This is a genomic window from Acetobacter vaccinii, assembly GCF_008365315.1.
In the GTDB taxonomy this organism is placed as follows: domain Bacteria; phylum Pseudomonadota; class Alphaproteobacteria; order Acetobacterales; family Acetobacteraceae; genus Acetobacter; species Acetobacter vaccinii.
The window spans coordinates 459,916-517,586 of the sequence record NZ_CP043506.1; the positions used below are offsets into that span (position 1 = coordinate 459,916).

Sequence of the window (57,671 nt, forward strand, 5' to 3'; positions counted from 1 at the left end):
CCCAGCCCTGACCTGTCGGCCTGCCCCGTAACTGCTCCACCCCCAGCAGAGCCAGCGGCGCAAACGCCAGCGGCTGGATAGGGCCATCCGTCGCCCAGGCAAACGTGCCGTTAAAAGCCCAGAGCAACGCCCCGACCAGCACAGCCCGCGGGTCCAGCGCCAGAGCACGCAAAAACGCGTACATGCACAGCCCTGCCAGCACCTGCAGGGTAATCTTGAACAGCAACAGCCCACCAGGCAGCCCCAGCAGCAACACAAAGGGCATAAAAAACGCTGCGGGCTGATACTCCCCTGCCAGAGGCATGCCTACCCCGTCGTACGGGTTCCATGTCGGCAGAATACCATGCATCCAGTCCCGCGCGACAAGGCGGCCCAACGCCTGCACAATAACCCCAGCACACCCATCCACCCAGCCAGGCAGACCGGGCAACAGACCCCCTTCCAGCCAGTTCCGGCGGGTGGTTGTTGCCACGGACAGGATCGAACGCGGGTCGGACGTCAGATGCCCCGGCAAAAGTGGCCCCAGCAGTTCGGGCAGATGCACACACAAAGGCAGGGCAACCAGCAGCACACAATGCCACAAGGGCCAGCGCGGCTTGATGCTAAGGCTGTTACGCAGGAAACGACTGGTCATTCCCCAGCCTAGCCGCGCAGGCATTATCATACTGATAACACATGCCTAACACCGTTGCCCCAGTGCACGCGGGCACTGGAGACCGCTGGTTTTAATGGCGCAGCAGCACAGGGATTTCCGGGTGGGCCAGAATATAGTCGGTCACGCTCCCCATCAGGCGGCTATAGAGCATGCCGTGTTCATAGCCCCCCATGACCAGCATGTCGGCATGCAGGTTGTGTGCCGTGTCCAGCAAAGCCTGCCCTATGGCCGCTTTACCTCCCCCATGCACCGCAAGCTCCCGCCGGGTAGCGGAAAAGCCGGGCAGCACATCGGGCGGCAACGCCTGCCCCGGAGGGACAATGACATCAATCTCCCTCGCGCCGGGCAGGAAGGCCGCAGCGGCCTCAAACGCGCGGCGGCAGCAACCAGTTTCCTTCCAGGCCAGCAGCACATGGTCCCCACTCGGTCTGTCCCAGAACGGAGGCACCAGCAGAACCGGCTGCCCTGTGCGAAAAACCAGCGCCTGTGCCAACTGGCGCTTGTGCGCGCTGTCCTTGGGGCCGGGAAAGCCCATGATGAGAATATCCGCATCCCGCGCAAAGGCACTGACAACGCCATCCACCGTAATAACGGGGTCCAGCCAGTTGACTTCCAGCCTGTCCAGCCGGTTTGCGGGAGCACCATACTGCTTGACCAGCCAGGTCCGATAAGTGACGTGCAGCCCCTCGGCCCAGTCTTTCTGCGATGTGCCTGTCGCCCCCTCGGGCTCCCCCCCACCATCCTCAACCGGGGCACGTGCGGCCAGAACGTCCATGCGGCTGCCATTGACCCGCGCCATGACCTGGGCCGCCATGTGCAGCAGCACATCGGCCTGATCTGGCTGGTTCAGAATTACAAGACAACGCTGCATTTCCCTGTCTGTCCTTATGTTCTACGGCCTTGCTGCGGTGCGGAATACGGGCCGTAAGCACCACATCCGCATGACAGTGCCACGCCCTGCCTCTCTCTGGAAGGTGAAGAAAAAACAGTGTGTTCCCTCTCGCCTTCATGGTCAAAGCAGGGCAAAACGCCCCGGCTGGCAGATATGGCACTGTCATGGCCCCGTAAACACAGGAAAGACCCATCCCGTGCTGCTGAACGTGATTGAACGCACCCCCGAACCCACCGCAACCACCAGCCCGCTGCCTGTAGCGCTGTTGCATGGTCTGTTCGGCCGCGCCCGCAATCTGGGCTTTGTGCAGCGCCGACTGGCTGCAACCCGCCGCACACTGGCCATGGACCTGCGTAACCACGGCGCAAGCCCGCATGGCCCCATGTCCTACCCCATCATGGCGGATGATGTGCGCGAAACCCTGCAACACCACGCCGCAGATCCTGCCGTGCTGCTTGGCCATTCCATGGGCGGCAAAACCTCCATGATGCTGGCCCTACGCCACCCCCAGACCGTCAAGGCGCTGATTGTTGTGGATATTGCCCCAGGCCGGGGTGGTTTTTCCTCACTCGACCTGCCGCAGGGGCTGGAAAAGCTGGTCTTCCCCCCCGCACTCGACCTGCATGGTGCCAACGACCTGCTGCGCCCGCTTATTCCCAACGATGCCGTGCGGCAGTTGATGGTGCAGAACATCCGCCTGGGCGACAATCCCGGCTGGGCCATTGGGCTGACCGACATTCTGGCAGCATTCCCCGCCCTCATGGACTGGCCCGCCCTGCCAGAAGATGCCTGCTACACCGGACCGACACTGTTTATCCGGGGTGAGGACTCACCCTATGTCCAGCCCGACAACTACCCCGCCATGCAGCGCCTGTTCCCCAACCATAGGCTGGAGAGCATAGCAGGCGCAGGGCACTGGGTGCATGCTGATGCCCCGCAACGTTTTTCAGAACTAGTTGAGCAGTTCCTGGCCCAGCACGGCTGAACACGCTCTGCTGCCAGCACCCGCATGGCGCGGGCTGGCAGCAGAACAGACCTTACTGCCGCAGTTGCGCGGGCAACCCGGCAAGCGCCTGTGCGACAACCTCCGCCACGCGGATACCGTCCATACTGGCGGACAGGATACCCCCGGCATAACCTGCCCCTTCCCCCGCCGGGTACAGGCCCGGCGTGTTGGTTGACTGCCCGTCCTCCCCCCGTGTTACCCGGATGGGGGAGGATGTCCGAGTTTCCACCCCTGTCATGACCGCATCGCCCATGGCGTAGCCACGCAGCTTGCGATCAAACTTTGGCAGGGCTTCGCGCAGGGCTTCCACGACAAAATCAGGCAGGCAGGTTGCCAGGTCAGTTGGGGTCACACCCGGCTTGTAGGACGGCACCACCGTCCCCAGCGACACGGAGGGCCGCCCGGCCAGAAAATCCTCAATCCGCTGGGCAGGGGCGCGATAGTCACCACCACCCGCCACAAAAGCCTGCTGCTCCCAATGGCGCTGGTACGCCATGCCCGCCAATGGGTCATCCGGGTAGTCCTGTCCGGGCCGCAGTTCGACCACAATACCGGAATTGGCGTTACGTTCAGCGCGGGAATACTGGCTCATCCCATTGGTGACCACCCGGCCTTCTTCTGACGTTGCCGCCACGACTGTACCGCCCGGGCACATGCAGAAGGAATAAACACCACGCCCGTTGCTGGCATGGTGTACCAGCCGGTATTCCGCCGCTCCCAGCAGGCTGTTGCCCGCGCAGGCTCCAAACTGTGCCAGATCGATAACCGACTGCGGATGTTCGATCCGCACCCCGATCGAGAACGGCTTGGCCTGCATGGCAACGCCCTGAGCCTGCAACATGGCAAAGGTGTCGCGCGCACTATGCCCCACGGCCATAATGACATGGCTGGTCTCAATGACCTCACCATCGGCCAGACGCAGGCCACGAACCTGCCGTGTGGCCGGGTCCAGCAGCAGGTCTTCCACCCTGGACTGGAAGCGGTATTCCCCTCCGGCTTCCTCCACCTCGCGGCGGATATGCTCGACCATGGAGACTAGCCGGAACGTGCCAATATGCGGGTGGGCAAGGTAGAGAATATCCTCCGGGGCGCCTGCCTTTACAAATTCCTCCAGCACCTTGCGACCAAGAAAGCGCGGGTCACGCACCTGACTGTACAGCTTGCCATCGGAGAATGTTCCCGCACCACCTTCCCCAAACTGCACATTGCTTTCGGGGTTCAGTTCCGACCGCCGCCAAAGAGCAAAGGTATCCACCGTGCGTTCGCGCACAACCTTGCCCCGTTCCAGCAACAGGGGCCGCAGCCCCATGCGGGCCAGGATCAGCGCAGCCATAAAACCACATGGCCCTGCCCCCACCACAACCGGCCGCTGGTAGCCGGGCCGGGCCGCAAGGGCTGCGCCATCGGCCACAGGGGCGTGCCATGCCATGTCGGGGGTGGGCTGCACGTGCGGGTCCTTCGGGTTAACCTCCCGGTAACGGGCCAGGACTGCGGCCTCGTCCGACACCGTGCAATCGAGCGTATAAACCAGCCGGATGGCGTCCCGCCGACGCGCGTCATGCCCCCGCCGGAAAATGCTGAAATGCTCCAGTTGCTCGGGGGTAATAGCCAGCCTGTCGCAAATGGCCTTGGCCAGCGCATCGGGGGAATGGTCAAGCGGAAGGCGCAGTTCGGTCAGGCGGAGCATGGAAGGAAAGAGCACCCATAGACAGAAGAGAGAAGAAAGACGGCTTATGCCCCTTCCCTATGCCGGAAAGGCATTGGGGCGCAACGGCTGGGCGCGCCCCAGCCACGGACAGGGCTGGGGCGTGTCATGGAAATTCCTCTTTTCTTCCCCGCAGAGTGCAGCCTACATAGACACCAGACATACACGGGGCCGCATGGCCCCCTGTCTTAAGGCAGGCTGACCCATGTCCCACCCGGACCACCCCCATACGCATGACGACCATGACCACACCCATGACGGGCATGCCTGTGATGGCCACGGGGGCGAGGATGGGCACGGACATGGGCATGCACATGAGCATGGATTCGGGCACCACCACAGCCATGCTCCGGCCTCGTTCGGCAAGGCGTTTGCCATAGGGATTGCCATCAACTCCCTCTACCTTGTGGCCGAGGCTGTGTGGGGCGTGCTGTCCAACTCGCTGTCGCTGCTGGCCGATGCAGGACATAACCTGTCCGATGTCATGGCCCTTGGTGCGGCGTGGCTAGCCGAACATCTGTCCCGCAAGGGGCCGTCGGCCCGCTTTACCTACGGGTTGCGGCGTTCGTCCATTCTGGCGGCACTGGCCAATGCGCTGGTGCTGATGCTGGTAACCGGCGGTGTGGCGTGGGAGGCCGTGTCACGCCTGATTACCCCCTATACCGCAACGCCTGCGGGCCGGACGATGATGATTGTCGCAGCCTTGGGCATTGTGGTGAATGGTGCCTCCGCCATGCTGTTCGCAGCCGGGCAGAAGGACGATCTGAACATCCGCGGGGCGTTCCTGCACCTGCTGTCCGATGCTGTGACATCCCTTGCCGTTGTCATCGCCGGGGGGCTGATGCTGCTGACCGGCCTGCACTGGATTGACGCGGCCTTCAGCCTTGCCATTTCCGTTGTGGTGGTGCTTGGCACGTGGTCCTTGCTGAAAGATTCGCTGGACATGGCGCTCGATGCCGTGCCCCGCAAGATCAATGCCAGCGGGCTTGAAGCCTATCTGCGCGCCATCCCCGGTATTACCGACTACCACGACCTGCATATCTGGCCGCTCAGCACAACGGAAACGGCCCTGACGGTGCATCTGGTGCGTGCCCCTGCAGCGCTGAGCGCGCAGGAGGAGGCCAGCCTGCTTGATGGTATTGTCAGCACGCTGCGCCAGCGTTTTGGCATTGCCCACCCCACGGTGCAGATCGAAACACAGGATTACGCCCCCCTGTGCCACCTGACCGACCCGCATGCCATCTGACACCCACCCCACCCAGCCACCAGCCGAGCACGCCCAATGAGCACCCTGCCCCTGCCCGAAAGCAACAAGGGCATTGCCATTCTCAGCCTTGTGGTCAGCCTGCTGGCTCTGGGGCTGAAATATGCGGCCTATCTGGTCAGCGGCAGCCTTGCCCTGTACGCCGACGCGGTGGAAACAATCATCAACGTCATTTCCGCCGCAGGGGGGTTATGGGCGCTGACCATTGCCGAACGCCCTGCCGACCATAACCACACCTATGGCCACTACAAGGCGGAGTATCTGTCCGCCGTGGCCGAAGGCACGCTGGTTGTGGTGACAGCCTTTGTCATCGGTCGGGAAGCGGTGGAAGGCTGGATGAACCCCCAGCCGATCCAGGCACCATGGAACGGGCTGATGCTCAACGGTGCCGCCACACTCCTCAACCTTGCCTGGGGGCTGACCATGCTGCGGGTTGGCCGCAAACGCCGGTCCCCCGCACTGGTGGCGGGCGGGCAGCATGTGCTGTCCGATGTCTGGACCGGGGGCGCGCTGGTGGTCGGGGTCAGTCTGGTCTCGCTCAGCGGCTGGGCGCGGCTGGATGCGGTGCTGGCGGGGCTGATTGCGGTCAATGTGCTGCGGGTTGGCTGGGAAGTCATGCGCGATTCCATCGCCGGGCTGATGGATCAGGCCCCAGAACCCGGCACCCTTGACCAGATCCGCGATATTATCGCGCTGAACGGCCAGGGGGCGATAGAGGCGCATGATATCCGCACCCGTATTGTCGGGGCCATGACGTTTCTGGACTTCCACCTTGTTGTGCCCGGCAGCATGAGTGTGACGCAGGCGCATGATATCTGCGACCGTATCGAGGGCGCGCTCAGAGCCCACATGGGCAGCACGCTTGTGCATATTCATGTCGAGCCTGAAAACCTGGCCAAGCACGAAGGCATAGTGTTCTGGCCCAGCCCGAACACCAACAGGGCAGCGATGTCACACTCCAAATAAAAAAAGCCCCTGCCCTTTTGCCTCAGAAGGGGACTGTCTAGGATGCGCCGCATTCTTTCCTGAAAGACTGCGACCCCCGACATGATACCCAGCGGGTTTTCAACGCCTGAATCCCTCCGCCACCTGCGCGAACATGCCAGGAACCGGACTGTCAACTGGCGGCGCAAGCTCATTTACTGGTCTGGCGCCGTTATTGTCGGGCTGGTGGCCGTAGGCTTTGCCGGTGCGGCCGACTGGGCAGCGCACCAGCGTAGCCATATTGTGCGCAACAACCCCTGGATCATGCTGCTGCTGGCTCCCGCAGGGCTTGTGCTGTCCACCTGGATGACACGCCGCTGGTTCCGCGGTGCACAGGGCAGCGGTATCCCCCAGGCCATTGCCTGCATGCACCTGAATGACATGGGGATTGTGGAAAAAGTGCTGTCCCTGCGGATCGCACTGGCCAAGATTGGCCTGACATGCCTTGGCCTGCTGGCTGGGGCCTCCATCGGGCGGGAAGGGCCAACCGTGCAGGTTGGGGCCTCCATCATGCACACGGTCGGGCGTTTTGCCGGGGTGACAGACATCAGCCGCCAACGGGCGCTGGTCAAGGCCGGGGCGGCTGCCGGGGTTGCCGCAGCCTTTAATACCCCTCTGGCTGGCATTGTGTTCGGGATTGAGGAACTGGCTCACTCCTTTGAACAACGCACCAGCGGCACCATGCTGACCTGCGTTATCATCTCCGGTGTGACCGCCATCGCTCTGGTGGGCAATTACACCTATTTCGGCCATACCTACTCGACCGTGCCGCTGGGAGCCGGGTGGCTGGCCGTGCTGGCCTGCGGGCTGATTGGCGGGCTGACGGGGGGTATGTTCTCCGCCCTGCTTGTCCGTATCTCACGCGGGATACCGGGCCGGGCGGGTGCATTTATTACCCGCCGCCCTCTGGTCTTTGCGGCACTATGCGGGCTGGCGCTGGCCATTATCGGCCTGCTGTCCGATGGCATGACGTACGGCACCGGCTACCTTCAGGCACGTGAAATCCTGATGGGGTCGGACCATTACCATGCCTCGTTCTTTCTGCTTAAGCTGCTGGCCACCCTTGTTTCCTACTGTTCTGGCATTCCGGGCGGGCTGTTTGCCCCGTCCCTGTCCGTAGGGGCTGGCATGGGGGGCTGGATTGGCCATTTCCTGCCCCACACCCCGCCTGAAGCTGTCATCCTGCTGGGCACGGTGGCCTATTTTGCCGCTGTCACCCAGGCACCACTGACCGCCACGGTTATTGTGATGGAAATGAGCGACAACCAGCAGATTACCCTGGCCCTTATGGCCAGCGCGTTTCTGGCTTTTGGTGTCTCACGCGCGTTGTGCAGCCATGCGCTTTACAGCACTCTGGCCATCCGCTTTCTGCGCTCGGCCGAGCCCCGCAAGAAAGCCCAGGCCAGCGCCGACACCACCACGCCCAAAAACTGAAAACGCCCCTGCGCCATCTAACCCGGATGGCGATGCAGAGCCCCCCAACCCTGCCCCTCAGGAGTAGGAGGGCGGGCTTGGGCAGGCTGTCTCTGGTCTCTCGCCCCAGGGCGGACTATATGACAGAGATCCCTGTACAACACGGAGACCTTCCCCCATGTCCGATGCTTCTTCCGCGCCAGACGCCATGCCACAGGGTGCGGCCGATACCCGCGTGCCGGTTACTGTCCTGACCGGCTTCCTTGGTGCAGGCAAGACCACGCTGCTCAACCATATCCTGACTGCGCAGCATGGGCGCAAATATGCCGTTGTCATCAACGAATTTGGCGAACTTGGCGTTGATAATGACCTGGTCGTGGATGCGGATGAAGAAGTGTTCGAAATGAACAACGGCTGCATCTGCTGTACCGTGCGGGGAGACCTGATCCGTATCCTCAATGGCCTGATGCGCCGGCGCGACCGCTTTGACGGCATTATCGTCGAAACCACCGGTCTGGCCGACCCAGCCCCCGTGGCCCAGACCTTTTTTGCGGATGAGGACATCCGTGCAAAAACCAAGCTGGACGCGGTTGTCACGGTCGTAGACGCCTACAACGTGCTCCAGACCCTGCAAGAAAGCACCGAAGCGCGCGAGCAGGTTGCGTTTGCCGATGTCATCATCCTCAACAAAACCGACCTTGTTGACGCAGCCGGGCTGGAAACAATCGAGACCACGCTGCGCAAGCTCAACGCCGCGGCACCCATCCACCACGCGCAAAAAGGCAATGTCACCCTGACCGACGTGCTGGATCAGGGCGGCTTTGACCTCCAGCGTGTGCTCGACACCATGCCGTCCTTCCTCGAAAACCCCGAACACCACCATGAGGAAGATATTTCGAGCGTTTCCCTGACCGTGCGCGAACCTCTGGACGCCGGGCGCTTTCAGATGTGGATCAGCGCACTGTTGCAGGAAAAAGGCTCCGACATGCTGCGCACCAAAGGCATTCTGGACTTTGCGGGCCAGCCGGACCGCTTTGCCTTCCAGGCCGTGCACATGATGGCAGACGGCAACGACATCGGCCCCTGGAAAGAGGGCGAACCGCGCGAAAGCAAGCTGGTCTTTATTGGCCGCAACCTCAACCGCCCGCAGTTGCGCCGTGGTCTTGAAAGCTGCATTGCAGCATGAGCGCACAGACTGCCCCGACCGGGCTGATTGAAACACGCGGTGCCCACCATAAGGTGGAAGGGGAAATTACCGCCTGCGCCGCCACCCGTGATTCCAGCCGCTTTGCTTTTACCACCGTCATGGGGGATGTGGTTGTCGCCCACCGGGCTGATGTCCGCGCGCCAGAGCAGTGGAGTGTCACCGCCGTGCATGACGGCCCGGCCCTGAGCCTGTCAGCCGACACCCTGCCCGACTGTGTGCTGACCGGCGGGGATGACGGCCGCCTGTGCCGCCTGGACCCTTCGGGCGAAATTGAGGAACTGGGCAAAAGTCGCCGCTGGGTGGAGCATGTTGCCAGCTATGTGGACGGCAAGACCGCGCTGATTGCCGCCGCATCAGGCAAAAATGTGGAACTGCGTGACGCCACGGGCCGCACGGTCCTGCGTACGCTCGAGCACCCGACCACGGCTGGCGGCATTGTGTTTGACCCCAAGGGCAAGCGCATTGCGGTGTCACACTACAATGGGGTTTCGGTGTGGTTTACCCAGTCCAAAGACGGCAGCCCCCGGCTGCTGGAATGGAAAGGCAGCCACCTGAGCATTGCCATGCACCCTGCGGGCGAGGCTGTTGTAACCGCCATGCAGGAAAACGACCTGCACGGCTGGCGGCTGTCCGATGGCCACAACATGCGTATGAGTGGCTACCCCACCAAGGTGCGTTCCATGTCGTTTTCCCACAACGGCAAATGGCTGGCCACAGGCGGGGCGGATGTTGTTGTCATGTGGTCGTTCAGCGGCAATGGCCCCATGGGCAAACCCCCGGTGGAACTGGCCGGGGCTGGCGGTGCGCTATGCACGCGGGTGGCGTTCCACCCCACGCAGGACGTTGTGGCTGCGGGGTTTGCCAATGGCACGGTGCTGCTGCTGGAGCCTTCAACCCACCGGGTTCTGCCTGTCTCCACCAGTGCTATCGGCGCTATTACCGCCCTGGCCTATAGCCCCGATGGCTGCCTGCTGGGCTACGGGACTGAAGACGGTGTGATCGGCGTGGTCGATCTGGCATCCGGCGGCTAACGCTGCCCGTCGTGGCTGGGGTGTGCGATAACCCCGGCCACGACATCTCCCCGCGTCAGCCCGGCCCCGGGCCTGCCAGAAAACTGTTTACACTCTGCACAACACTCTCTGGCTGCTCCAGTTGCGGCAGATGCCCGGTCTGCGGGAGCAGAATAGCCTGCCCCGTCAACGCAGGTGGGCAAAGCACGATACGGTCCTCAGCCCCCCAGACAAGTCGCACCGGCACCCCAGCCTGACCCAGCACCGGCTGGAAATCCGCCGTATCTCCCTCTGCCGTAAAACACGCCTGAACAATATGCCGCAGGGCAGACCTTACACCCGGCCTGTCCAGCCCCTGCACCAGAGCCTGCGCGGCCCGACGGCCAACACGTGGAGCAAACGTAGCCATGGCCATAAGCTGCTGCATGGCCTCCGCCGAGCGCACATCAGGCAACGCCCCCACAAAATCCATAGCGACTCTACTCCCAAGCCCTACGGGGGCCAGCAGGCACAGGCTTTGCAACACCGCAGGCTGCTGGGCCAGCAAAGCCAGAGCAATGCCCCCACCCAGCGAGTGCGCCAGAATATGGGCACGGCCAAGACCCAGCTCTGCCATCAACCCGCTGACAGTCTCGGCCAGGGTGTGCAGGCTCCCATCCCCCACGGCACATGAGGAGGCACCATGGCCGGGCAGGTCAAAGCTGATCACGCGCCGCGTCTGGGACAGAGCGGGTAAAATCAGTTGCCAGCTTTCTTTACTGCCCCCAAAGCCATGGATCAGCAGCAGGGGCTCCGCCTGCACCTGTCCTTCCGCCGGGCCTGCTATCCGCACGGCAAGCTCATGCCCTGCGACACGCACAAGGTGGTGACCTGCCACCATCACGGTGCTTCAGTATCCATGCTGGGGGTCATAGCGCAGAGGAACCTCCTCCCCCCGTTCCAGCGCCCTGATAGTGGCTGCAACCTGCCGCGCCCGCGCGGGGCGGGAGGCCTCGGAGGCAATATGTGGGGTAATAAGAGTGCGTGGAGCGTGCCAGAGGGGCGAGGTTTGGGGCAAAGGTTCATGCTCAAACACGTCCAGCACCGCGCCATGCAGGCTCTTGTCCTCCAACGCGCGCAGCAGATCGGCCTCCACCACCAGCGAGCCACGGGCGACGTTGACCAGACCGGAGGGCTGCCGCAGGCGGCTGAGAACATCGTAGGTAATCAGGCCCCGTGTTTCGTCCGTTTCCGGCAGCAGGCACACCAGAATATGGCTCGACGCCACAAAAGCGGCCAAACCATCCTGCCCGGCGTAGCAGACGACACCCTCAATCTGCCGGGGGGTGCGGGCCCAGCCCGCCACCGGAAAACCTGCTGCCACAAGTCTGCGGGCCACATAGCCCCCCAGACTGCCCAGCCCCATGACCCCCACCTGCGTGCTGCTGGACAGGGCGGGCCTGCGCTCTCGACGGACCCAGACCCCCTGCCCCTGCCCCTCCTGCCACCGGGCGGCATCGCGCATCAGGGACAGGACTGCCCACAGAACGTAATCAGCCATCTGCACCCGTGTTTCCTCCTCCCCCATACGGATGAGGGGGATCGCACGCGACCATGTGGGGTCGCAGGTCACATGGTCCACACCAGCCGCCACACTCAGGATAGCCCGCAGGTTGGGCATGGCCGCCAGCCTGCCGGGTTCGGGCTGCCAGACAAGCGCATAATCCACCTGTTTGGGGTCCAGGGTCGGGTCGTCCCACTCCCGAACCTCAAGCTCGGGCATAAGGTTAGCAAAAAGCTGCTTCCAGTGGGGAAAAACCTGACTGCCGCCAGCCCTGACAACCAGACACACCATCTGAAACCTCCGCTCGTAACAAACGTTTTTTCTGCTCTTTCCCACCCGTGTAACACTCTCACAAGGCAAAGGGCAGGCACCCGCCCGCCCCAGGAGCCCACGGGGTAGGCAGGCGTGGGCAAGCTGGTTAAGGTACAGGCACCGGATGTCTGTTCTGGACCAGAAAAACAGGGTGCCACATGTCAGGGCCACCCGCGACAACACAAACCGGAGACCGCCTGTGCCCAGCTTTCGCGCCTGTTCCTCTTTCCGTCACCTGTTGCTGCTCACCGCAACCCTTGGGCTGGCTGCACCCGGCCTTGCCGCTGCGGCTCCGACCGAACCGGCCACCAGCCCACAGGCCGAGGAAAGCGCCTTTGCCCCCTGGGGGGTCAATCTGTCAGGCCGGAACATGGACATTCTGCCGGGCAACAATTTTTTCCGCTATGCCAACGGCACCTATCTGGAACATCTGAAAATTCCGCCGGATATGACAAGCTACGGCCCGTTCAACGCCCTGGCTGAGCTGTCGCGCACGCGGGAGCAGACCATTCTGGACGAGCTGGCTGCCCATAGTGTAGCAGCCCCACGCACGACCGAGGAAAAACTGGGCACCTTCTATGCCTCCTACATGGATACGGCGGAAGTTGAGCGGCAGGGCATCCAGCCTCTGGCCACCGACCTGGCCGCGATCCGCGCTATCGAGGACATGGCAGGCTTTGCCGCGCTTACCGGCACGTCGCCCAGCGGGTTCCAGTTTGCCCCGTTCTCACTCGGCATCAACCCTGATGCCAAAGACCCTACGCGCTATGCGCTCAACCTTGATCAGGCGGGGCTTGGCCTGCCCGACCGGGACTACTACCTCAAGCCCGCTTTTGCCGCGAAGAAAAAAGCCTACCAGGCCTATGTCGAGCAGGCTCTGACCCTTATTGACTGGCCAGACGCCAAGGCCGCCGCAGAAGCCATAGTGGGTTTTGAAACCCGGCTGGCCGAAACCCACTGGGCACGTGCCGACCTGCGCGACCCGCAGAAAACCTACAACCCCATGACCCTGGCCGAGCTGAGCGCCAAAGCCCCCGGTCTGGACTGGACCGCCTGGTTGCAGGCCTCTGGCCTGCCCACGCGCAGCCTTGACCACCGCAGCCTGATTGTGGGCGAGCCGTCGGCCATAACAGGTGAGGCGCATGTTCTGTCCACAACGGACATGAACACCCTCAAGGCCTGGCTGGCCTTCCACCTTGTTGATAACGCCGCAGCCTATCTGCCCGAGCGTTTTGAGCAGACCCGCTTTACCTTTACCAGCGCCCTGTCCGGCCAGCCCGCCCTGCCCGCCCGCTGGAAACGCGGTGTGCAGGCCACCAACACCGCCATGGGCATGGCGCTAGGCAAGGTTTATGTGCAGCGCTACTTCCCGCCCGAAAGCCGCGCGGCCATGCAGAAGCTGACCGCCGACCTGAAAAATGCTTTCCGTGAAAGACTGCGGAACAATAGCTGGATGAGCCCCGCCACGCGCGATGCCGCCCTGCACAAGCTGGAAAACTTTGAAATTCAGGTCGGTTACCCCAACACCTGGCGCGATTACCGCAGCCTTGCGGTGCATAAGGGGGATGTTTATGGCAACGCCCGCAATGGCGTGGCGTATGAATGGCACTACTGGCTAGTCCGCCTTGACCGCCCGGTTGACCGGAACGAATGGGATATGACACCCCAGACCGTCAACGCCTACAACAACCCGCTGTTTGTTGAAGTTGTCTTTCCCGCCGCCATTCTCCAGCCGCCATTCTTCAACCCCAAGGCGGACAGTGCCGTCAATTACGGAGCCATCGGTGGGGTCATCGGGCATGAAATGACCCATTCCTTCGACGACGAGGGCCGCCAGTTTGACGAACATGGCCGCCTGAAGGACTGGTGGACAAAGGAAGATGCCGAACGGTTTGAGAAACTGGCCAGCAGGCTTGGTGCTCAGTACGATGCGTTTGAGGTGCTGCCTGGCGTGCATGTCAACGGCAAGCTGACCATGGGCGAGAATATTGCCGACCTAGGCGGGCTGACACTGGCGCTGGACGCCTATCATGCCTCCCTCGGCGGCAAGCCTGCCCCCGTGCTGGACGGTCTGACCGGCGACCAGCGTGTGTTTCTGGGCTGGGCGCAGGTCTGGCGTGAAAAACTGCGCGAAGATACTGTCCGCCGTCTGGCAGTCACCGACCCCCACTCCCCCCCGCAGGCACGGGTGAACATTCCCATGCACAATATCGATAGCTGGTACAAGGCGTGGGATGTCAAACCGGGCGACACACTGTACCTGCCGCCGGACCAGCGCGTAAAAATCTGGTAACGGCCTGATCGTCACCGGGGCCGGGGCTGCATTGCTCCGCCCCATGCCATGCAACTTCGCTCTGGCACAGTGTGTGGAGCAGTGGCAGAGTATGTGCTAAAGCGAACAGCTTTCCCGCATGGGCAGATTCCTGCGGGGTAATGGGAGACATCGCGCTGTTCATGGATGACAAGACACGTGCATCCTCCGCAGCGAAGCGGCGGGAACCCCGTTTCTTACCCCAGACCGACCCCCAAGCCCCCCCAACAGCCCGCCCCGATGTGGCGCAGGGGGGCAATGCTGCCTGGGCGCGACTGCTGCCGCTGGCCCCTGTGCCGCAGGTGCCCGGCAAACCCGTACGCGGTGCCTCCACCCCGCTGATCCGCCGCGAGCTTTACGCCGACCCCACACTCACGCCCATTCTTGTGGCCTCGCTGCTGGCACACGCCCTGCTGCTGGCGGCCCTGTTCTACAAAGCAGCCACCCACTCCGGTGCAGGCAGCCCGCAGGCCAGCCAGAGCCAGCCGGTGGAGGTTGTGTTCTCCCAGCCCGATGCCTCCAGCGGTATGGTTGGCCAGCCCTCACCCGAGGCTGGCGGCGGTAACGAAGCCAAAAAAGCATCGCAGGCCAGCACAACGCCCCCGACCCCGGCCGAAGCACAGCCCAGCCCCTCCAACGAGGAAGAAACCCACAGCCTGCCGCTGCCCCAGTCGGACGACGGCTTGCCCAAGCCTGAAAAAACACACCCGACCCCACGCCCGTCACACCCGACGACAGGCCACGCGCACCCGACCAAAACCCCGGCGCGACCGGCCCCGCACCCCAGGCCCACCACACGGCCAAGCCACCACACGCCATCGCCCTTCGACCACCCGATGGACCTGTCGTTTGATGAAGCACCCGCCCCACGCCGCAGGCGCTCAGGCAGGCCCGGCGGCTCCGGCGCACCGATTGACCTGTCCATCGGCCCAATGGTGCAGAATGGGGAACTGAACGCCCATTATGCCTCGCGCACCAGCGTGAAGGGGGTCAGCAGCGACTATGCGTCGGAAATTGACTCCTGGATCCGCCGCCATCTGTACTACCCGCCCGAAGCCGCCCAGCGGGGCGAGGAAGGCGGGTCGTCCGTGCACGTCATCCTTGACCGGACAGGCCGCGTGTTCAAGGTGTTCGAGACCAACTCCTCCGGCTCGACAGAGCTGGACGCCTCAACCGTTGGCATGTTCCAGGGCGCGCAGTTGCCCCCGATCCCCCCGGACATGAAAGACCGCTTCATCAATTTTGATGTCACGGTCAATTACATCCTTATCCGCAACTGAAACGGCGGAGGTTTTCCGCCCGGTTCACGCAAAACTGAGAGCCTGACAGGCTGGTGATATTCCACTGTCAGGCTACATTTGGCCTTTGGGGCCATTAGAGGATCATACCCACCATGTCACAGCCAACCGGCGCCGAACTGCCCCAGGGCATGCCCACCATCCGCGTTGTGGCCATGCCCACCGACACCAACCCCGCAGGGGACGTGTTTGGTGGCTGGATTGTCTCGCAGATGGATCTTGCCGCGGGCACAACCGCCGCCTTCCGCGCCAATGGCCGCTGCGCGACTGTTGCCATCAACAGCCTTGTCTTTCTTGAACCCGTGGTGGTGGGGGATGAGGTCAGCATCTACACCCGGATTATCCGCACGGGCCGGACATCACTGACCATCCATGTGCAGACATGGCGGCGTGCCCGGCATACCCACATCACCTCCAAGGTGACGGAAGGCGAGTTTATTTTTGTGGCGCTGGACGAGCAACACCGCCCACGCCCCCTGCCCCCGCTTCAGGCCGGGGAAGACCTGCCCGCCCCCGACAGCACAACCGACTGAAACACGCCCGGCACCACCCCAGGGCAGCCCTGCCGCCCCCCATGTTGCCGACAGCCCCCACCCATGGCTTTACCGCCTGATCGGGTGGGGTAGTCTTGACACACGCTCTTTTTTATCGCCCATGATTTCCCCCACGTGGACAGTGCTGCCAAAACGCCAGCCAGCGCGTTCCAACAGGCGTGGACACACCACGGCACCACCCCAACCTGATGGAATGCATCCGCAGTGCAGACACGGGCGTGAGAGGAGATCAGGTATATGAAACACTGGCAGATTGATCAGCTCCCATGGGAGCAGTTTGATCCGTCAAAAGTGGATCAGGATCTGCTCTCGTCAATCAAGGCGGCTTCTGTGGTGGAGCGTAACAGCGTTGACTACGCGCTCTACCTCAACAACGTTTTCCGCGATGATCCTGATTTCCGTGAGGCTGTGGACAACTGGGCGCTGGAGGAAATCCAGCACGGAGATGCCCTGGGCCGCTGGGCCATGCTGGCCGACCCGCAATGGGACTACCACGCCGCCTTCCAGCGTTACCGGGATTTCTACCAGATCCCGCTGCATGTCGAAGAGTCGGTTCGAGGCTCCCGCACAGGCGAACTTATTGCCCGCTGCATGGTCGAAACTGGCACATCATCCTTCTATTCCGCCCTGGCGGAAGCCACGGAGGAGCCCGTGCTGCGGGCATTGTGCAAGCAGATAGCGGCTGATGAATACCGGCATTACAAGCTCTTCTATGACCACATGCGCCGCTATCTGGCGCGTGAGAACATAGGTGTTATCGAACGGGCGCGCATTGCCATCGGGCGCATGACAGAAACTGAGGATGACGAGCTGGCCTCCGCCTACCACACCACAAACGACCCCGAAGGCCTGCCCTACGACCACGAGCGCTGCACCGCTGCCTATATGGCCCGCGCCATGAAGCACTACCGCCCGCACCACCTGCGCCGGGTGACGAACATGATCTTCAAGACCATTGGCGTCAAACCCCATGGGCCGATCCAGAACGTTGTTTCATGGATTGGGGAAAAACTGTTCTTCCGCCGTCAGCACCGCTTTGCTGTCATGGCGCGCCAGGGCTAAACAGACCTTGCCGCCGGGTCGGAAAGCGATAAGCTGACCTTCCTTCAAACGGCACAGGAAACCGTGTGCAATGTTCACCCACATGACCATCGGCAGCAACGACATTGCCCGCTCCCAGGCATTCTACAACGCTGTCTTTGCAGCCCTGGACATCCCCCCCTCCGACATCAACGCCATGGGTCGCCTGATCTATTCGCACCATGGTGTGTCGCTGATTGTCACAAAGCCGCTGGACGGCAAGCCTGCGACCCCTGCCAACGGTGGCACAATCGGCTTTGCTGCGACCTCCCCCGCCATGGTGGACGCCTGGCACAAGGCCGGGGTTGCCAATGGCGGCACTGCCATTGAAAACCCGCCCGGCGTGCGCGAAACACGCGTCGGCCCGCTCTACCTTGCCTATCTGCGCGACCCGGATGGCAACAAACTTTGCGTTGGCTGTCGGGCCACGGCCTGACACCACGCCGGTATGGGGGTTCGCCCCCATACCTCTCCCACTCTGGGCTTTGGTCCGCTGTCTGTGGACGAGTTGATGGATAGCCCAGCGCACAGGTGGACAACGGCAGGCCAGCCGACAAAAAGCCACAGCAGCAAGCCTGACTTCCACAAGGATATCCACAGGTTTTTCCGCTGGCCACTCTGCAAGGGAAAATATGGACCCGAGAGACAAAAACTCTCTAGAACCCGCAGTTTTCCTACAATTTTTTATTTTTTTACTCTTGCACCATTTAACGCTCTTGACGCGCTAAAGAGGGTACGATTCGGCTTTAGCCGGATTCATCCACAGGCCCATGCGGTGCAGTGGAAAACGCCGCCTACGGCTGGGGAGACACGCGTGTATCACCCCTCATGCCGTCTGTCATCACCTTAATGGGATTCTTTTTGCCTGCCATGGCTGTTCGGGGCATCAGCGCGGGCATCCGTCAGGAAAAAGTCCACGCATAGAACGGGGTCAGGGCGCGACAGTGCCATCATCACTGCTGATATTAACGAAGGTCTCCCCTGAAATGGAAACATCGGCCACAGTCGGGCGCTGCAAAGCAGCACTCGCATCACGGGCAATTCCGGCTGTGCGCACCTTGAGGTCAGCCAGTTCCTCCCGCACATCGGACAGAATTTCCAGCAGAGCCTGATGGTCTTCATCCGCGCGCTTGTCGGCGCTGCGGTTCAGCACTGCGCTGCCCACCATCAGCGCAGGCAAGGCCACAAGCTGGATGCAGTTGCTGATGTACAGCAGTGTTTCCTGCCACTGGGGCAACAGCAGTGGAATGAGCGAAAACACAAAAAATGCGTACACACACCATATGCTGCCAAACACCCAGGTCATGCGTATGGCCACGCCGTCGTTAAAACGGTTTATTCCCGCCGTAACGCCTGCCCTGCGATCTTGCCCCATGCTTCCGCCCCGTTGATCTGTCTGCCTGCTCCGGCTCTAGCATAGCTCTGCCGGGCTGTCCGCCTGCGGGCGACGCACATCAGGCCCGACCGGGGTAGGAAAACACTTGTCCCGCCCCGGTCTGGACCGCTAAACCGGCGTGCCGTGGCCACCCTGCCCGCAAGGACAGACACCCAACAGGACCATGGCCCCGCCCACCCGCAAGGACCCGCCATGACCACCAGCGCAACACCCGCCACCCAGCCAGAAACACCCACCACGGACCTGCCTGTCTGTGTTGCCGCGCTGTATCGCTTTACCTCCTTCGCACAGCCCGAAGCCCTGCGCCCCATCCTGCAGGACAGTTGTGTCGCCCATGGGGTGCGCGGCATCCTGCTGCTGGCGCATGAAGGCATTAATGGCACCATCGCCGGGCCGGATGCAGGTATTCAGGCTGTGCTGGAACAGATCCGTGCCCTGCCCGGCTGTGCGGATATTGAGGTCAAATTCTCCCGCGCTCCAGCTATGCCCTTCCTGCGGATGAAGGTGCGCCTGAAAAAAGAAATCGTGACTATGGGCGTGGACAACATCGACCCCAACCACTGCGTGGGCACCTACGTCAACCCGCAGGAATGGAACACCCTGCTGCGTGACCCGGACACGGTCCTGATCGACACCCGCAATGATTACGAAGTAGCGGTTGGCACGTTTGAGAATGCACTGGACCCGCAGATCAAAACCTTCCGCGACTTTCCCCAGTGGTTCCGCCAGAATCGGGAGCGTTTTGAAGCCACCGGCCGCAAGCCGCGCATTGCCATGTTCTGCACAGGCGGCATTCGCTGCGAGAAAGCCACCGCCTTTGTCCGTGCGGAAGGGCTGGACGAGGTGTACCACCTGCATGGCGGTATTCTGAAGTATCTGGAAACCATGCCGGAGGCAGAAAGCCTGTGGAAGGGGGAATGCTTTGTTTTTGACCAGCGTGTGACGGTCGGCCATGGCCTGAAACCCGGCGCACTGGAACTCTGCCACGCCTGCCGCGCCCCGCTGACACCAGAGGACAGGCAGTCCCCCCTGTATGAAGCTGGGACAAGCTGCCCCCATTGCCATGGCCGCTGGGACGCCAGCCACCAGACCCGCCATGCCGAGCGCGAACACCAGACACGTCTGGCCGCCCAGCGCGGTACCGGCCACCTTGGTGCCAACATGGCAGAAGAACGCGCCCGCAAACGCCAGAAGCGGGAAGAAGAGCTACGCTACCAGCGTGCCCTACGGTCGGGCTCTGAGGATCAGAACGAACAGCCCTGACCACCCGACTAACAGGCCACTGCGAAGACAAAAAGTGGCCTGTCATTATTTGCAGGCCGCCTCTATGCACTCCGGCAGGGGCATAGGTTTCTTGCCCCGTTTTTCATGCAATGGGGCAAGGAAAGCCTAGCTATTACCGGGTCAGCAATGCATCCAGAAAATGGATGTTGTCTTTTACAAAAACAGGCCGCAGGTGTTTCTCATCAGCGTATTTAGGCTCGCCCTGCGCGTTGATGACTGAGCAGAACGCCCCGCTCCCGCAAACATCCGGGTAGGGGTCAAGTGTCATCGCCCCTGACTGGGCGGCAACGGCCAGCAAAGTCTGCCGTGCCTGATCTGTCGCTGCATGCAACTGGGCCATGGGGATGCCTGCCTCCAGCGCCGCCCTGTCCACCGCTACATGCCACAGGCTACGCCGCAGTAATGCACGGGGGTTGAAACGATCATCAAAAGGCGAGGGCAGCACAAGCCAGAGGGCTGAAACCCCCTGCTGGCGCAACTGGCTGATCTGGCGGCCATACTCCGCCACAATCGCCCCCTGCCCTCCATCATGGCGGGCCAGCGCACCGGGCCAGAACGCCCCCATGACAACGGTGTGGATATGCCGGGCCTGAATAAGGCCGTCACGCACCCCCGCCATACGCTGGCAGAATGTAAAACCGGGGGCATCATGCCCGCCTTCAAACGGCGCGCAGCTTGGCCCCGCGACAAGCACAACCTGATGCCTCAAACGCCCCTGCTGGAATAGCTCCTCCACCCTTGGCCCCCATTGGGCCAGCAGGCTGTCCCCCGTGAGCATAATGGGGCTGCCGGTGTCCCCCAGAGTAGCAACTGTCAGCCCATGACTACGCACCGCATGCATATGAGCGGTTATAGGGAAGATACCATCCCCCGCTGCCAGAGTTATCCGGGCGGCATCGACCGTGCCACCACCCCATGGCAAAGGCCGTCCAGGCCAGCCACGCGCCCCCCATGTGCCTAAACCCGCCACAGCCAGCACGCCCAGAGCCAGCAACAGCCACCCGGTCCAGCGCCGCTGCCCCCCGACTGCACGCACCGGCTTTTCCACCACCAGCACAGTCAGCCACGCCAGCAGCACGGAACCTGCAAGAATGGCAAAGCCAGCACTGTTCCGCACAGACTCGGCCCCATGCACAATGTGGTACCAGGCCACCAACGGCCAGTGCCAAAGGTAAAGCGGGTAGCTGACCAGTCCCAGCCACCTGAGGGGGTGGGCCGACAGCAGCACCCGGTTGGGCCATGCCAGCGACCCCGCCTGCAAGACCAGCACCGTACCCAGAACAGGCAGCACCGCAGCAGGAGCCGGGAAATGCCAGCCGGGCCGCAGGCATGCCAACGCCAGCACCACACCCACAACACCCACACCGGACCACAGGGTTTTCTGCCGTTCTGTCATGTTCCATGCAGGCAGGGCTGCCAGCAGCGCACCGGGCATGAATTCCCACATCCGATCCAGAGGAGAATAAAACCCGGCGGCAGACCCTATCGCGGTATGATAGCAGTCCAGCCCCAGTGACAGGCCAGCAAGCCCCCCAATACCCCACGACAAACGCCCTCCGACCCGCCCCATGACAAGCAGGCACACGGGCCAGAGGGCATAAAACTGCTCCTCCACCCCCAGAGACCATAAATGCAGCAGGGGTTTGAGCATGGCTGCGCGGTCAAAATACCCCTGCTCATGCCACGCCAGCAGGTTGCCCGCCGACAGTGCGCTGGCTGCGACATCCCGTCCCACGGCCGCCAGTTCCCCCGGGAGCAGGGTCAGCCAACCCGCCAGCAGTGTACAGGCCAGAACACACAGCAATGCCGGGGTCAGGCGGCGAATACGACGGCCGTAAAACTCAGCCAGCCACGACCAGCCAGCCCCACGCCGCGCAAGGCACTGTGCCGTCACCAGATAGCCAGAGAGCACGAAAAAAACATCCACCCCCACAAAGCCACCGGGCATAACTGCGGGAAAGATATGGTACAGCACCACGGCCAGCACAGCCACGCCACGCAGCCCATCCACATCGGTCCGCCAGCCCCCGGCCGCCGCCTGTCCAGGCGGGCCGGGCCATAGCCGTAAACGCCAGCAAGACCAGAATGAACGGATGGAATGCGCCATGAAAACCCGTACGTTACCCACCAGCCCAAAGCTGGCGTTGCCCGTTGTGCCCCCAACCCACAGACCATGGCAACAGGCCCATTAACCAGTTGTCAGAGAGGCACGCTGACAGCGTTACTGCCCCAAACGGCATGAAACAGGCACACGCAGAGGCTTGAACTGGCTCTGAGCCGATAACCCCGGCCCGACACACTGCGCCTCACAATAGGATAAAAAGTCTGCGGCACCTTCCGGGTGTCGGGGTAGCGCCCTGAAGAAAAGGTACTGGCTAATCCCGAGCTTCCTTCGGATTAAAGCACCCTTACGCAGGCAGCATTTCCCACATACACTCCAAAACCTGCACATGCCGCAGACCAAGCCCCATAAACTTGGCCCTTACGCAGCAATAGGGGCAAGACTCTACAACCTCGTACCGATCACCCTCTGCTGTCGGTGGAATTACCCCTCAACAGGCGGAGCATCGGGGGCTGCCTTGCGGCCATAAAGCGCCGCATACAGGCTGGGCAGCACCAGCAAGGTCAGCACCGTACAGGACACCAGCCCACCGATCACCACTGTGGCCAATGGCTTTTCAACCTCTGCCCCTTCACTCATGGAAAACGCCATGGGGAAAAAACCCAGGCAGGCCACCGTTGCCGTTGCCATCACCGGGCGGAAGCGCTCCTTTACGGCATTAACAGCCGCAGCAAGAGGGCCAGCCCCTGCTTTCCTGAGTTCCTGCATGCAGGACACCAGCACAAGCCCGTTCATGGTTGCCACGCCAAAGAGCGCAATAAACCCGATACCGGCCGAGATGCTGAACGGCATGCCCCGCACATACAAGGCAATAATACCCCCGGTTGCAGCAAACGGCAGATTGACAAAAACCAGAGCCGCCAGCCCGACCTCCCCCAACGCCATAAGCAGCAGCAGGAAGATAAGCCCCAGCATAATGGGCACAACAATTTCCAACCGGGCCATAGCAGTCTGGAGGTTGCGGAACTGCCCACTCCATTCAATGGAATAGCCCGGCGGCAGCTTGACCTGCTGCTGCACGGCTGTCTGGGCCGCCTGCACAAAGCTGCTCAGGTCACGCCCACGCACATTGGCCTGCACCATAGAGCGGCGCATACCATGTTCGCGCCGGATGGCAGGCGGGCCATCGGACAGGGCAATCCGGGCGACCTGTGACAGATTGACGATTTTATCATCCCGCGTGACGACAGGCAGGAACAGGATATCATTCAGCGTGTCACGCGCCGTATCCGCAAATCGCACCTGAGTGGGCACCAGCGCATCATCCACAGACACAGGTGGACCGTAGTGCCCACCCAAAGCCTCCACCACATCCAACACGGCAGAGGTATCAACATTCAGGCGGGCAGCAGCCCCACGGTCGGCATCAATATGCAGATACGGGATCGTGCCGACATCCTGCGGGGCGACGTCGGCAGCGCCTGGTACCTTGGACACCACATCGGCAATCTGTGCCGCCAGCCGCGCCAGCGTGTTTACATCCGGCCCATAGATGCCAATGGCAACCTGAGAACGCACGCCTGACAGCAGGTCATCCATACGCATCTGGATCGGCTGGCTCCAGTTAAGCAACGAGCCAGGGTTATTCTTGATCAGTGCCGCATTAAACGCCTTGACCAGCCCTTCCTGCGTGGTGGCTGTCTTCCACTCGGAGCGGGGTTTGAGCAGGATATACGTATCGCTCTGCTCCCCGCCCTGGGGGTCAGTCGGGATCGCCGCCGTGCCGGTATTGCTGACAACAGAACGGATGTCAGGAAAGGTCATCAACGTCTGTTCGATTTCCTGCGCGGCCTTGAGCGAGGCATCCAGCGCAATACCCGGCAGGCGGGTGGAGGTGACAATCAGATCCCCTTCCTGCAACTGGGGAATGAACTCGCCCCCCAACCGCGTCGCCAGCGCCATGGAGGCACACAGAAACACCACCGCCACGCACACAACCTTGCGGGTGTTGCCCATGCACCAGGCCGAAACGGGCTGAAAGCCCCGCCACATGGCTGTAATAAACCATGTCTGATGGTTACCGGCATCATGCGTTTTGGGGCGGCCCAGCAACATGCACAGAGCAGGAATACAGATCAGCGAATAGATAAGAGACGCCACCAGAGCCAGAATAACGGTCTGCCCCATGGGCCGGAACATGCGGCCTTCCACCCCCTGCAAGGTCAGCACTGGCAGGTAGACCATGGCGATGATCAGCACGGCAAAAGTCACCGGTCGGGCGACAGAGGCCACGGTCTGGCGGATGGTGTCGGGCAAGGCCTCATCCGGCCTGCGGCGGTGCAGCACGTTTTCGACAATGACCAGCGAGCTATCGACAACCATGCCAAAGTCGATAGCCCCAAGGCTGAGCAAATTGGCCGAGATACCCAAATGCCGCATGCCCACCATGGCCGCGACCAATGAAAACGGAATGACCGAAATAATAACCAGCGATGCCCGCCAGTTGCCAATAACCACCAGCAACGCGGCCAGCACAAGGAACGCACCCAGCACAAGGTTTTCGCGCACGGTGTCGATGGTTTTATCCGTCAGTGACGCACGGGTGTAAAAGGATTCCAGCGTAACACCCGTTGGCAGACCCGCCTGAATCTGCGGCAGAACAGCCTGTACAGCCTCCAGTGTGGCCAGCGCATTGGCCCCCTGCTGTAGCAACACCACCCCGCTGACAATTTCACCCTGCCCATCCCGCGTGACACCACCCAGACGCGGCCTATGGCCCTTGCGCAGGGTGCCTACGTCACGCACTCGCACGATTTCCCCATGCGGGCCGCTGCGCAACTGTACCTCGCCCAGTTCGTGCAGGTCATCAATCAGAGACCGACCGACAATCACATGCTGTTCGTCATTATGCTCGATCCAGGCACCACCGGCGGCTTCGTTATCCGTATCAACTGCATGGAAGACATCCGACACCGACACCCCATACTGGCGCAGTGCCATGGGGTTGAGCACGACCTCATAAGTCTCCGACCCGCCACCATTGACGTTAACATCCACCACACCGGGGACAAGGCGCAGGCTGGGCACCACATTCCAGGCCATCAACCTGTTCAGGTCTTCCAGACTCTGGTCGCGGCCCTTGATCTGAAATTGCAGGATTTCCCCCATGCCTGTCGCCATGGGGCCGATGTCGATGGATGTACCTGCAATGGCCACGCTGTCCCGCGCCTGTGGCAGGCGTTGCACCACAAGGTCACGCGCGCGGTAAATATCCGTGGAATCTTCAAACTGGAGATAAAGCACCGCAACACCAGTGCGGGAGACCGAGCGCAGCCCGCTCAGCCCGATCACCCCCGACATCACCTTCTCAATCGGGGATGTAACCAGTTTTTCCACCTCCTCGGCGGGAAGGCCGGGAGCCTGCACGGTCACCAGCACCTGCCGGGGGGAAATATCGGGCACAGGCTCGACCGGCAGGCTTCTGATATCGGCAATTCCTGCCAACATCAGCAGGCAGACCAGACCAAACAGGAAAAACCGTTTTTCTATACACCAGCGGATAATCGGCATGACTTACTCACCCACCGCCTGCGTATCCGGCGCAAGAATGGCCTGCCCTTTGAGAGTAAAGCTGCCCTCGGTCACAACAGTCTCGCCCGCCGCAACCCCTTTGAGCACAACGATGCTACCGTCCAGCGATGGACCAAGTGTGACAGGCCGGGCTGTATAGTGCTGGGGTGATGTCCGCACAAAAACGATGGAGGTGCCGTCCAGAATCTGCACCGCGGCCTCGGGAATAACAACGCCCGCCTGTTTCTGGCCCGAGAAAATGCGGGTCTGCACCAGCATGCCCGGCCTGAGCTGGCCTTCCTCATTATCCACAAGGCTGCGGACAAGGACATGCTGGGTCGCAAGATCGACGCTGCCTTCGACAATATCCACCACGGACTGCAACGGTTTATCGCCCGGAGCTATCCAGGTCTGCTGTTTGTCGCCCTTGCGGATGTGGCGGGCGGCCGTTCCATCCACCTGCGAAACAATCCAGACACGGGAGAGGTCATCCACCTCCACCGGAGGCGGGCCACTGGCGTTAATGTCCTGCCCGCTGGTAACACCCACCCGCACCACCACACCTTCCAGCGGGGAGACCACGACGGAGTGGCCATTGCCGACCTGCTCCATATCCGAGCTATAGCGCCTGAGGTGTTCAAGCAGGCCGTGCAGTTCGGCCTCTCGCTGGCGGACAAGGGCCGTTGCGGCCTGCAAGCCATCTCTGCGCCGTTCCACCTCGCTGGCGGACAGGGCACCGCCGCCCAGTGCCTTGCCGCGCTGGTAAAGCTGGCGGGCATTGGCCTGACGGGCGCGGGCCTCCTGCAAGGCGGCCTCGGCCCCGGCCCTTAAGGCGGCCTCGTCCCGCATGGCAAAATTTTCAAACGTCAATAGCGGCTGGCCCTGGCGGACACTCTGCCCCGGCACAACCTCCACCGACACCACGCGCCCTTCCCCCACAGGGCGGATACGCGCCACGCGGCGTTCATCCGCCGCAACATAGGCCGGCACATCAACATGCTCGGCCACGGCACCTGCCACGGCCACAGCGGTCTGTATCCGCTCCCGCGCAAGGGCTGTGTCGGCTATGACAAGGGTTGGCATGGCAGGACGGGCGTGGGCCATACACACCGGCACACCGGCCAGCACCCCCGACAGAACAAGCCTGTGCAGAACAGTTTTCATGGTGCATGCCCCGCCATAAGGATCATCCGGGCGATGGTCGCCCGCATTGTCACATCCGCCTGGGCCAGCCTGTCGGCGGCCTCCAGCGCCATCCGGCGGGCGCGCAGATACTCGACCACCGGTATTTCACCCACTTTCCAGGCTTCTGCCAGATGCGCGGCCCGCTGGCCTGCATGGCTCTGCTCCATACGGGCATGCCGAACAATTTCAGCAGAACTCTGTAACTGGCTGCTCAACTGCTGGTATTCCGCCTTGATCTTGCGCCGTGCCAGAATGGTATCGCGCTCGGCCCGGCTGACGGCCTGGGTCTCCTGCATCATCCGCGGGACATTGACTGCCTCGCTGGGGAGGGGGACCTGAAACTGCACACCAATCTGGGTGTCCCACGGGCTTTGATACTGCTCCTGCCTGCTCAGCATCACCCCGACCTGCGGATTGGGCATGTAGGAATGGCGAGCTACATTGTAGGACGCCTGTGCTTTCTTGAGCGCGGCATCAGCCAGTTGCAGCCTTGGGTCCTGGGTGATGTCCAGACGGATGTTGCGCTGGGCCAGCAGGCGGCCATCAATCCCGGCCATATCCGGCACATCATCACGCCCGGTCAGGGCCTCCAGATCGGCCCGGATGTTTTCAAGCGCCTGCTGCATTTCTGCCAGTGCGCCTTCCACACCTTCCTGCTCGGCCACGGCCATATCGCAGTCAGCCTGTGAGACCTCACCCGCGGCACAGGCTTTTTGAACATCTGTGACGGTATGTGCCAGAGCGTCACGCACATCGGTCAGGTTACGGATGCGGGCCTGCGTGACGGCCGCGTCGCGCGCAAGATCAATGACACGGGTGGCAACAGCAAGCCGTTGCACCTTGATCTGCCAGACCGCCACTTTTTCATCCGCCTGGGCAGCATGTTCCGTGGCCGTGCCCTGCCCCGGCAGCCAGAGCGGCACGCTGATGCTGCCCTGATACGTGGTATAACCGACCTTGCTCCCGATGAAGTGGTCGTCGTAATACTGACCGCCGACAATCGGCCCGCCAGGAAACCACGACCGGGCGGCAGACGCATTCCGACGGGCGGCAGTGGCGTCCACAGTATAGGCTGTATGGGCTGGGTCGGTGTGCCAGGCTGCCTCTATTGCCTCATGCAGGGTTTCCCCCTGCGCTTCAGGACAAGCAATGACCAAGAAAACGCCGCAAAAAGTGCCTACACTTACAGAAACAGGCCACTTTTTTTGAAATGGATATTGCAATCGCACCAGAGAAGCGCCACCTTTTTATGAGCGATTTCATTCGCAACCAGACGTCTTGATATACTGACACAACAAAGTGCAACATAAACACCATTTTTATGAAAAAAAATTTATATTTCAGGCGCCGCGTTTCAGTTGCATATTTCGATACGATAATGAAACATTATCCTCTATTTACCGGCCCTGTAGCAGGCCCAAAGGGACAACGCGCGTGACAGACAGAAGTGGCATAGGCGTGTGTCGTCGCATTCTCGGTGCCCTGTGCCTGCCTGCCTTTACCCTCCTGCTGGCCACCCCAGCCTTGGCAAAAACCTACAAGGTCACCTGTCCGGGTGAGCATAAAAGCCTGACCCTGTATGTCTCCGGCAGTTATCACGGCTATCCGTTCTCCGAGGTTGAAGAAACAGTCCTCAAGAACATGGCCTGCCCCCACAAAGCCTCTGCCCGCCAAAGCCTGCACGACCTGACCACACAGGATCTGGTCATGCATGTGACGGTGCGCCGCTACGCCGGTCAGCAGCTACGGGGGTCTGTTTCTGTCGCCCTGCTTGATAACGGCACCATTATCAGCCGCAGTGCCTCCCCCCTGTCCGCACTGGCGAGCAGCAACGCCCCCTCCGTCATCGGGGATGATATTTACACCACCATCCAGAACGCCTGGAACGAGCTGACCTACGCGCCCAACGCCAGCAAGGCCATGGCTAACGCGCAGGCACCAGACATGTCCTGACAGTTCAGGCGGCCTTCACAAAAAACTGACAACCGGTCAACAAAACCACAGCAGCAGGTAGAGCAGCCTTACGCTTTACCGCCTGCTTTAAAGGCTCAGCCCCACGCCAAGGGCTGATCGGCCTGCGCCACACTTGTGGCCACACAATACTGGCAGCCCCAACACACAATAGCGCAGCACCCGCAACAGGTATTGGCCGGAGCAAAGGCCACCTGACCACCCGCGCAAATTGCTTGACACCACGCCACCCCAGAGGCGAGCATATACTACCATGAAGACAATATAATCAGAGCTCACAACCTAGGGTGGTAATTCTCTTAAAAACCTGTATGCTGCCGCACCATGTGGTGAGGTTACACCAAAAAATAGAAGCCAGAATAAAGAAGGATACACATTTTCGGGGGCAGAATTTGCTGCACCAACATCCCCCGGAACCCTATTTGAAAGGATAAAGAAAATCATAAATTTCAATATTTTATTTACCGCACCCTTCATAAACTGCGGCGTATGACCCGCGGCGCACAACAGGCAAACCTGCCCTGACCCGTTAAAGAGCAGCCTGCCTTATCATTCTATCGCACCCGACAGGATAGGAGAGTAACCTCATGCAGTCACACCCTCCATTACAAGCTGCACGTTACTTTCATACCTGTTTTTCATGACTCAGTATTATGCAAGACAGAAAAAATTCAGAATATCCTGCTCATTTAGCGGATTCTTTTTATACTGACCTGACACTCCAGGCTGAAGAATACCAAAGCCGTTTCCTTCGCCTGTTATCAGATATGAATACCGAGGAACTGCTGGCCTTTACCCAGTGCAGCATTCCCATGGCACGACTGCGTGTCATTGCTGTGCTCCGGTTTGCCGGGCGGCTGTTCCGCCTGAACCAGCATCTACCGTTTGAAACCGCCTCCAGCCTGTGCAAGGCGTTTCTAAAAAGTGCGGACTATGATCTTGGAAATTCCGCCAAGATCACATTTTCAGAATATCTCTACTACGTCAGCAAATACGCAACCCCGGTCACAACCTGCCTGCCGCCACCGCCCATTCCCGACACATACGCCCCCGGCACGTCCCTCGGTCGCACCATAGGGGGGCATATGGGGCTGGATATTGTCTTTATCAGCCTGTGTCAGGCCAATGCCCGGCGGCTGGCCCAGCCGGACTGGCGTGGCCGCCGCCCGGATATGCCCTCCCTGCACACTCTGCTGCGCCTGCTGGCGCGCCACCAGCTCCTACGGCCTGAGGATGTTGCACAGGGGCTTGAACATATCATGCTGGACGCCACACAATATGCGCTGGATACTGTGCGCGACGCAGCCTGCTGCCATACGCAGGACTAACAGACCGGGCACCACCGGGCTGACAGCACGCGGGCCTGCATACCGTTGCACACAGCAACCCTGAATTTGAGAAGGTACGCCATGCGCATGACACCCGCCACTCTCCCCCGCACCTCCACATCCCTGCGGACCGCAGGATTCTGCGCTCTCGCCGCCGGGTTTCTGACCCTTGCCGGCACACCCGCACAGGCAGAACGGAGCGAGCGTTTTGTAGGGGATTTTTCAGCCGAGCATAACGCCACCAGCACACCAACCGGGCATGTGGATGCCCTGTATTTTCCCTCCACACACCAGCTCCGCTACACCATTACCTGGCAGGGTCTGACCGGGCCGGTCACAGTTGCCCATCTGCACGGACCAGCCACCCCTGATCAGGAAGCACCGCATCTGGTCACGATCAAAGGCCCTTACACAACCCCGCTGAACGGCACGATGATCCTCTCCGCCGATGGGGAAAAAGCTCTTCTGGAGGGCAAGACCTACATCAACCTGCATACGCAGGCTTACCCCAAGGGCGAAGCCAGGGCGCAGCTTCTCTCCCCTTACAAGAAATAACGCACGCTTTGCGGGCAGGCTCAGTCCTGAGCCTCAAAACAAAACACCCCCTCCGCACTTGAACGCGGAGGGGGTGTTTTGCTGTGGCCGCTCCCGCCGCCCGGCAAGACTTTGAAGAGCCCATGCCGGACTGAAAGTGACCCAAAGCCCCATCACCTTGATTGTCAGAACTCTACCCTGACAATTGGAGAGCCTGCGGGCACCTCATCCCATTGTTTGCGTGGAGCCTGAATGAGCCTCTGGGCTCATGTTACAGAGGCACGCCCCCTCCCTGCGGGGCCTGATGGGGTGCCCCGGGGTTACCCTGCCCGGAAGGAGCACCCGGCGGGGGAGCCGAATGCTCGACATCATAGGCTGTCGCTTTTTCCTCATAAGATCCTTTGGCCCCCGGGTGCTCTTGGTCGTACAGCTTGGCTTTAGCGCGGGCTTCCTTACGGAACTCATGCCGCTTGTACATACCCAGCAGGCACCCTGTGCCTGCGCCCAGAACAGCATGGTGGTTGGCAATATGCCCCCCCACGGCCCCTGCCGCCCCGTACTTCAGGCAGCCGCCCGGTTCAGCCCGCAACGGTGTCGCAGCACTCAGGGCTACGGCCACCACAGCAGCCATACAGGCATACCGTGCAGTCATAATGTCTCCATTCCTATTCTATCATTCCCAACCTGACCGCACCATGACGCGCCGGACGTGTCCATTAAATTACCAGACACAATTCGGAAGCACACAGGTGAGCCAGAATGTCCGAAAATTCAGCGCCCGGCTGAAGCGGGCCTGCCTGCCTCGGCCAGTGCTGCACGGGCGCACACGGCGGCCCTGCGATCATGCGCCAGACTGCTGAGATCAAACAACCGCTGCGGGCTGACCCGCAGCATACCCTGCCCACCCCACGCATAATCCGGCGCGTTTTTAACATCGGCCCGGCCAGCAAGCCTGCGGCCCAAGGCACGCACGGTCGTATCAACCACAAGGTTATGGTGGTTGCAGTAATACATCAGCCCCGCGACATTGGCGGTCGTTGTATGTTCCACGGTGGGAATGCCGTCATAATCCAGAATACCGGGGGCCGCAGTAGCCACCGTCATGGGCGGCGGGCCGGGGCGCACTTTGATAATGCGCAGACCAGGGTGTGCCCCTTCGTCCCCCGCAAACGCCGCGGGGGGGGCCGCCACACACGCGACACCGGCCAGAATTGCAACAACAGCAGAGCCAAGTCCGCGCATGGGAATATTCCTTGTCCAGTCCGGGCCGCAGAATACGAAAAAAGCACTCCCGGCGACAAGGCCCGCCCCCATGCAAACGCAGTGCACCCATGACACATGCGGCAAAGCACTGTATGCAACCCCATGCTTGAATGGGTTGCGCAGCCACGATCAGGCGAGCCCCCCCTATTTTTGGCTGACTGGCACCATGCCCTGTGTCAGCCTGCAACACCCGGCCACCCACCGGAGGGACAATGAAACACCGCACTGCCGGAAACCCCTACACGCCGCCTTTCTATCCTGCCGCGCGCTGGAGCCTCCGCACTGCCTTGCTAACCCCCCTGCTGGCCCTGACATGCTGCGGATATTATGAATCACGCACTGCCCACAAAGGGCAGTTGGCCGTGATCGGCATGACCAGTGAAGATTTGCAGGCCTGCGCGGGCATTCCCGACAAGGTCAGCAAACTGGACGACCATGTCCAGATTTTTCAATACACACGCGGCGTCAATATCCCCTCCACCAACGATTCATCCCTTTTCCCGCTCCAGACCCTGGTCAACCTGTCCCAGACAACACTGGGCGGCGCGGGCAAGACCTGTGTGGCCTCGCTCCGTCTGGTGGATGGCTACGTGACCGACATGCACTACAGTGGCGACAACAACCGCATGATCGGGACCGATGGTGTCTGTGCTACCGTGGTCAAAGGCTGCCTGGACTCGCCCGTACGTTCGGGCAAGAAGGTAAGCGATAACCTGCTGTTTGGCCCGGTTTCCGCCTTCCGCACCCCCTCCACCAGCCTGCCGCCAGAACATGTCGCCGTTGCAACCCAGCAGGCAGACCCGGCCGCACCACAACCGCCGACGGCTCAGCCGGCCACGACAGTGGCGGCCCTTCCCCCTGCGGCACCAGCCACTGTTGCCCCGCACCCTGTGCCTGTGATGCCTCCGCAGGCCGTGCAGCCAGCAGCGCCGCCCCCCAAGGTCGCACCGGCACCAGCTACACCGAGTGTTGTCTCCCCCGTCATTGTTGCGCACAACGACGTTAAAGCCACACCGTCGGCAACTGGCCCCACAGGCGACTCCTACACACCGCCCAAACCAGTGTCTGACGCCCCAAATGCAGCCAGCGCGACTGCCCCCACCACGCCGCCAGATGCAGCCAGCGCGCAGGACGCCATCTACCCCGTGCCTGCAGACAACACCCCCGCAACAACACCCGCCCAGACCAATACCCCGCAACCAACCGCGCCCGAGGCCCCACCCACTCACGCAGTCCCGGGTACCCACTGCCCGGCAGACAAAGCGGCTCCTGCTTGCACGACATCCCAGACACCCTGTGCCAGACCGCTTGACCCCAAGGATCAGAAGAGTAGTGTGGCACCCTGTAAGCAATAAGTGATTGCGGCGGGAGACTGGCAGGCTGCACGCCCGGTATGGGGCATGCCAATGTCAGACGTGAATTTTCCTGCCCTACAGGATAGAGAAAGGGTTTGAGGGATGGGCATGTTTGCATGTGTGGCGCTGCTGGGGCTGGACCTGATAGCATTTTTCCTGGGCATGAATACGTCTGCCCTGTCGGCTGCCGTCATTGCGTTTCTGACGCCGGTTTTTGTCATGAGCGGTTATACGCTGGTGCATATTGAAAAAGATAACTCCCCCGCTCCGGCGCATCACTGATCCCATCAGGCTGATCGCACCAAACAAAAAACGCCGACCTCTCAGAGGCCGGCGTTTTTTTTGGCTTGCAAAGCAGACTGCCTGACAGGTCAGCCAACAGCCAGAGAATACAGAAGTTTCATCAACGCCGGTTCCAGCAGATACTGGATAGCCAGCAGCACCACCATCGGGCTGAAGTCGATCCCGCCGGGCATAGGCAGCATGCGGCGCACAGGGGCCAGCACTGGTTCTGTTATCCGTTCCAGGAACACGCCAATTTTCCAGACCAGCCTGTTGCGGCTGTCCAGAATGCCAAAGGCGTGCAGGTTTACGAAAATACAGGATACCAGCAGAACCCAGCAATAGAGTTCCAAAAGCCGCATCACCACCATAATAATCAGAAACACGATAAACCCCTGCCCTTCCACGCACTACAAATGGTGCGCCTCTTTCCAAAACACCCCAAGACAATACAGCTTGACAGAAAATTGGTAAGCCCTGTAGACACGCAACATCAAGACAGGCGGGGCTGTAGCTCAGATGGGAGAGCGCCTCGTTCGCAATGAGGAGGTCAGGGGTTCGATTCCCCTCAGCTCCACCAGCCGCCTTCTTGGTTTCCCTAAAATTTCTCCAATACTCTTCAAAGCTGCCAGTGTAGCAGGGTCTTTCACACGTCTGCGCCGGTGCCTTGCAACGTGTACCACACTCTGTGTGGCAATATTATGCTGCCCGCGTGCTCCCCGGATTGCATTCCTGCCAAATACGGGTATGCACGTAATGTTTTTCTCTATTTTTTGGATGCGGAAGAAAGCTAACGGCTATGACTTATGAACAATATACTTGGCTGTCTGGATGCTTTGCCATAGCTTCCTTCGTATTCTTGGCCGCCGCTGCCATATTGTTCATCATTTTCATTCTGCATCCTTCCAGAGGGCAGTCGCAGTCACAAAATCTGCTCTGGACCATTTCCCTGCTGTGCGCATTTATCGGCATTCTACTTGGTGCCACCAGCCAGTGCTTTGAGAATAAGAAATTCGAAATCGAAATGTCGCGCAAGATTTCCCTGATGCTGACATCCCCACGGCATCTTGCCAGCCTTACTCATGGTGTTCACACCTTCACACAAGGCAGCACACCGGGCTAACCGCCTGACCTGTCGCGTCTTTCCTAAAAATTCATCTCCCAAGGCTACCATCCGTCGCTTTCCCCCAGCCTTGGGAACCCGCCATGCCTGCCCCCGTGTTGCCAACCCTGTTTGAGGCGGCAGGCCAGCGCGCCCTGATTGAAACCACCCCACGCCAGAGCGGACTGTTTGCCAATAATGGCCTGCTTGATAATGGCGCACGCAGCCTGTTCAGCCACTGGCAGACAGAGGGTGGGCCGCTTTATCGGTATAGTTTCGATTCGGCCTGTTTTGTCCCACGCCTTACGCTGTTTGGCTGGCAACAACGCCCATTGCGCGACACGCTCTACACCCAGCCTGACACCATCTTGCAGCAGTTTACGGCGGCCCTGCACACCACCACAGCCGAAACCTGCAACCGTCGGGCCTGGGCCGGGTTCGACCACTGGAGCAGTAACTATTACCACTGGATGGCCCATACTCTCCCCGCCATCGGGCATTTTCTGGACAAGGCGCACGCCGACGATGTTTTTCTTCTGCCGCGCCTGAGCCGCTGGCAGAAAGACTGTCTGGATTTCGTCGGGCTGGCCCCGCACCAGCGTATGGTTGTGGAGCCCGACAGGGTGTACCTGTTCCCACGGGTGATCTACACCGACTTCATACGCGGGCGGGCTGATTTCAAGACCTCACAAACGGCCCGGCAGAGCTATGCCCGCCTGCGCCACCACATCTGCCCACAGCCAGCCCCACCCCACCGCCTGCTGTTTGTCGAACGGGCCGATGCTGGCAATCGCCATATCCCCAATGAAAGCACCCTTGGGGCAGCCCTTGCCTCTCTGGGGTTTGAAAGGGTGCGCCCCGAGACCCTGCCCCTGCATGAGCAGATCCGCCTGTTTAGTGAAGCACGGATGGTCACGGGGTTTCTGGGGGCTGGTCTGGCTAACATCGCCTGGTGCCAGCCCGGCACAATCGTGCAGGAACTGGTGCCCGCCCACCATCAGAACCCCTGCTTTCTGGCCCTATGTCTCCAGAACAGCCTGCACTATTGGGGAGACTTGGTGGAAACCGGTATAGCCACCCACGACCACACCAGCCCTGCCCGCCTGCCGGTTGATGTTGCCGCGGTGGTAGACAACACACGCCACCTGCTGCGCAGCCTGCCCGGCGTATGACCAGCCAAAGCAAGAATCAGAGCGAGTCGTTATGCCCTGTCATGCCTGCCTGATGCAGTAGAAGAGGCGCACAACCGCCATATTGACCCCACACAGGGCAGAAACGACTATCGCTCATTGCGAATAATTATCAGTTGTGATTATATAAGATCATCACAACGTCATACGGGGTGCATTATGGTTGTATGCTCCTGCAACCGACTTACTCATGTCGACATAGAAACCGCAGTCGCAGGGGGCGCGCAACGCCCGCGCGACATCTATGCAGCGCGTGGCTGCAAGGCCCAGTGCGGGAACTGTGTCAAAGGTGTCGTCTGCCTTCTGCGTGAAGCGCGCAAACGCCACCAGCAGGCGGCCGAAATGGCTGCCATGCAGGCTCAGGCCGCCCAGCAGGCGGTGGCCTGCTCCGCCTGATCGTTCCATATCCAGCCCACTCTGCCCTTGGGTCGCATAAACGCAGTGCTGCCCGGCCTTGCACAAACGCCATGCTTCTGGCACCGCTCTGTGCATGAGCAACCAGATTCTCGTGCTGGGGGCAGGCGCCTGGGGCACAGCGCTTGCATTGCACGCCGCCCGCACCGGGGGGGCTGTTCATGTATGGGCACGCCAGACCCGTCCCCTGCCATCAGGCGCAATGCCTCGTCTGCCGGACTTTCCCCTGCCAGACACAATCCGTGTCTCGTCCGAGCTGCCCTCTGGCCCGCTCGCCTGTGTGCTTGTTGCCATTCCTACACAGGCGCTGGCCTCGGTCATGCCGCTTTTGCCCAAAGGCGTGCCGGTTCTGCTGTGCTGCAAAGGGATCGAGCGCGGTACTCTGGCCTTCCCCCTCGACATTCTGGCCAGAGAACGGCCTGATATTGCCGGGGCCGTGCTGTCCGGCCCCAATTTTGCGCGGGAAATTGCCGCAGGGCTTCCAGCGGCTTCGGTCATCGCAGCGGCGGACATGGCACATGCCCGCACGCTGGCCGACCTACTGGCCACCCCCCTGTTCCGCTTTTATGCCAGTTCGGACACAACCGGCGTGCAGCTCGGCGGGGCTGCCAAAAATGTCATCGCCCTTGCCGCAGGCATTACCATGGGCGCGGGGCTGGGTGAGAACGCCCGGGCCGCACTGATTACGCGCGGTCTGGCCGAAATTACCCGGCTGGCTCTGGCCCTTGGCGGGCAGGCCGCAACGCTTGCTGGCCTTGCCGGGTTGGGCGACCTGCTGCTGACCTGCACCGGCCATGCCTCGCGCAATTACCAAATGGGGTTGGCGCTGGGCCAGGGTGCTGCCACGCGGGAGGCTCTGGCTGGCCTGCCCGGTGTGGCCGAAGGTGTAACCACTGCCGCAGCCCTGCTGGCCCTGGCCCGCAAGCACGAAGTAGATGCCCCCATTACAGAGTGCATTACCGCCTTTCTGGAAGGGCGACTGAGCCTGCCCCAAGCCCAGACCCAACTGCTGAGCCGCCCCCTGAAAGGGGAACTTGACACCGAGTCATAGCCCGCAAAAGGCAGGTCAGCCCCATTCACATAAGCGTGAGCGTGAAAGACCTGCCAGTTCCCCCCTTGTGCTTTGCCCCACAGCCGCCACCTTAGAGCGTGCAAGGCAGCAAAGGCGCTCCATGCCGTTGCTGTCCGAAAGCAGAGTGAAAAGGCTTGCTGACAATGACAAAGGCAACACCCGAACAAACTCACGTCAGGGAATACCTGGGCACACCGACAGACCTGAAAGCCGACAAGGTCAAGGCGGTTGCCTCCGGCCTCGCCACGGTTCTGGCCGATGTGTTTGCCCTTTACATCAAGACCAAGAATTTCCACTGGCACATGAGCGGCCGCCACTTCCGCGATTACCACCTGCTGCTGGATGAGCAGAGCCAGGAAATTTTTGCCATGACAGACCCCATGGCCGAGCGGGCGCGCAAAATCGGCGGCCCGACCCTACATTCGGTGGGGGAAATTGCCCGCCTGACCAAAATTGCCGACAACGACGCCCTGTATGTCACGCCTGAAGACATGCTGGCCGAACTGCGCGAGGACAACCTGACACTCGTCAGCCGCCTGCGCGCGGTGCATGAACTGTGTGATGACGCCAATGACGTTGCTACCGCCAGCCTGATTGAAAACTGGATTGACGAGAGCGAACGCCGCGTGTGGTTCCTGTTTGAAAGCACACGCCCGGTCTTTGGTCATAACGACTGAGCAGCCGTAAACACAAAACAGGCCCGCCGGAACTCCGGCGGGCCTGCTCGTGCAAAAGGCCCCTCTACAAAACGGAGGGGCCTTTTTGTATCAGAGCTGATACAGCCTAGCTGTTTTCCTTGGGGGCCTGCCCGGTGTCACCAGCTTTTTCCTGCTGGTAGCGGGCATAATATTCATCCGCCATCCGGCGCAGCGCCGTGCCAATGGCTGCGTACTGATATTCATTCAGGTTGGCGAGTGACGCCCGAGCCGATGGCCGCCGTACCGCAAACCCGTCGCCAGGCAGCAGCACAATGCCTGTTTCCTCGGCAATGCGGAACAGGATTGTCTGGTAATCCACCCGTGTCATCAGCCAGCGTGCAAACCGCAGCCCGTAAAGCTGGGTGGCTACCGTCACAAGGTCGATCAGGGTGTAATAATGGGTGCTGCCATCATCATTGGGGGCAGGCACGCCCAGATCCCGGTAGAGAGCCTGCTCACGCCTGTACAGCAGCCGCTGCAAGGCCCCACGGTAGGCATTGCGGCCATCCATGAGGGCAAACAAGGCAAACAGCACCATCTGCACCTGCTGCGGCGTGGACAGGCCCGCTGTGTGGTTAAGCGCCACCGTCCGGCTGTCGGCTACAAGCCGGTCAATAAAGCGCAGGCCACGGACATCAGGCGTCAGCGAGGCATAGCGTTTGTCCAGCTCCAGTTTCTCTTCTTCCGGCAGAGCTGCCAGCGCCTTGTCGAGCACGTTGTCGTGGTGCATGGCCACAACACCCAGCCGCCAGCCAGTCGCCCCAAAATACTTGGAGAAGGAATAGACCAGCACCGTATTCTGCGGGCAGATGGCGTAAACGGACCGGAAGTCATCCACAAACGTGCCGTAAACATCATCAGTGACGATAATCAGGTCCGGCCTTTTGCGTACGATTTCCGCAATACGGGCCAAGCCTTCATCGTTAATACGCACCGATGGCGGATTGCTGGGGTTAACCACAAGGAAAATCTTGACCGAGGGGTCAAGCAGCTTGTCCAGTTCCTCGGGCGGATACTGCCAGCCTGCTTCCGGCGTGGCGTTAATGGGCACTTCCTGCAACTGATAGTCCTTCAGTTCAGGAATTTCGACATACGGGGTAAAGACCGGCATGCCGATCGCCGCCTTGTCACCCGGACGGATCAGCCCGTTTTCACGCAGGGAGGCAAAAATATAGCTGATGGCGGCAGTCCCGCCCTCCAGCGCAAACAGGTCTGTCGTGCTTTCCGTCATTGTCCCGCCTGCCATTTCGTGCAGCAGGTAATGGCGGACAATTTTTTCGGCGTAACGGAGCATGCGCGGCGGGGTCGGGTAGTCGCAACCCAGAATACCTGCCGTAATTTCCAGCAAGAACTCATCGGCCGACAGGCCAAGCTGATCACGCACATAAGACACGGCGCGCCGCAGGAAGGGAATACCCGGCACATCCCTGTTGGCGGCAAGGAAAGCCTCAAACCGGGCTTCTATCCCCTCGCGCCGGGGCAGGCCGCCGACCCCTTCCGTCATGTAGGAAAATGTCAGGGCGGAGTCTGCCGCAGCAAACATGCCAAGCTGAAAGAACGCCTGCCGGGGCAGGGTTGCCAGAAAGTTGGGGTTACCGCGCCCCGCATCCAGCATGGCGCGCTGTGCACGGCCCGATGCCAGCCGTACGAGTTGGTCTTTAAGCTCAAACGGGCTGAGATGGCGGAACTTCTGATAATCGTCAGACACGCTGGACATGACTGCTACATCCTTTTGACCGGATATTTTCCATAGAGTGCTGGCATGAGCCTAGCCAAAACACCAGAGCGAAAATACCCCACCAGCCACCCTGCCCCCGTCCATGCGCCAGAGGGGCAGCACATAAGCGCCGCATGGACAGGAAACCAGGTCCGTTTTCATGCATTCTTGCAACACGCGCCAAAGGCCCTGATATAGTGGGCAACAACCAGCCCGCGCCGGTTACCCCCTGCAACCCTTAATTTTACAGAACGGAAAGCCGTTGTCCCCCCAGTATTCAAGCCGCGCCACACTCTCCAGCATGCCCCGTACGACCCAGACACTGGACATGACCAACCCATGCCTGGATGGACGCAAGCGGCGCTGTGGCAGGCCCAGCACACATGATACGGAGGAACTGGACCAGTATCTGCTGGAAATCGCGGCTGGGCTGTTTTCACAACATGGGTATGCAGGCACCTCGATCGACCAGATCGCGCGCAAGGCCTCGGCCAGCAAGCAGACACTCTACCGGCGCTATCCCTCCAAGGAGGCGCTGTTTATTGCCGTGATCATGAACCTGACACGCTGCCTGCGGCAGGCCATGGAAGAAACCACCCTGCACGACCCGCTGGAGGAACTGCGCTATATCAGCCGCCTGCTGCTGGAGCTGACATTAAGCCCGCAGTCCCTTGGCACCTATCGTATTCTGATCGCAGACGGGCACCGCCACCCGTCCCTGCTGCGGCAGGCCATTACATCCATTGGGGAGCCCTTTCACCGGGCGTTCCTCAAACTGCTGACGGCGGCCGAGGCACGCGGCCAGATTGCCCCCGGCAATGCAGATGACACCACCGCCCACCTGCTGACAGGCATGATTACAGGCTGGCCGCTGGAAGACAGCCTGTTTGGTCTCTCCCCCCTCAAGACCAAGCAGGAGCAGGACGATTTTTTTGACCGGGCCTGGAGCTTTTTTCTCCGCGCCGTGGGCGGCAGCCCGCACCAGCCTGCAAGCTGAAAGCCCACCTGCCCGGCGTTACGCGTCCGGCCGGAAGTCCAGCACAAGGCCGTTCACGCAGTAACGCTGCCCGGTCGGGGGCGGACCATCGGGGAACACATGGCCAAGGTGCCCACCACAGTGGGCGCAATGCACCTCATCACGCACCATGCCGTGGGATGTGTCGCGCTGCGTGGCAACACCCCCTGCCTCCGCCGCCCAGAAGGAAGGCCAGCCGCTGCCACTCTCATATTTGGTGGTCGAGCGAAACAGCAGCGCCCCACAGCCCACGCAGTGATAGGACCCGGCCCGCTTTTCGTGGTTGAGGGGGCTGGAACCGGGATATTCCGTTCCGCGTTCGCGCAGTATCCGTTCCTGATCGGGGGTCAGCGGCGTGCCACAGCCAGTCTGGCAGGGTTGTGTCGTCATCTCTGTCACTCCTTGTTGCCCGGTCTGGCGGGGTCTGGCCTTCAAGAGCGGGTGCTGGTTCATGTGGTACTGCCACACCCGCACCATGGTCGCGTTGCGACGTTACCTGGCCGGGGGAGGCATTATCCCTCCGCTCCATGCAACCCAAACTACCATGCAGCCTGCCCGCCAGCCAGATTTTCCAGCCCAAACGCCCAAAGCTGTCTGAAACACGCCCAACAAGCTATGCTGGAACAGCCCCGTCCCATTCCAAGCAACAAGGCAAGACAGCCCAAACATGACCAAGCCAGCCAGCACGCCACTCTCCCACCTCCATGACGAGACCATTCTTGCCCTTGACGGAGGAGGCACCAATACGCGCGCCGTGCTGGTCACCCGTCAGGGCCATCTTGCTGGCAGTGCCAGTGGCCCCGGCTGCAACGCCTTTGACCGGCCCGAGTGGGCGCACAACCTGCGCACCCTGCTGACCAGCCTGCCCCACCCCCGCCTGCAAGCCGCCACACTGGGGATTGCTGGCTATGATGTGGAATGTGCCTCCGCCACGGCTCAGGACGATGTTGCCAGGGCAGCCCTTGGCCCCTCGGTGGCCCTTTGTCTGGAAAATGATGTGCAATCCGCACATCGTGGCGCTTTTGCTGGGGAGGCTGGCCTGTTTGTGCTGGCCGGGACAGGCTCTGTTGCCATGGCGCGGAACAGCCATGGCCAACAGGCACGGGTCGGCGGCTGGGGCTGGCTATTGGGAGATGAAGGCAGCGGCTATTGGATCGGGCGGGAGGCTCTGGCCCAGGCCGCCCGCTTTCTGGACAACCCGGCTGTTGCCCATGCGGCTTTTTACGCCGCCCTGCTTACGCGGCTGGGCCTGCCTGTTACGGGGCCGCAGGCTCCCTTCGCTTTGCATGAATGGCTCCGCACGCGGCCGCACCCCCGCTCGGCCATCGGCAACCTCGCCCCCCTGATCCACACCATGGCGGAGGAAGGCCAGCCACAGGCCATGGCTCTGCTTCAGGCTGCGGGGCAGGAACTGGCGCAACTGGCCCGCACCGCGGCTCATCGTTGCACCCTGCCCTGCGGGCCGGACCTGATATGGAGCCACGGCGGAAGTGTCATGCACAGCCATTTTGTGCGTAACACACTGGCCAATGCTCTGGGGGCACAGCCTCGCCCGCCCGTACTACCCCCTTTGGGTGGGGCCGCCCTTCTGGCCGCAACGCTGGCTGGCTGGCATGTGGATGCCCCATGGATTGCCACACTGGCCAACGCCCTTCACCACGAAAAAGGCGATACCCCATGACAGCCCCCACCCACCGGCACACACAGGCGGCACCAAAAGCCCCACGCAGGTGGGTTCGGAAAAGCCTTTTTATTCTTGCAGGGTTTACAGCACTCACCACCACAGTTCCCTGCCGGGCAGACGCCCCTCTGCCAGTTGTGCTGCCAGCCCCAGCCCATATGCAGGCCACTGGCACATCCATCCCGCTACCCACCCACATCAGCCTGCAATGGTCCACCCCACCCACCGCTCTGCTGCACACCGCAGTGCAACGGTTTGGGCACAGGCTGACACTTCTGGCAGGCACACCCGTGCAGTTGGACAACACGACCGCTGGGGGCAAGCCCTTTCCATTATCGATTTCCTACACGCCTGAAACGCCTTTTCCCTCCCCCACCATGGCAGAGGGATATAGGCTGAATGTCAGCCCGTCTGGGATCACGCTTCGGGCACAGGGGCCAGCCGGTGTGCTGCATGGGCTGGCAACGCTGCTCCAGCTTGTCGGACATGACGGGGGAAAGCCCTATCTGCATCCTGCCCATATTGAGGATACCCCGCGTTTTGCATGGCGTGGCCTGTTGATAGACACCAGCAGGCACTTCATGCCCCTGCCTCTGCTGCTGCGTCAGCTTGATGCCATGGAGATGGTGAAACTTAACGTCCTGCACCTTCACCTTTCCGATGGCAGCGCATTCCGTGTGGAAAGCCTTCGCTTCCCCCGCCTGCAACAGGTTGGCAGCCACGGGCAGTATTACACGCAAGACCAGATACATCAGCTTGTACAGGCTGCGACCGAGCGGGGCATACGCCTTGTGCCGGAATTTGATACACCGGGGCATACGCTGGCTATACAGGAAGCCTATCCCTCTCTGGCCCCTGCCCTGCCATTGAACACCACCGATCGGGCTGAAACAAACCGGGCAGCACTCGACCCCACAAAGCCTGCCACCATAACATTCGTCAACCAGCTTTACGCTGAAATGATGGCTCTTTTCCCCGACCCGGTCTTTCATATCGGCGGGGACGAGGTTGTGGCCCGCACATGGCTGAGTGTCCCGCATATCCAGAGCTACATGCATGCCCACCACATGGCCACGGCGGCGGAGCTTCAGTCCGCGTTTACCCGCCAGATCATCCCGCCGCTCACAGCATCGGGAAAAACCGTTATGGCGTGGGATGAGGTGCTGAGTGGGCAGACACCCCCGCAAACCATTATCGAAAGCTGGCGCGGCCCCGCAAACACCATCAAAGCTACCGATCAGGGGCACCCGACTGTTATTGCCGGGCCTTACTATCTGGATATCCTGTTACCCACACGCGCTTATTATGAAACTGATCTTTTTGCCCCGCGCAAAAACGCTGTGCAGCAACAAGCCGCGGCTCTCGACTTGGGTAGCGCCGCCCCCCCACAGCCCGACAGCCCGCAGGACGCCCCTACCCCGGACCTGACCGAGGTCGAAAAAAGCCACATCCTTGGTGCCGAAGCCGCATTGTGGAGTGAGATTGTCTTACCCGACATGCTCACCCCCCGCCTGTGGCCCCGCATGGCCGCCCTTGCCGAACAGTTTTGGTCAACCCCCGCGCATTGCCAGCCCGCAACCCTTGCCGACCGTCTGGCGATCACGCAAGCAAGGCTCGACACCCTGGGTCTGGGCAGAGCCAACGATCAGGAACATCTGCTGGAACAACTGGCCCCCGGACAAGCCAGCACCATCCGCACCCTGCTTGATGCTCTCGCCCCCGTGCGGAATTATGCCCATAACCATGAATTTTTGGCCATCCGCCACAAACAGCCCGTCATGGAACAGACATTTGGCACACTGGCCGATGCCACAGACCCCGACAGCCCCAGTGCCAGCACGTTCAATACTGCCGCACGGGCCTACGCGGCAGGCAATACCACCTTGCGACCAGACCTGTTACGCATGCTGCACCAATGGGCCGATAACGACAAAGCCATACAGAGCATAGCAGCCCACAACCCCGCCCTTGTCCCAGCCCTGCCTGCCTCTGCCCTGCTGGCGCAGTTGGCACGCGGGGGGCTGGCCGCCCTTGGTGTGCAGGCTCAGCCGGGCTGGCAGCAGGCAGCCCACGCTGCGCTGGAACAGGCCCGCACCCAGATTGCGGCCTCCGCCACCATCCATGGCGTAACGGATACGCCCCAGCCCCCGGCAGACCTTATCCAGCGTATTGTCCCCGGCATAACCGCACTGGTCAGCCTGGCCGAGACACACAGCAATCACCCTGCCCCATGACAGGGGCAGCCAACACACGCCGATAATGCCCTTATCAGGTGGGGCGGGAGACCAGATCCCACGGTAACACCGCCCCTTCCAGCCGACGGGTCGTGACACCGTAGGTTTCCGCCACCAGAGCATCACTCAACTGCTCGGGTGGCAGGGCGTGCAGCAATGCTCCATCGCGCAGGAGCACCAGCCTGTCGCAAAAACGGGTGGCCAGCATCAGGTCGTGAATAACCACCACCACGCACCGCCCCTGGGCTGCCAGAGCACGAAACATCTGCATGACTGCCAGCGCATGGGCCGGGTCCAGTGCTGCCACGGGCTCATCCGCCAGCAGGACAGGGGCTTCCACCGACAGGGCACGCGCAAGCATCAGCCGTGCGCGCTCCCCGCCAGACAGGCGACTTGCATCGCGCGGAGCAAGCGCCGACAGGCCTGTCAGGTGCAACGCATGGTCCACCGCAGGGTGCGCCAGCGCCCGGCTCGGGGTTTCCCCACACGGTAGCCGCCCGAGCGAGGCCACCTCACGCACAGGCATGGCCGGAAAAACCGGCACATCCTGCGGCATATAGGCAATCTGCAACGCCCTGTGCGCCAGGGCCATGCCAGCCAGCGGGGCACCCTGCACATGCACACTGCCCGATGTCGGGGCCAGCAAACCCGCCAGCACACGCAGCAATGTGCTCTTGCCTGCCCCATTAGGGCCGATCAGCGCCGTCACCTGCCCGGCCCTGAACACTGCCGAGACATGCCTCAACAGGTCAGCCCCGCTGCTCCCACGCACACAAATGGCTTCAGCAGCAAGCATCAGACCATATTCCGTTTTCTGAACAGGATAATCCTGTGGAAGAAGACCGGCGCACCCAGCAACGCTGTCACCACACCCAGTTGCAACTCTGTCCGGCCTGCCATCATACGCACGCCCAGATCCGCTGCCAGCAACAGGGCAGCCCCACCCAGAAAGGAGGGGAACAGCAGGCGCGATGGTCTGTAGCCTGCCAGTGGCCGTAGCAGATGGGGCACCACCAGCCCGACAAAGCCGATTGCCCCCGACACCGCCACGCATGATCCCACGGCCAATGCCGTGCCCAGCACAACCCGCATCTGCACCCCTGCCACACCCCCCAGCCGAAAACCAAGAGTAGTTGCCACGTCCTCCCCCATGGTCAGCGCGTCCAGCGCACGCCCACAGAGCGCCATAAGCCCACAGCCCACCAGCACACCCGGCAAGGCCAGCAGGACATCGGTCATGGTATGGTCGGTCAATGACCCCATGAGCCAGTGCATGATTTCAAAAATGGCATAGGGGCTAGGTACGAGGTTAAGCACCAGCGCTGTCAGTGCGGCTGTAAACCCGTTAAGCGCCGTACCAGCCAGCAGCAGCACCAGTGGCCCGCCACGGCCCACCAGCAGGACCAGCAGCAGCACACTCAGCCCGGCCCCTGCAAGCCCGCCCAAAGGCAGCAGCAAGGCCGACATCTGAAACAGCCCGGTATAAAATACACAGACCGCCCCCAGCGCCGCGCCGCCTGAAACCCCCAAAAGCCCAGGATCTGCCAACGGGTTTCGTAAATAACCCTGCAACACCGCCCCGGACAGCCCCAGCGTGCCCCCGACCATAATGGCCAGCAGCGTACGCGGCAGGCGCAACTGGCCCAGAATAACCGCCCCCACGGTGGGCCGCCCGGCAAACCAGTCGGCCATGGCAGCAGGGACAGCAATGCTGCTTTCCCCCCACAGCAGGGAGGCAACAGCCAGCAGCACGACAGCTCCGCACAGAACACCATTAAGCACTGGGGGAGAGAGATGTTTCATGGCTGTTCCTTCGGGGCCACGAGCCTGTCACGCGCAGCCCGCAGCAACGCCAGGGCATCCAGCGTCTGGGGCAGGCCACACAGCCATAATCTGGCGGGAACATCGGCTACATGGGGAGGTGGAAATGCTGCCAGCAGCACCGGATTATCCAGCATGGCCTGCGCGACCGACTGGCCCGGCCCGCTTTTGTCGCGCACCAGCAGGTCAGGCCTGCGCACCAGCAGAACTTCCAACGGCACCCGTCCCCCCGCCTGCCCCATGCCTGTGACAGTTGCAAAATTACGTAGGCCCGCGTGGGTCAGAATATCATTGGGCAAGCTGCCCGCATGCACGACAAGCCCATTGGCCTCATACACCGCAGCAACAGGGGCTGTGGGAGAGAGAGGAATACTCAACGCCGCCAGCCGGGCCTCAAACGCCGCCACAAGCTGGTGGCCCCGTTCAACCTGCCCCACAGCCTGCGCCACACGCATGATCTGCACAGGCACATCCGACAGAGAGGACGCCGGGGGCAGCATGACCACCTTGGCCCCTGCCTCCCGCGCAGCCCGCACGGCCAGACGGGCGCTATAAGGGCTGGCCAGCAGCACCGATGGATGGGCCGCCAGCACGGTTTCCGCCTTGGCAGGCAAAACCGGCACCTGCTTTGCCTGATCGCACAGAACGGATTCCGTGCAATCCCGCGCAAGGGGGGTCAGGCCGATAATATCGGCCCTGTCCGCCAGTTGCAGGACGAGCTGGTCGGCACACAGGTTAAGCGATGCCACGCGCCCCGCCGCCCATGCGCCAGCCGACAGCCCCCAGCACCACGCGGCAAGCATCAGTGCTCCACAACCAACCCGCACAGCCGCCTGCCCACAACGGGTCACAGGCCACCTGCCCCGACGACGCAGCCCCTGAAAAAGCAGGGCGCAGGCCATTAGTAGCTCAACGTAAAGCCGCCATAGCCCGCACGGCCTGGCTGAAGGTAGCCCACCGGGTTTTCATACTGCCGGTCAAGCAGGTTATCCGCCCGTGCAAAAACGCTCAGATACCGGTTAATGCGGTAATTGGCTGCAATATCAATGGTGACATAGCCCTGCCCCTTGGCGCAGGTGCTGCAATACCCACCAGACCCGGCAATGACCGGAGTATCCCGCCAGCCGCTGATATACAGGATATTGCCTGAGAACGTGAGGTCCTGCACCGGCGTCCATTTGGCACCAAAGTCCAGCTTATGCTGCGGGCGGCGTTGCAGCATCTGGCCTGTCGTGGCGTCCCGCGCATGGGTCCAGGTATAGTTGAGGGTCAGGTCCAGCGTGTTCAGTGCTTTCCAGTTTACAAACGCTTCCACCCCATACATGCGGGCCTGGGCCACATTGCCGTAAGAATACGTCGTGTAATACTGCCCATTGGACGAAAACGAATAATTGCTGGTGGACTGGATAAGGTTGCGCACATGGCTTTCATACCATGTGGCACCAAAGTGCAGGCGGTCTTTCAGCAAAGCCTGCTCTACCCCGACATCATAACCGATCAGGCGTTCGGCCCGCAGTTTCTGATTGCCCATGATGGCATAGCTGGGACCGATCTGATTGCCGAACAACTGGTAGAGCGAAGGCCCATGAAAACCAGAGCCGCCGCTGGCCTTGATAACCGTGCCTGTGCCGGGGATATGAATGGCCGGGGCCACGCGCCATGTCACATAATTGCCGTAGCGGGAATTGGTGTCATAGCGGATATTGGCAGCACCATAGAGAATATGGTTCCAGTTACCCTGGTACTGCCCATACCCCGCCGTGGTATCCATGCCTGCTGTCGTGTAAAAAGGCGTTGCCGTGCCAGAGGTGTTGCCCTGATTGGAGCTGAACCAGTCATGAAAATGCTCGGCACCAACAAGGAGTGTGCCATATTCACGCAGCTTGACGGTGCCATGCCAGTCCACCTTGATGCGGCTGGAGCGGTAATAGGTGGGGTCATACAGTAGGGAACTGCCATCAAGCGTCGTGCCAGTTTCCGTCCAGCTCCGCCGCGTGGTCATGTAGCCCAGACCGATAATCTGATCGAACTTGCCCGCAAAGGATGACAGATGCGCCGTGCCGCGAACAATGGCCTCATTCTGGGTCGTATGCTCGCGCTCGCTCCCGACGAGACCATAGGCTTCGTCCATCAGGTTATAGGCGCTATAGCTGTGATAGTTGCCCTGGATCAGGCGGGCTGTCAGCCCCAGGTCCAGCGTGTTGGTCACATCGTAACCAAGGCGGATATTGGCGGTGCGGTTGTCGTTACGGTTGCCCCGATGCCGCTGCTCGCTCGTAGCCCCGAAATACTTGTCGATATAGCCGGGAATAGCGTGGAAACCGTCCTGCCGGTAATGCGATAGCGTCACATTGTAATGAAAGCGGCCACTGCTGCCCCGCGCACCCAGGGTCTGGTTAAAGGTGCCGTAAGCGCCGCCTTCAATCCGCACAAAGGGTGTAAAGCGGCCCTGCCCCTGTGCCGTGGTCATATCGATTACCCCGGCCATGGCATCGGCCCCATACAGCCCGCTTTGCGGTCCGCGCAGAATTTCCACACGGCCCATGCCGTCAGTCACAAACTGTGCGGGGTCAAACTGGCCGCCTGTTGTGCTGCCGTCGTTAATATCCATGCCGTCCAGCCGGACCTTGACCTCGTTGGCATTATTACCCCGCATGAAAATGGAGGTCGTGCCCCCAAAACCCCCGGTGCTGACCACCGTAAGACCCGGCTGACGGGCCAGAACGTCACTCAACGTACGGCGTTGCTGGGTCAGGATCTGCTGCTCGGTGATAATGCTTGTGGCCGTCCCGATTTCGGTCGCAAGCGTGGGCCTGCGCGCAGCACTGACTGTCACGTTCTCGGGAAAGACATCGGTATGGAGGGAGACGACCGTGTGCAGGGCTGCCCCCTGTGCCGCCGCAACACCCTGCCCCTGAGCCGTGGACGTGGACGTGGACGTGGACGTGGACGTGGACGTGGACGTGGACGTGGACGTGGACGTGGCAGCGTGGGCGGCATGCCCGGCAAACACAAGACCGGACGCAGCAAGCAGGAAATATCGAAGGGTCATGGCAATGGCAGTCGTACGCTAGAGCGTTGCCACGAGACTACGGCTGACTGAACCATACATACGCAGGACACCCGCATGTATGGTGTGACCACCAGTCCAGCCCGCCGACACACCCCGACCAGCGTTATCCCGTCTGCAACTCCGCATGATGGCAGGTCTCCTGGCTTGCGGTTGGAAAACCCTGCAACCCTTCCCGGAATGTGCCTTCCAGTGGGCTGGCCATAACAGCCAGATCGCGCAGGAACACCGCCTACAGTTGCGGGGACAGCCCGGGAATGAGATGGCAAGCCATCTGGCACCCGGTTCCCTTTTCATCCCCTGCGGGGGAAACCATCATGCCTCGTGCTTTATAGGCTCCCCCCCCTGTGTCAATAAGCAACATGTTGCACAATTGACATCACGCTCCCACTGCGGATGGCAGGCAACACTGGTCCGTGCCCCGCCCATGCCACCTGCAAAGGGCTGCAATGGCACCCCCCATCTGGACTTGGGGATGATCCTGCCCATATCGTAACGCAAACAGGATGCCATGCCCGGCCAGAGTGGCCACGGCAGCGTACTGGAGGAGACAGCATGTCTGATCTGATCGTTCTGGGCTTTGACCATGTGGATGACGCGGCAAAGGTCCTTGCCGAATGCCGCAAGCTGGAAACCGAATATCTGCTCGATCTGGAAGACGCCGTTGTGGTCACGCGTGACGGCACAGGCAAGGCACGGCTGCACCAGAGCGTGAATCTGGAACGGGCTGGTGCCTCCTGGGGGCTGCTGTCAGGCGGGTTCTGGGGCACGCTTGTGGGCCTGCTGTGCCTGAACCCGCTGGCGGGCTTTGTCATCGGCAGTGCAGTCGGGGCCGGAGCCGGGGCGCTGGCGGGGTCTTTCTCCGACTACGGGATCAACGACGACTTTATCCGCTCGCTCAGCGACACCATTCCGCCCAACACCTCGGCACTGTTCGTACTGGTGCGCAAGTCCCAGCCGGACAAGGTGCTGGCCGATCTGGCACAGTTCAAGGGCCATGCCCGTATTGTGCAGACCTCACTCTCCCCCGAAGGGGAAGCCCGCCTCAAAGCGGCGCTGGTCGAAGCCCCTCAGGGCTAACGTTAAAAAGGCCGGGCGGCACAACCGCCCGGCCTTTACTTTAGAACCCCTGTGCAATCCCACACAGGATTGTACGGCGCAGGCCATACTGGGGAGCACCCACCCCGATGCCAGACCCATCACGCAGCAGATAGGTGTGGTCAGCAAGGTTGATCACATCCAGCCGCAGTTGCGTATCACCATGCCACAGACCGCCAAATGTATTGTGGATGGTCTGCACAGCCGAGAAATTGACCGTAGCATAAGGTGACAGGCTGGCCCCGTTGGGGGTTGCCCCATCAGCCCTCAGGCCGCTGCCATACAGCATGGTGGCCGACAGCCGCAGCGGAAAGCGGGTTTTATCAAACGCGCTGTAGGTAACCCCGGCAGAAGCAGTCCAGCGCTGGTCGTGATCCAGCGGGATCCAGCGGTTGTGGATATAGGCCAGGTCTTCGTCCGAAAAGTTGAACTGGGCACTGGTAATATCCTTGCCGATAGCCCGCGACCAGGCAAAGTTGCCGTAAAGGGACAGGGGACCATGCGTGTATGACGTGCTGAATTCATACCCGTTGACCTGCCCGCGACGGTAATTGAAGCCGCTGAGAATAATGGGGGCACCAAACTGCCCTTCATCAATCAGGTTATGTGCCAGCTTGTAATACGCATCAAACGACACACGCCAGCCGGGCAGAATGCTCTGCTCGATCCCCGCATCAAAGTAATGGTCTCTTTCAGCTTTGACCTTGGTGCTCTGATAATTGGCAGGGGCCGCGCTGGTGCCCGCAAAACGGTTGAGTGAGGACGTGCCCACAATCTCAAACGGCGGCGGCGTAAAGTAGCGGGAATAACCCGCATGCAGCACACCCCCGCGCCACGGCTTCCACACCACGTTGATGCGTGGGCTGACCTGATTTTCCGACGTATATTCACTCACGCCATCAAAGCGCAGGCCATAGTTGATGGTCAGTGTGTCTGTCGGCCGCCATTCGTCCTGCGCGTACAGCCCATAGACCATGCCGGTCTTGCCGCTGCCGTCATAAATGGTCACAGGCTGGGGGTCATACACAGCCTCACCAGCCGCATCCTCCCCTGTCTGGCGGAAAACGCTGGACATAGTCTTGGACGTTGTGCGCTCGACAAACACCTGAAAGCCAAAGCGCACGGTATGCCGGGGGGCTGCCCGCCATGTCACGTCATGCTGGGTGCCCATGGAAAACACCGAACGCGCCGCCTGCTGGGCAATGCCGTTATACACCAGATCACCCAGCCAGTCGGGGGAATAGCGCAGGCTGCTGTAACGGGCAAAAACGGAATCCTGCAAACTGAATTTGCCGATTTCCTTCTGCAACGCCAGAACCGCAAAATCGGTAATCTGCTTCTGGTGCTCATTCAGCGCCGCACTATCTGCACTGCCAGAAAGGTGATGCGCCAGATCGCTGCCGGAATAGGAGGGCATAACAAACTGCGTCTGCTGCCCCGGATTATTGGGAAGCTGATATTCCGCGTTGGACACACCCGCAATAAAGCTGATGCGCGTATTCTCATCCATTGTGTACCGGGCATGACCGAGGAAATGGTACTGGTTGCTCAGATCATGCAGCGCGTTAAAGGAGGGGGTCGTATTTTCAATCCCCACCCGGTCATGCACAAAGTCGGCCGTGGCAAAAAAATCCCACTTGCCCTTCTGGAACCCATACCGCAGCGAGGGGAAGAAGTAGTCCCGCGCCCCACCATAAACCGATACTTCCCCACCGGGGCTGTTGGCACCATTGCGTGTGGTAATATCAACCACCGCCGCCTGCAAAAAGCCAAACTGGCTGGGTAGCGCACCTGTTGTCAGGGACATCTGATCCGCAAAGCGTGTCATCAACGCCTGACCGAAGACACTCAGCCCTTCGGGCAACTGCACGCCATCAAGGCGGAACTGCACCTCGTTATGGTCGCCGCGCACATGGATCTGCCCGTAGCTGTCCTGGGCAACGCCGGGGGCCTGAAGCAGCACCTGGTTAAGGGGCGTATTATCACCCCCCGGAATGGCCTCGATCGCCTTGCGGCTGAACGTATAGACCGTCGCCCCAGTGGAGGGGGACAGCGCCAGCCGCCTGCTGTCGAGATGCGCTGTCACAATGACATTTTCATTCTGGCGCGACTGATAGCCAGCCTCGGCCACCGGGGTGGCTTTGGCCGTGGTGGCGGGTGTCGCAGGCGTGCTTGCTCCTGCCTTATGGGCAAGAACTTTCTGAGGGGTGGAGGTTGTCTCTGCCGCCTGCGAGGTCTGGGCCCGTGCGGCAGCCGTACCGCAGAGCAGATACACGGTGGCGGAACAGACGAGCGAAGCAGAAACGGGGCGTATCATCGAACATCTGACCTGGAACTGGAATGAGCCTGGTCGCGATATCTATATGTTATAATATAACATAACAACTCTTAATGCATGGTCGCCCGCACCCTCCGTCACGCTGTCACTTTCGCGCAACACTCCTATCGCACCCATGGGCCTTGACTGCCCCAAAAGCAGCCTTGCCATGCAGGCTTGGAGTTCGTCATTTCCCGGTCTGGCTGTTATGAAAACCCCCATACATGCCGCCTGCTCCGGCCCGGCTCCCCCTCCCTCTTCCCACACGCACTTGATGGTACCCCTGACGATGGAGAGAGCCGGAACAGGATATCAGGACTGGTGCCCACCACGCTGGGCGGGCATACCCTGCCTACCCTTGCGCTACAGACACCTTCGCGAAGAACGGATGCCATGTTTACGGTAGAAATGACCCTGCTCCTGCTCTGGCTTGCAGCATTGGGCAGTGTTCTGGCCACGGCCTTTCACCAAAAAGTGCCCCAGCCCCTTATTCTTATCCTGCTGGGCAGCATTACCGCCCTGTGCGGCATGCGGATTGAACTCTACCCGGAACTGTTCATGTTCCTGTTCCTTCCGCCTCTGCTGTTTGCTGATGCCTTTCATATGCCGCTGCGCGAATTCGGGCAGATGCGGGGGCCTATCCTGTTTCTGGCCTTTGGGCTGGTGGTGCTGAACACACTGGTCTGCGGCTACGCGATCCACTGGATTTTGCCGGTTCTGTCGTTACCTGTGTGCTTTACGCTGGCAGCAGCCCTGTCCCCCACTGATACGGTTGCGGTCTCCAGCCTGGTGCAGGGCAAGCGTGTGCCTGCCCGCCTGCTGCAACTGCTGTCGGGCGAGGCCCTCTTTAATGATGCATCAGGCCTTGTGTGCTTCCGCTTTGCCATGGCGGACGCGCTGACTGGCGAATTTTCCTACCAGCAGGCATTTGGTTCGTTCCTTCTGGTCGCTGTCGGCGGGCTGGTTATTGGCGGCATGGTGGCGTGGCTGGCGGCCAAGGCCGACCACCTGCTGATCCACCGTGGCTTTGACGATGCTCAGTCCCAGATCGTGCTCGTACTGCTGCTGCCGTTCCTGATGTACGCCATTGCCGAAGCCGCAGGGTGTTCAGGCATTCTGGCCGCTGTGTCCGGCTGCATGGTGCTTAAACTGTCCGGCGCAGTGGAAGAGGCCGCCACCACAACCCGCATCCAGGCCAATACAGTATGGAACGTGGTGCGCTATGTCTTCAACGCGCTGATCTTCCTGTTCCTCGGGCTTCAACTTCCCTCATTGCTCAGGCAGGCGCAGCATGTGGTGCGTGAGCATAACGCCAGCATGTGGCAGCTTGGCCTGCTGATTGTGGGGATCTATGGCATTATGCTGTGCATGCGGCTGGTGGGGGTCTGGGCAAGTGCCTCCATGCGCTGGCTGGTCTCACGCCTGCGCCACACGCCTTTTGAACCTCTGGGCTTTGCAGCAAGCCTGCTGCTGACCGTTGCGGGCGTGCGCGGGGCGGTGACACTCGCCGCCGTGCTGTCATTACCTGCCGGGCTGGAAGGAACGCAGATTTTCCCTGCACGGGAGACTGTGGTGGTCATTGCGACCGGGGTAATCGTGCTGTCGCTTTTGATGGCAAGCATGACCATTCCCCTCTGCCTGCGCTTTGTGCCGCCCGAATTGATCAGCAAAAGCACGCAGGAGGAAAATACAGCCCGCCGCAAGCTGCTCAACGCGGCCCTGGCGGTTCTGAACAAAACGCATGATGGAGCATCCCCCCCCTTTGGCAACCGGGACACCCCGCTGTCGGATCAGGACCAGACCATGCGGGAGGAAAGCACAGCCCGCCTTTTGCGTGTTTATGAAAGCAGGCTGGAGGAGGAGGACGCCACAACCCATATTGAAAAAACGGACAGCGCCAATGCCGTGCGCCGCGCCCGTTTTGAGCTGGCCCTGCGCCTGCAAATTCTCCGCGTCCAGCGCCAGATCATGCGGGAGATGATGACCCGCCGGGAAATCAACGACCAGACGGAATGGAAGCTCCAGGAAGAACTGGATTACGAGGAACAGGTCATCCGTTCACAATCCCAACGGCTCCCGCGGGATGGTGAGGCCGCCTGACCTCCCCCCACAGGCCAAAGCCTTAGCCCGTCTGCTTGACCTGCCGCCACAGGCTGTCGAGCAGAGCCACGTCCTGATCCGCCATGGACAGCCCCTGTTTGGCCAGCAGGGCTTCCACCCCCTCAAACCGGCGGGTGAACTTGTCGCATGCCTGCCTTAGGCAGGCTTCGGGGTCCATATCGAGGCGGCGGGCAAGGCTTGCGACCGAGAACAGAATATCTCCCAGCTCATCCTGCATGCGGGCCTTGTCCCCCGCAGCCAGTTCCACGGCAAATTCGTCCACTTCCTCACGCACCTTGTCCAGCACGCCTGACACATCGGGCCAGTCAAACCCTACGCGCGCAGCACGGCGGGCCAGTTTGGAGGCACGCAACAGGGCGGGCAACGCCGGGGGCACCCCCGCCAATGCCCCAGGCACGCTGGCCTGCGCTCCGGCCAGAGCCGCAACCTGCCTGCGTTCCTGCTCCTTCAGCCGTTCCCACTGGCCTTCCACCGCCTGCCCGTCCGCCAGAGCTTGTGCGCCCTGCCCACTATCCTGTCCCTCCAGCACGTCGGGGCCAAACACAACATGGGGGTGCCTGCGGATCATTTTTTCCGTCACCATCCGGGCGATGGTATCAAAGCCGAACAGACCCTGCTCCTCCGCTAGCTGGGCCTGATAGACCACCTGCAACAGCAGGTCTCCCAGTTCATCAGCAAAGGCGCGCCAGTCCTGCCGCTGGATGGCATCCAGCACCTCATAGGCTTCTTCTATGGCGTAGGGGGCTATAGTCTCAAAGGTCTGTTCCTGATCCCACGGACAGCCCCCCTGCGGGTCACGTAGGCGGGCCATAAGAGCCAGCAGCCTGCGTAACTGCTGCTGCGCCGCCTCCCGCGTATTATCGGGCGCTGCTGTTGCCACCCCTGCTGCCAAGCCTGTCATACCCTTACCCTTCCACCATGCTGCATAACGCAGCCCGTCAGGCAGCCTCCATGGCCCCGCAAAGCCATGGCCTGCCACTCATGTTTGGGCCGACTGTACGCCTGTCAGCCCGTTTTTTGAACGCTCCCATTGCAAAAAGCCCTGAGGGGCCTGCCCTGTCGCACCCGTCTGGCCGGGCTTTTGCCCCTGCCATGCGCAGCTTCCTGCACGGGCACTCCATATCGCGGTTGCCAAGCTGGCTTTTACGCCTCAAAAATCCCTGCGGCCTCCGACTGATGCGCGGTGAAACACCGTTTTTCGACTCGTTGCCAGCAGGTGGCCCCTCACGCAGGAAGGTAAGCATGACACGCACACCCGTTGTTTTCATTGATGGCGAAGCAGGTACCACGGGGCTTGGCATCCGCGATCGCCTGGCGTCCCTGCCTGTGGCGCTACATTCCATAGACCCTGCCCACCGCAAGGACCCCAGCGCCCGCAAGGAGGCCATGGCCGCCGCCGATCTGGTTGTGCTCTGCCTGCCCGACGATGCCTCGCGCGAAGCCGAGGCCATGGCCGCAACCATGGGCGGCAATGCCCCGCGCCTGCTGGACGCCAGCACGGCCTTCCGCACCGCGCCCAACTGGGTTTACGGCTTTCCCGAACTGGAGGCCGGTCAGGCCGGAGCCATTGCCTCGGCCCCGCGTGTCTCCAATCCCGGCTGTTACCCGACTGGTGCGATCGGTCTGCTGCGCCCGTTGATTGATGCCGGTGTGCTGCCCGCGCACTACCCTGTCTGCATCAACGCTGTCAGCGGCTACAGTGGTGGTGGCCGCAACCTGATAGAAGCCCATGTGCGCGATGGTGGCCCTGCCTTTGAGCTGTATGGTCTGGGGCTTGAGCACAAGCATGTGCCAGAAATTCACAAACACGCCGGGCTGACACGCAGGCCGGTTTTTGTGCCTTCGGTCGGGCATTTTGCACAGGGGATGATTGTCTCCATCCCGCTGCATCTGGACGATCTTGACGGCCATGTCACAACTAACGACCTCCATACCGTGCTGGACAGGCACTACGCTGGACAGGACGCCGTGCGTGTGCTGGCCCCCGAAGCCACTCTGTCCGCCGAAGCACTAGCCGGAAGCGACAGAATGGAACTGCGCGTTCATGGCTCCCCCCGCCACCGGCAGGTGCTGCTGAGTGCCCGTCTGGACAATCTGGGCAAAGGGGCGTCGGGCGCGGCTATCCAGAACATCCGCCTGATGCTGGGGCTGGGCTAAACAGCCCGGCACCGCTGACCGTCATCTTGCAGAGGATTTGAAACCATGAGCAACCGTGTCGCCCTTATCACCGGTGGCAGCCGTGGCATTGGTGCCGCCATTGCCGAGGCTCTGGCCGCGGCAGGCCACGATATCGCCATTTCCTATTCCAGCAACCCTGCCCCGGCGGAAGCCGTGGTCGCCCGCATCAAGGCTCTGGGCCGCAAGGCACTGGCCATCAAGACCAATGGCGCATCGGTGGAAGGCAACCGGGAGGTTGTGGCCGAAACCGTCATGTCCTTCGGTCGGATTGATACGCTTGTCTGTAACGCGGGCACCTTCTTTTCCGGTCCGATTGACACCATGAGTGTCAGCCAGATCGAGCATATTCTGAACCTGAACGTCCGCGCCGCCATGATCGAAACCATGGAAGCCGCCAAACACCTGAAGGCAGGCGGGCGCATTATCTACATCGGTTCGGCCTTTGGCGCGCGGGCACCCTTCCCCGGTATTTCGCTCTA

The 57,671-nt window shown here is 61.2% G+C and carries 49 protein-coding genes, 1 tRNA gene, 1 pseudogene and 1 riboswitch (2 of these 52 only partly in view); of the genes and pseudogenes, 30 read left to right on the forward strand and 21 right to left on the reverse strand.

Annotation, left to right across the window (positions count from 1 at the left end):
* Together FLP30_RS02040 and FLP30_RS02045 are read right to left on the reverse strand one after the other, a co-directional pair.
* A protein-coding gene (locus tag FLP30_RS02040) for a hypothetical protein (protein ID WP_246856560.1) crosses the window boundary here: on the reverse strand, positions 1-634 show its 5' portion. 1,706 nt of this gene lie to the left of the window's left edge; only the first 634 of its 2,340 coding nucleotides appear in the window; its start codon is at positions 632-634; its stop codon lies off the left edge, out of view.
* Positions 635-725: 91 nt separating this feature from the next.
* Positions 726-1,526 carry a universal stress protein gene (locus FLP30_RS02045; RefSeq protein ID WP_149278122.1) on the reverse strand — a complete coding sequence of 267 codons (801 nt, stop codon included), beginning with the start codon at positions 1,524-1,526 and terminating at the stop codon, positions 726-728.
* A gap of 217 nt (positions 1,527-1,743) precedes the next feature.
* Between FLP30_RS02045 and FLP30_RS02050 the strand changes: the two genes are divergently transcribed.
* A complete protein-coding gene (locus FLP30_RS02050; protein ID WP_149278123.1) occupies positions 1,744-2,532 on the forward strand; it encodes an alpha/beta fold hydrolase in 789 nt (262 codons plus the stop codon).
* A 52-nt stretch (positions 2,533-2,584) separates the two neighbouring features.
* Here the strand turns inward: FLP30_RS02050 and FLP30_RS02055 are convergent, their stop codons facing one another.
* Positions 2,585-4,240: an NAD(P)/FAD-dependent oxidoreductase gene (locus FLP30_RS02055; RefSeq protein ID WP_149278124.1), complete on the reverse strand. Its 1,656-nt coding sequence runs from the start codon at positions 4,238-4,240 to the stop codon at positions 2,585-2,587.
* A 223-nt stretch (positions 4,241-4,463) separates the two neighbouring features.
* Here FLP30_RS02055 and FLP30_RS02060 point away from each other — a divergent pair, with 223 nt between their 5' ends.
* From FLP30_RS02060 to FLP30_RS02080, 5 genes are all read left to right on the forward strand, one after another.
* Positions 4,464-5,504, forward strand: a complete 1,041-nt coding sequence (locus FLP30_RS02060; protein WP_149278125.1) for a cation diffusion facilitator family transporter — start codon at positions 4,464-4,466, stop codon at positions 5,502-5,504.
* A 36-nt stretch (positions 5,505-5,540) separates the two neighbouring features.
* Positions 5,541-6,488, forward strand: a complete 948-nt coding sequence (locus FLP30_RS02065) for a cation diffusion facilitator family transporter (RefSeq protein ID WP_149278126.1) — start codon at positions 5,541-5,543, stop codon at positions 6,486-6,488.
* An 81-nt stretch (positions 6,489-6,569) separates the two neighbouring features.
* Complete coding sequence (locus FLP30_RS02070; protein WP_149278127.1) at positions 6,570-7,940, forward strand: chloride channel protein; 1,371 nt, start codon at positions 6,570-6,572, stop codon at positions 7,938-7,940.
* Positions 7,941-8,097: 157 nt separating this feature from the next.
* Positions 8,098-9,105: a CobW family GTP-binding protein gene (locus tag FLP30_RS02075; protein WP_149278128.1), complete on the forward strand. Its 1,008-nt coding sequence runs from the start codon at positions 8,098-8,100 to the stop codon at positions 9,103-9,105.
* Positions 9,102-10,157: a WD40 repeat domain-containing protein gene (locus FLP30_RS02080; RefSeq protein WP_149278129.1), complete on the forward strand. Its 1,056-nt coding sequence runs from the start codon at positions 9,102-9,104 to the stop codon at positions 10,155-10,157. Before FLP30_RS02075 ends, FLP30_RS02080 begins: the two co-directional genes overlap by 4 nt.
* A 55-nt stretch (positions 10,158-10,212) precedes the next feature.
* Here the strand turns inward: FLP30_RS02080 and FLP30_RS02085 are convergent, their stop codons facing one another.
* Together FLP30_RS02085 and FLP30_RS02090 are read right to left on the reverse strand one after the other, a co-directional pair.
* On the reverse strand, positions 10,213-11,016 hold the full coding sequence (locus FLP30_RS02085) for an alpha/beta fold hydrolase (protein ID WP_246856656.1): 804 nt from the start codon (positions 11,014-11,016) through the stop codon (positions 10,213-10,215).
* A gap of 9 nt (positions 11,017-11,025) precedes the next feature.
* Positions 11,026-11,970, reverse strand: a complete 945-nt coding sequence (locus tag FLP30_RS02090; RefSeq protein ID WP_149278131.1) for a 2-hydroxyacid dehydrogenase — start codon at positions 11,968-11,970, stop codon at positions 11,026-11,028.
* Between the two features lie 220 nt (positions 11,971-12,190).
* On the opposite strand from FLP30_RS02090, the gene FLP30_RS02095 reads away from it, so the two are divergent.
* The 5 genes from FLP30_RS02095 to FLP30_RS02115 all read left to right on the forward strand — a co-directional run bounded on the left by FLP30_RS02095 (position 12,191) and on the right by FLP30_RS02115 (position 17,670).
* A complete protein-coding gene (locus tag FLP30_RS02095; RefSeq protein ID WP_246856561.1) occupies positions 12,191-14,284 on the forward strand; it encodes a M13 family metallopeptidase in 2,094 nt (697 codons plus the stop codon).
* 161 nt (positions 14,285-14,445) lie between these two features.
* Positions 14,446-15,582, forward strand: coding sequence for an energy transducer TonB (locus tag FLP30_RS02100; protein ID WP_246856562.1), 1,137 nt, complete (start codon positions 14,446-14,448; stop codon positions 15,580-15,582).
* Between the two features lie 113 nt (positions 15,583-15,695).
* Positions 15,696-16,133, forward strand: a complete 438-nt coding sequence (locus FLP30_RS02105) for an acyl-CoA thioesterase (RefSeq protein ID WP_149278134.1) — start codon at positions 15,696-15,698, stop codon at positions 16,131-16,133.
* 258 nt (positions 16,134-16,391) lie between these two features.
* Entirely contained in the window at positions 16,392-17,216 is an 825-nt protein-coding gene (locus FLP30_RS02110; protein WP_149278135.1) for a ferritin-like domain-containing protein, read from the forward strand.
* Positions 17,217-17,286: 70 nt separating this feature from the next.
* Entirely contained in the window at positions 17,287-17,670 is a 384-nt protein-coding gene (locus FLP30_RS02115; RefSeq protein ID WP_149278136.1) for a VOC family protein, read from the forward strand.
* 495 nt (positions 17,671-18,165) lie between these two features.
* Here FLP30_RS02115 and FLP30_RS02120 read toward each other — a convergent pair whose 3' ends face one another.
* Positions 18,166-18,609, reverse strand: a complete 444-nt coding sequence (locus tag FLP30_RS02120) for a hypothetical protein (RefSeq protein WP_149278137.1) — start codon at positions 18,607-18,609, stop codon at positions 18,166-18,168.
* A gap of 213 nt (positions 18,610-18,822) precedes the next feature.
* Between FLP30_RS02120 and trhO the strand changes: the two genes are divergently transcribed.
* Positions 18,823-19,893, forward strand: a complete 1,071-nt coding sequence (trhO, locus tag FLP30_RS02125) for an oxygen-dependent tRNA uridine(34) hydroxylase TrhO (RefSeq protein WP_149278138.1) — start codon at positions 18,823-18,825, stop codon at positions 19,891-19,893.
* Between the two features lie 133 nt (positions 19,894-20,026).
* Here trhO and FLP30_RS02130 read toward each other — a convergent pair whose 3' ends face one another.
* The 4 genes from FLP30_RS02130 to FLP30_RS02145 all read right to left on the reverse strand — a co-directional run bounded on the left by FLP30_RS02130 (position 20,027) and on the right by FLP30_RS02145 (position 27,888).
* Positions 20,027-22,021, reverse strand: coding sequence for an acyltransferase family protein (locus FLP30_RS02130; protein WP_149278139.1), 1,995 nt, complete (start codon positions 22,019-22,021; stop codon positions 20,027-20,029).
* Positions 22,022-22,459: 438 nt separating this feature from the next.
* Complete coding sequence (locus tag FLP30_RS02135) at positions 22,460-25,546, reverse strand: efflux RND transporter permease subunit (protein WP_149278140.1); 3,087 nt, start codon at positions 25,544-25,546, stop codon at positions 22,460-22,462.
* A gap of 3 nt (positions 25,547-25,549) precedes the next feature.
* Positions 25,550-26,710: an efflux RND transporter periplasmic adaptor subunit gene (locus tag FLP30_RS02140; RefSeq protein WP_149278141.1), complete on the reverse strand. Its 1,161-nt coding sequence runs from the start codon at positions 26,708-26,710 to the stop codon at positions 25,550-25,552.
* A complete protein-coding gene (locus FLP30_RS02145) occupies positions 26,707-27,888 on the reverse strand; it encodes a TolC family protein (protein WP_246856563.1) in 1,182 nt (393 codons plus the stop codon). Before FLP30_RS02145 ends, FLP30_RS02140 begins: the two co-directional genes overlap by 4 nt.
* Before the next feature lie 277 nt (positions 27,889-28,165).
* Between FLP30_RS02145 and FLP30_RS02150 the strand changes: the two genes are divergently transcribed.
* From FLP30_RS02150 to FLP30_RS02160, 3 genes are all read left to right on the forward strand, one after another.
* Positions 28,166-28,684 carry a hypothetical protein gene (locus FLP30_RS02150; RefSeq protein ID WP_149278143.1) on the forward strand — a complete coding sequence of 173 codons (519 nt, stop codon included), beginning with the start codon at positions 28,166-28,168 and terminating at the stop codon, positions 28,682-28,684.
* A gap of 785 nt (positions 28,685-29,469) precedes the next feature.
* Positions 29,470-30,030 (forward strand): hypothetical protein, encoded by a 561-nt coding sequence (locus FLP30_RS02155; RefSeq protein WP_149278144.1) that lies wholly within the window; start codon positions 29,470-29,472, stop codon positions 30,028-30,030.
* Positions 30,031-30,117: 87 nt separating this feature from the next.
* Positions 30,118-30,585 (forward strand): CHRD domain-containing protein, encoded by a 468-nt coding sequence (locus tag FLP30_RS02160; protein WP_149278145.1) that lies wholly within the window; start codon positions 30,118-30,120, stop codon positions 30,583-30,585.
* A 250-nt stretch (positions 30,586-30,835) separates the two neighbouring features.
* Here FLP30_RS02160 and FLP30_RS02165 read toward each other — a convergent pair whose 3' ends face one another.
* Positions 30,836-31,216, reverse strand: a complete 381-nt coding sequence (locus FLP30_RS02165; protein ID WP_408834551.1) for a hypothetical protein — start codon at positions 31,214-31,216, stop codon at positions 30,836-30,838.
* A gap of 119 nt (positions 31,217-31,335) precedes the next feature.
* Entirely contained in the window at positions 31,336-31,806 is a 471-nt protein-coding gene (locus tag FLP30_RS02170; RefSeq protein WP_149278146.1) for a hypothetical protein, read from the reverse strand.
* A gap of 233 nt (positions 31,807-32,039) precedes the next feature.
* On the opposite strand from FLP30_RS02170, the gene FLP30_RS14220 reads away from it, so the two are divergent.
* The gene (locus tag FLP30_RS14220; protein ID WP_246856659.1) at positions 32,040-33,182 is read left to right on the forward strand and encodes a hypothetical protein; all 1,143 of its coding nucleotides are present in this window, start codon (positions 32,040-32,042) and stop codon (positions 33,180-33,182) included.
* A gap of 102 nt (positions 33,183-33,284) precedes the next feature.
* Complete coding sequence (locus tag FLP30_RS02180; protein ID WP_149278147.1) at positions 33,285-33,464, forward strand: hypothetical protein; 180 nt, start codon at positions 33,285-33,287, stop codon at positions 33,462-33,464.
* A gap of 89 nt (positions 33,465-33,553) precedes the next feature.
* Here FLP30_RS02180 and FLP30_RS02185 read toward each other — a convergent pair whose 3' ends face one another.
* Positions 33,554-33,850: a YggT family protein gene (locus FLP30_RS02185; RefSeq protein ID WP_338028485.1), complete on the reverse strand. Its 297-nt coding sequence runs from the start codon at positions 33,848-33,850 to the stop codon at positions 33,554-33,556.
* A 118-nt stretch (positions 33,851-33,968) separates the two neighbouring features.
* Between FLP30_RS02185 and FLP30_RS02190 the strand changes: the two genes are divergently transcribed.
* The 6 genes from FLP30_RS02190 to FLP30_RS02215 all read left to right on the forward strand — a co-directional run bounded on the left by FLP30_RS02190 (position 33,969) and on the right by FLP30_RS02215 (position 37,919).
* A tRNA-Ala gene (locus FLP30_RS02190) sits at positions 33,969-34,044 on the forward strand.
* A gap of 219 nt (positions 34,045-34,263) precedes the next feature.
* The gene (locus FLP30_RS02195) at positions 34,264-34,587 is read left to right on the forward strand and encodes a hypothetical protein (protein ID WP_149278148.1); all 324 of its coding nucleotides are present in this window, start codon (positions 34,264-34,266) and stop codon (positions 34,585-34,587) included.
* 83 nt (positions 34,588-34,670) lie between these two features.
* Positions 34,671-35,738: a glycosyltransferase family 61 protein gene (locus FLP30_RS02200; RefSeq protein ID WP_149278149.1), complete on the forward strand. Its 1,068-nt coding sequence runs from the start codon at positions 34,671-34,673 to the stop codon at positions 35,736-35,738.
* A 177-nt stretch (positions 35,739-35,915) separates the two neighbouring features.
* Complete coding sequence (locus tag FLP30_RS02205; RefSeq protein ID WP_149278150.1) at positions 35,916-36,152, forward strand: (2Fe-2S)-binding protein; 237 nt, start codon at positions 35,916-35,918, stop codon at positions 36,150-36,152.
* Between the two features lie 94 nt (positions 36,153-36,246).
* Positions 36,247-37,221: an NAD(P)H-dependent glycerol-3-phosphate dehydrogenase gene (locus FLP30_RS02210; RefSeq protein ID WP_149278151.1), complete on the forward strand. Its 975-nt coding sequence runs from the start codon at positions 36,247-36,249 to the stop codon at positions 37,219-37,221.
* Between the two features lie 164 nt (positions 37,222-37,385).
* Complete coding sequence (locus FLP30_RS02215; RefSeq protein WP_149278152.1) at positions 37,386-37,919, forward strand: Dps family protein; 534 nt, start codon at positions 37,386-37,388, stop codon at positions 37,917-37,919.
* A 106-nt stretch (positions 37,920-38,025) separates the two neighbouring features.
* Here FLP30_RS02215 and FLP30_RS02220 read toward each other — a convergent pair whose 3' ends face one another.
* Positions 38,026-39,657, reverse strand: a complete 1,632-nt coding sequence (locus FLP30_RS02220) for a bifunctional aspartate transaminase/aspartate 4-decarboxylase (RefSeq protein WP_149278153.1) — start codon at positions 39,655-39,657, stop codon at positions 38,026-38,028.
* Between the two features lie 262 nt (positions 39,658-39,919).
* Between FLP30_RS02220 and FLP30_RS02225 the strand changes: the two genes are divergently transcribed.
* Positions 39,920-40,654 carry a TetR/AcrR family transcriptional regulator gene (locus tag FLP30_RS02225; RefSeq protein ID WP_149278154.1) on the forward strand — a complete coding sequence of 245 codons (735 nt, stop codon included), beginning with the start codon at positions 39,920-39,922 and terminating at the stop codon, positions 40,652-40,654.
* A gap of 18 nt (positions 40,655-40,672) precedes the next feature.
* Here the strand turns inward: FLP30_RS02225 and msrB are convergent, their stop codons facing one another.
* Positions 40,673-41,062 (reverse strand): peptide-methionine (R)-S-oxide reductase MsrB, encoded by a 390-nt coding sequence (msrB, locus tag FLP30_RS02230; RefSeq protein ID WP_149278155.1) that lies wholly within the window; start codon positions 41,060-41,062, stop codon positions 40,673-40,675.
* 277 nt (positions 41,063-41,339) lie between these two features.
* Here msrB and FLP30_RS02235 point away from each other — a divergent pair, with 277 nt between their 5' ends.
* Together FLP30_RS02235 and FLP30_RS02240 are read left to right on the forward strand one after the other, a co-directional pair.
* A complete protein-coding gene (locus FLP30_RS02235; protein ID WP_149278156.1) occupies positions 41,340-42,353 on the forward strand; it encodes an N-acetylglucosamine kinase in 1,014 nt (337 codons plus the stop codon).
* On the forward strand, positions 42,350-44,587 hold the full coding sequence (locus tag FLP30_RS02240; RefSeq protein ID WP_168200033.1) for a beta-N-acetylhexosaminidase: 2,238 nt from the start codon (positions 42,350-42,352) through the stop codon (positions 44,585-44,587). The genes FLP30_RS02235 and FLP30_RS02240 overlap by 4 nt, the downstream gene beginning before the upstream one ends.
* Positions 44,588-44,621: 34 nt before the next feature.
* Here the strand turns inward: FLP30_RS02240 and FLP30_RS02245 are convergent.
* The 4 genes and pseudogenes from FLP30_RS02245 to FLP30_RS02260 form a co-directional block, all read right to left on the reverse strand.
* Positions 44,622-45,320, reverse strand: a pseudogene (locus FLP30_RS02245) (ABC transporter ATP-binding protein); the annotation flags it as partial.
* Between the two features lie 62 nt (positions 45,321-45,382).
* Positions 45,383-46,390: a FecCD family ABC transporter permease gene (locus FLP30_RS02250; RefSeq protein WP_149278159.1), complete on the reverse strand. Its 1,008-nt coding sequence runs from the start codon at positions 46,388-46,390 to the stop codon at positions 45,383-45,385.
* Positions 46,387-47,211, reverse strand: a complete 825-nt coding sequence (locus FLP30_RS02255; RefSeq protein ID WP_149280166.1) for an ABC transporter substrate-binding protein — start codon at positions 47,209-47,211, stop codon at positions 46,387-46,389. Before FLP30_RS02255 ends, FLP30_RS02250 begins: the two co-directional genes overlap by 4 nt.
* 98 nt (positions 47,212-47,309) lie before the next feature.
* Positions 47,310-49,460, reverse strand: a complete 2,151-nt coding sequence (locus tag FLP30_RS02260; RefSeq protein ID WP_149278160.1) for a TonB-dependent receptor plug domain-containing protein — start codon at positions 49,458-49,460, stop codon at positions 47,310-47,312.
* A 133-nt stretch (positions 49,461-49,593) separates the two neighbouring features.
* Positions 49,594-49,810, reverse strand: a riboswitch (cobalamin riboswitch).
* Positions 49,811-50,033: 223 nt separating this feature from the next.
* Here FLP30_RS02260 and FLP30_RS02265 point away from each other — a divergent pair.
* The gene (locus FLP30_RS02265; RefSeq protein WP_149278161.1) at positions 50,034-50,558 is read left to right on the forward strand and encodes a DUF1269 domain-containing protein; all 525 of its coding nucleotides are present in this window, start codon (positions 50,034-50,036) and stop codon (positions 50,556-50,558) included.
* A 40-nt stretch (positions 50,559-50,598) separates the two neighbouring features.
* Here the strand turns inward: FLP30_RS02265 and FLP30_RS02270 are convergent, their stop codons facing one another.
* The gene (locus FLP30_RS02270) at positions 50,599-52,893 is read right to left on the reverse strand and encodes a TonB-dependent receptor (protein WP_149278162.1); all 2,295 of its coding nucleotides are present in this window, start codon (positions 52,891-52,893) and stop codon (positions 50,599-50,601) included.
* 393 nt (positions 52,894-53,286) lie between these two features.
* On the opposite strand from FLP30_RS02270, the gene FLP30_RS02275 reads away from it, so the two are divergent.
* Positions 53,287-54,993 (forward strand): Na+/H+ antiporter, encoded by a 1,707-nt coding sequence (locus tag FLP30_RS02275; RefSeq protein WP_149278163.1) that lies wholly within the window; start codon positions 53,287-53,289, stop codon positions 54,991-54,993.
* Between the two features lie 22 nt (positions 54,994-55,015).
* Here the strand turns inward: FLP30_RS02275 and mazG are convergent, their stop codons facing one another.
* Positions 55,016-55,915, reverse strand: a complete 900-nt coding sequence (gene mazG, locus FLP30_RS02280) for a nucleoside triphosphate pyrophosphohydrolase (protein WP_149278164.1) — start codon at positions 55,913-55,915, stop codon at positions 55,016-55,018.
* A 341-nt stretch (positions 55,916-56,256) separates the two neighbouring features.
* Here mazG and argC point away from each other — a divergent pair, with 341 nt between their 5' ends.
* Both argC and FLP30_RS02290 read left to right on the forward strand, forming a co-directional pair.
* Complete coding sequence (argC, locus tag FLP30_RS02285; RefSeq protein ID WP_149278165.1) at positions 56,257-57,171, forward strand: N-acetyl-gamma-glutamyl-phosphate reductase; 915 nt, start codon at positions 56,257-56,259, stop codon at positions 57,169-57,171.
* A gap of 45 nt (positions 57,172-57,216) precedes the next feature.
* Positions 57,217-57,671, forward strand: the 5' portion of a protein-coding gene (locus tag FLP30_RS02290) for an SDR family NAD(P)-dependent oxidoreductase (protein WP_149278166.1). It continues 277 nt past the right edge of the window; the window shows 455 of its 732 coding nt (coding positions 1-455); it begins with the start codon at positions 57,217-57,219; its stop codon lies beyond the right edge, outside the window.

Coding starts and splice junctions, on each gene's coding strand:
- FLP30_RS02180 (WP_149278147.1), top strand. CDS start 33,285: ATGGGCATGTTTGCATGTGTGGCGCTGCTGGGGCTGGACCTGATAGCA.
- argC (WP_149278165.1), top strand. CDS start 56,257: ATGACACGCACACCCGTTGTTTTCATTGATGGCGAAGCAGGTACCACG.
- FLP30_RS02170 (WP_149278146.1), bottom strand. CDS start 31,806: ATGCGCGGACTTGGCTCTGCTGTTGTTGCAATTCTGGCCGGTGTCGCG.
- FLP30_RS02080 (WP_149278129.1), top strand. CDS start 9,102: ATGAGCGCACAGACTGCCCCGACCGGGCTGATTGAAACACGCGGTGCC.
- FLP30_RS02135 (WP_149278140.1), bottom strand. CDS start 25,546: ATGCCGATTATCCGCTGGTGTATAGAAAAACGGTTTTTCCTGTTTGGT.
- FLP30_RS02120 (WP_149278137.1), bottom strand. CDS start 18,609: ATGGGGCAAGATCGCAGGGCAGGCGTTACGGCGGGAATAAACCGTTTT.
- FLP30_RS02130 (WP_149278139.1), bottom strand. CDS start 22,021: ATGGCGCATTCCATCCGTTCATTCTGGTCTTGCTGGCGTTTACGGCTA.
- FLP30_RS02165 (WP_408834551.1), bottom strand. CDS start 31,216: ATGACTGCACGGTATGCCTGTATGGCTGCTGTGGTGGCCGTAGCCCTG.
- FLP30_RS02055 (WP_149278124.1), bottom strand. CDS start 4,240: ATGCTCCGCCTGACCGAACTGCGCCTTCCGCTTGACCATTCCCCCGAT.
- FLP30_RS02235 (WP_149278156.1), top strand. CDS start 41,340: ATGACCAAGCCAGCCAGCACGCCACTCTCCCACCTCCATGACGAGACC.
- FLP30_RS02105 (WP_149278134.1), top strand. CDS start 15,696: ATGTCACAGCCAACCGGCGCCGAACTGCCCCAGGGCATGCCCACCATC.
- FLP30_RS02220 (WP_149278153.1), bottom strand. CDS start 39,657: ATGTCCAGCGTGTCTGACGATTATCAGAAGTTCCGCCATCTCAGCCCG.
- FLP30_RS02060 (WP_149278125.1), top strand. CDS start 4,464: ATGTCCCACCCGGACCACCCCCATACGCATGACGACCATGACCACACC.
- FLP30_RS02075 (WP_149278128.1), top strand. CDS start 8,098: ATGTCCGATGCTTCTTCCGCGCCAGACGCCATGCCACAGGGTGCGGCC.
- FLP30_RS02070 (WP_149278127.1), top strand. CDS start 6,570: ATGATACCCAGCGGGTTTTCAACGCCTGAATCCCTCCGCCACCTGCGC.
- FLP30_RS02140 (WP_149278141.1), bottom strand. CDS start 26,710: ATGAAAACTGTTCTGCACAGGCTTGTTCTGTCGGGGGTGCTGGCCGGT.
- FLP30_RS02265 (WP_149278161.1), top strand. CDS start 50,034: ATGTCTGATCTGATCGTTCTGGGCTTTGACCATGTGGATGACGCGGCA.
- FLP30_RS02270 (WP_149278162.1), bottom strand. CDS start 52,893: ATGATACGCCCCGTTTCTGCTTCGCTCGTCTGTTCCGCCACCGTGTAT.
- FLP30_RS02085 (WP_246856656.1), bottom strand. CDS start 11,016: ATGGTGGCAGGTCACCACCTTGTGCGTGTCGCAGGGCATGAGCTTGCC.
- FLP30_RS02260 (WP_149278160.1), bottom strand. CDS start 49,460: ATGACCCTTCGATATTTCCTGCTTGCTGCGTCCGGTCTTGTGTTTGCC.
- FLP30_RS02200 (WP_149278149.1), top strand. CDS start 34,671: ATGCCTGCCCCCGTGTTGCCAACCCTGTTTGAGGCGGCAGGCCAGCGC.
- FLP30_RS14220 (WP_246856659.1), top strand. CDS start 32,040: ATGAAACACCGCACTGCCGGAAACCCCTACACGCCGCCTTTCTATCCT.
- FLP30_RS02205 (WP_149278150.1), top strand. CDS start 35,916: ATGGTTGTATGCTCCTGCAACCGACTTACTCATGTCGACATAGAAACC.
- FLP30_RS02110 (WP_149278135.1), top strand. CDS start 16,392: ATGAAACACTGGCAGATTGATCAGCTCCCATGGGAGCAGTTTGATCCG.
- trhO (WP_149278138.1), top strand. CDS start 18,823: ATGACCACCAGCGCAACACCCGCCACCCAGCCAGAAACACCCACCACG.
- FLP30_RS02155 (WP_149278144.1), top strand. CDS start 29,470: ATGAATACCGAGGAACTGCTGGCCTTTACCCAGTGCAGCATTCCCATG.
- FLP30_RS02195 (WP_149278148.1), top strand. CDS start 34,264: ATGACTTATGAACAATATACTTGGCTGTCTGGATGCTTTGCCATAGCT.
- FLP30_RS02250 (WP_149278159.1), bottom strand. CDS start 46,390: ATGAAACATCTCTCTCCCCCAGTGCTTAATGGTGTTCTGTGCGGAGCT.
- msrB (WP_149278155.1), bottom strand. CDS start 41,062: ATGACGACACAACCCTGCCAGACTGGCTGTGGCACGCCGCTGACCCCC.
- FLP30_RS02215 (WP_149278152.1), top strand. CDS start 37,386: ATGACAAAGGCAACACCCGAACAAACTCACGTCAGGGAATACCTGGGC.
- FLP30_RS02210 (WP_149278151.1), top strand. CDS start 36,247: ATGAGCAACCAGATTCTCGTGCTGGGGGCAGGCGCCTGGGGCACAGCG.
- FLP30_RS02065 (WP_149278126.1), top strand. CDS start 5,541: ATGAGCACCCTGCCCCTGCCCGAAAGCAACAAGGGCATTGCCATTCTC.
- FLP30_RS02275 (WP_149278163.1), top strand. CDS start 53,287: ATGTTTACGGTAGAAATGACCCTGCTCCTGCTCTGGCTTGCAGCATTG.
- FLP30_RS02090 (WP_149278131.1), bottom strand. CDS start 11,970: ATGGTGTGTCTGGTTGTCAGGGCTGGCGGCAGTCAGGTTTTTCCCCAC.
- FLP30_RS02160 (WP_149278145.1), top strand. CDS start 30,118: ATGACACCCGCCACTCTCCCCCGCACCTCCACATCCCTGCGGACCGCA.
- FLP30_RS02100 (WP_246856562.1), top strand. CDS start 14,446: ATGGATGACAAGACACGTGCATCCTCCGCAGCGAAGCGGCGGGAACCC.
- mazG (WP_149278164.1), bottom strand. CDS start 55,915: ATGACAGGCTTGGCAGCAGGGGTGGCAACAGCAGCGCCCGATAATACG.
- FLP30_RS02045 (WP_149278122.1), bottom strand. CDS start 1,526: ATGCAGCGTTGTCTTGTAATTCTGAACCAGCCAGATCAGGCCGATGTG.
- FLP30_RS02240 (WP_168200033.1), top strand. CDS start 42,350: ATGACAGCCCCCACCCACCGGCACACACAGGCGGCACCAAAAGCCCCA.
- FLP30_RS02255 (WP_149280166.1), bottom strand. CDS start 47,211: ATGCTTGCCGCGTGGTGCTGGGGGCTGTCGGCTGGCGCATGGGCGGCG.
- FLP30_RS02115 (WP_149278136.1), top strand. CDS start 17,287: ATGTTCACCCACATGACCATCGGCAGCAACGACATTGCCCGCTCCCAG.